Below are 55162 nucleotides of genomic sequence, written 5' to 3'. Positions count from 1 at the left end.
CACCGGCCAAGGAGGCGCTGGGGATCCGGCGGGAACTCGCCCGGAGCGGCTCGCACCCCGGGCCGCGGCCGGGCGCCCGGCACGCGGGCGGGACCCTGACGATCGATCCGGGGCTGCGCGGAGCCGGGGAGATCCGGGCGCACCTGCTGTCGGCGGTCCTGCTCGGTGACGGCGGGCCGGGTCCGGCCCTGCTGGACGACATCGTGGTGAAGGACCCGGAGCTGTTCGTGCGGGTGGTCCAGCTGCTGGCGCAGGAGCCCGACAACCGGCCGGGCGTCAGGTAAGGGTAGGCTAAGTTCGCCGCCCGGCGGGTTCGGCCGCCGAGGGTCCGCCCATCGGCCGCGCGAGGCCGGCCGATCGCGTGCGGCCGGTCGTCCCGGTGTCCGGCAAATGGCCGGGGCGCGGCCACTTCCTGAAGTGCCGTCGGGGGTGCCGCGAGCGCGCGGAATTCCGCGCCGGTGCAGGCCCGGACTGTTGCACTCATGGTGCAATCGTCACACTTGCACTTGCGGTGCAAGATGTCAAAAACCGCCCGGGGCGGCCCTGCTGGGGTCCGCCGGGGTGGCCGCCCGGCCGGAATCGCCGCAGATCGGACATCGTCGCCCCGGTGATCCGGTGCCGCACGGGTCATTCGTGGACGTCGCGTCAGGGGCGGATGGCCCGCGGATGGCCGGATGATCACGTTGCGGTCACGGTTTCCCTCTCGGGGAACTCTTGTGCGACCTGCTACTCATCGGTAAATGTCCATCCGCAGGCCGGAAATGATGGTCAGCCAGGCCGGAAAATCGGCCATTCACAGGCCCTGGCGCAATTTGCGTCGGCCCGCTTCCGCGCCACATATTTCTTCGGTTGCCGCAGGGGGGTGGCCCACACCCGCTCCCGTGCGGACGCAGCAGACATCACGAACGCACAGGGGGCGCGGCGACCGGCCGGCCCCCGGCCGCGCTCGTCCACCACGCCGGACCGTCCACGCCACAGCAGGCCGCGGTCCGGATCGCGTACGGAGCATCGATGACCTCCTTGTCGTCCCTGTCCCCGGGGCCGGACACCGCTGCCGCGGCGCCCGGCCACGCCCCGCTCGGATCGGCCGCGGCCGGCCCGCAGGCACCGACGGTCGCCGTCGTCGGCCTCGGCTACGTCGGCCTGCCCACCGCGCTCGCGCTGGTCGCCTCCGGCTGCCGGGTGATCGGCCTCGACGTCAGCACCGACCGCCTGGACGCGATCCGCCGCCAGGACGTCGACCTGCTCCCCGCCGACCGCACCCGCCTCGCCGAGACCCTCGACGGCACCGGCCTGGAACTCACCGCCGACCCGGCCGCCATCGCCGCCGCCGACACCGTGATGGTCTGCGTACCGACCCCGGTCGACCCCCACCTGGTCCCCGACCTGCGCGCACTCGCCGGCGCCTGCACCGCCGTGGTGGCCCACGCGGTCCCCGGCCAGCTGCTGATGCTGACCTCCACCACGTACGTCGGCACCACCCGCGAACTGCTGGTCGAGCCGCTCGCCGCGCGCGGCCTGCGGGCCGGCCAGGACATCCACGTGGCGTTCTCCCCGGAGCGGATCGACCCCGGCAACGCCCACCACGCCCAGGACAGCACCCCCCGGGTGGCCGGCGGCGTCACCGAGCGCTGCACCGAACTGGCCGCCGAGGTGCTCGCCCGCACCGCCCCCTCGGTGCACCGGGTCGGCTCGGCCGAGGCCGCCGAGATGACCAAGCTCTTCGAGAACACCTTCCGCGCCGTCAACATCGCACTCGCCAACGAGTTCGCCGACAACTGCCGCGGCCTGGGCCTGGACCCCCTGGAGATCATCGAGGCCGCGGCCAGCAAGCCGTACGGCTTCATGCCCTTCTACCCCGGCCCGGGCGTCGGCGGCCACTGCATCCCCTGCGACCCGCACTACCTGCTCTGGCAGCTGCGCAAGCTGCGCATATCCTCACCGCTGGTCGACACCGCGATGACCGCCATCGCCGGCCGCCCGCGCCAGGTCGTCCACCGGGTACGGGAACTGCTCGCCGAACGCGGCCGCCCGCTGGCAGGCGCCCGGGTGCTGCTGTGCGGCATCGCGTACAAGCCCGGCGTCGCCGACGTCCGCGAGTCCCCGGCCCTGGAGATCCTGGAGGAGCTCGCCGACCTCGGCGCGCAGGTCTCCTACACCGACCCGCTGGTCCCCGAGGCCCACCTGCACGGCAAGGTGCAGCAGAGCGTCGCCGAACCGGCCGCCCACGACTGGGACCTGGTCGTCGTCCACACCGTCCACCCCGGCGCCGACCTGACCTGGCTGACCGGGCAGCAGAGCGTGCTGGACGCCACCTACCGCCTCACCGGCCTCCCCACGAAGGCGGTCCTGTGACCCGGCCGCCGTCCTCCTGGCAGGACGGGGACGACCGGACGCCGTCGCACCCCTTCGACGAGCACCCCTTCGACCGGCCCCCGTTCCAGCAGCAGCCCACCGGACACCCCACCGGACACCCGGCCGCCGAGCACCGGGCCGCCCCCACCGGGGTCCTGCTCGCCGACCGCCCCGACCAGCCGCAGGCCCCCGCCCCCGGCGCACCCGCCGGCCGCGCCGAGCGGCTGCTGCCCCAGCTGCCCCCCGGCGTCCGCGCCCGCGAACGCCGCCCCGGCCCGCTCGGCCGCGCCATGGACCGGATGGACCCGGCACTGCGCCACGGCGTCCGCCGCGTGCTGACCCTGCTGTGCATCCTGCCGCTGCTGCTGATCCTCGCCCGCGAGGCACCCCGGCTGCCGCAGAGCCCCCTGGTGCTCGGCTACGGCTTCGTGGTGCTCGCCGGCACCATCGCCATGCTGTACATCGCCTACAGCAAGTACGACGACCCGTCGGTGCGCGTCCTGCGCAAGCGCCCGCGCCGGCTGGAGGACTTCCCCGCGCTGCCCCCGCTGCCGCGGGTGAGCTTCCTGCTCGCGGTCAAGGACGAGGAGGAGTGCATCGAGGACTGCGTCCGCTCGATGGCCGACTCCCAGTACCCCGACCTGCAGATCATCGTGGTCGACGACCTCTCCGAGGACGGCACCCGCGACGTCCTGCGCCGCCTGGAGCACGAACTCGGCATCACCGTGCTCTACCTGGAGAAGAACCTCGGCAAGAAGCACGCCCTGGTCCGCGCCTGCGAGATCGCCGACGGCGACGTCATCGCCTTCACCGACTCCGACTGCATCCTCGCCCCCGACGCGCTGCGCCGCTGCGTCGACGCCCTGGTCCGCCACCCCGAACTCGGCGCCGTCAGCGGCCACTGCCGCGCCCTGAACGCCCCGGTCTCGATCTTCACCAAGGCCCAGGACGTCTGGTACGAGGGCCAGTTCCGGGTCGCCAAGGCCGCCGAGTCCACCTTCGGCTCGGTCACCTGCGTCTCCGGCCCGCTGGCGGTCTTCCGCCGCGACGCCATCTACAACTACCTCCCGGCCTGGGCCGGCGACCGCTTCCTCGGCGCGCCGTTCCGCTTCGCCACCGACCGCCAGCTGACCGGCTACGTGCTCGGCCAGAAGTGGAAGGGCAAGTCGCTCAAGCGCCAGTACGCCGACTCGCCGTTCGTCACCGAGCAGGACTACCCCGAGCGCCAGTGGCGGATCGGCTACGTCGAGTCCGCCCGGGTGTGGACCAACGTGCCGGCCCGGTTCCGGCCGTTCATGAAGCAGCAGATCCGCTGGAAGAAGAGCTTCATCCGCAACCTCTGCTTCACCGGCACCTTCATGTGGCGCCGGGGCCTCGGCCCCGCCCTGCTCTACTACGGCCACGCCCTGTGGGTGGTCGCCGCCCCCGTGATGGCCTTCCGCCACCTGCTCTGGGCCCCGATCCACGGCGCCGCCTTCCTGACCATGCTCTACCTGTGCGGCGTCATCCTCAAGGGCTCCGTCTGGGGCCTGGCGTTCAAGGTCGACAACCCCGGCGACCCCCGCTGGCGCTACCGCCCGGTGATGAGCCTGCTCTCCTCGGTGCTGCTCGCCTGGCTGCTGCCCTACTCCCTGCTCACCATCCGACGCGGCGTCTGGTCCAGGAGCGCGACGTGACATCTGCCCTACGCACCCTGCTGCGCGCGATCGCCGCGGTGCTCGCCACCGCCACCGTGGTCGCCGTCTACGCGATCGTGCTCTCCCGAGGGAGCCTGCTGTGACCGATCCGTCCACCGCCCCCCGCCGCCGCGGCCTGACGCACTGGGTGGCCCGGCTGGCGCTCGCCGCCGTCGCGCTCACCGTGCTCGCGCTGCCGTTCTACGCCGGCTGGAAGTACTACGTCTTCCGCCGCGACGTCACCCCGCAGGCCGCGCTCGCCGACCCGGTACGGCTGTCCAAGGCCGAACAGGCGGCCTGGCAGACCGGCGCCGCCGCACTGCCCGACACCGCCGCGCCCGTGGTGCTGACCTACCACGACATCAGCCCGAAGAGCGACAGCCAGTACATCGTCACCCCCGACGCCTTCGACCAGCAGCTCAGCGCCCTGGAGACGGCCGGCTACCGCACCCTGACCACCGACGAGTTCGTCGACTACCTCAAGGGCGGCCCCGCCCCGCCGCGCTCGGTCTACATCACCTTCGACGACGGCACCAACGGCCTGTGGGTCTACGCCGACCGGATCCTGGCGCGCCACCACATGCACGCCGCCTCGTACCTGATCACCGGCAAGGTCGGCAAGAACCGGCCGTACTACCTGTCCTGGGACGAGATCTCCCGGATGGCCTCCTCCGGCCGCTGGGACTTCCAGGACCACACCCACGACCTGCACTGGCGCGGCGTCGTCGACGACAAGGGCACCGAGGCGTCCGCACTGGCCAACCGGCTGTGGCTGCCCGACCAGAAGCGCGACGAGACCTCGGACGAGTACGTCACCCGGATCGGCACCGACCTCGCCCGCTCGGTCCAGGACTTCGCCGACCACGACCTGCCCAAGCCGCAGATGTTCGCCTACCCGTTCTCCGAGATGAGCGAGCGCGGCAACCTTCCGGTGCCCGGACCGTCCCTCCAGTCCCTGCTGGAGAAGACCTTCGCCGCCACCCTCACCGACGTCAGCCGCCGCCCGCTGCCGGCCGGCCGCCGCGCCGCCGCCGCCCGCCAGGTCCAGCGCCTGGAGGTCTACCAGCACACCACCGCCAAGGACCTGGTCGCCGACGTCGCCCGCTGGACCCTGGTCCCGCCGGTCGCCGACGCCGCCCTCGACCACCCCGAGCAGTGGACCCGCAGCGACGGCAGCAACGACACCGGCACCGGCGTCCTGACCGGCGCCGGCCCCTACCCCGCCGGCGCGACCTACGTCTCCGCCGACTACCTGCCGATGGCCTCCGCCGACTGGACCGACTACACCGCCACCGCGACCGTCACCGACCTCGCCGACAACACCAACGTCGGCATGACCGCCCGGGTCGGCAGCCTGGAGCCGATCTCGGTCAGCGTCAGCCGCAACACCGCCGTGCTCTACCGCGGCACCGGTGACAAGCGCGAACAGCTCGCCAGCAAGCCCCTGGTCCCGGCCGCCACCCACACCGTGGAGGCCACCGTCACCGGCACCACCACCCGGTTCACCGTCGACGGCCGCACCGAGCTCACCGCCACCGGCACCGCCGTCGGCGGCAACGCCACCGGCGGCATCGCGCTCAACGTCCGCAACGGAGCCGGCGGCAAGTGGCCCGCCTTCTCCAAGGTCGCCGTCAAGCAGACCGCCGCCACCGGCGCCACCGCCGGCCCCAGCCAGCTCGACATCGCCAGGGCCGTCCTGCTCGACCCCGCCGCCAGCTGGGCGTTCGCACCCGGCGAGTCCTCCAGCATGAAGGTCGGCGGCGACGGCCTGTCCCCGCAGGGCCTCGCCCTGTCCGACTACGCCGCGTACGAGCAGCTGCGCACCGCCTCCTGGACCCGCTACACCGTGCGCGGCACCGTCGCCCGGCTGAACACCCCGCAGGTCAGCGGGGCACTGTGGGCCCGGGTCGGCAGCTCGCAGGCGGTCAGCGTCGAGGTCAGCCGCCGAGGGGTCAAGGTGCTGTCCGGCAGCGCCGACAACCGCAAGGTGGTCGCCACCAAGACACTCGCCGACGCCGACCACCACGACGTCACCATCACCGTCGGCGCCGAGGCCACCTGGATCACCGTCGACGACGCGGTGCACCTGATGCTCCCGGCCAAGGGCGAGACCGGCGGCGTCGCCTACTCCGCCTACCGGGACGTCACCCGGCACGCCTGGCCCACCGTCCGCAACCTCAAGGTGACCCCGGCCGAGGTGAAATGACCGTCCCCGCCACCCCCCACCAGGCGGACGACACCGCCGTCCCCCGCCGAGCGCTGCTGCTCGGCGGGGCGGCGGCGGTCGCCGCCGTCGTGTTCGGCGCCGACTCCGCGCCCGAACCGCTGCGCCCGTTCACCGCCCGGCCGCTGCCCCACGACGGCCTGCTCACCAACGAGTACGCCTTCCGGCACCCGGACGCCCCCGACGCCCACCCCGACCCGGACTGGGTGGTCACCAGCGGCTCGCTGTTCGCCGACGGCGGCGCCCTGTGGACCGGCACCCCGGACGGGCAGAGCCCCGACCCGGCCTCCGCCCGGCACACCGACTCCGCCGTCTTCCGGCTGGTCACCCGCCGCCGGGACTTCGCCGACTGCACGGTCCGCGCCGAGGTCCTGCTGGAACCGCCCGTCACCACCTCCCGCACCCCCGCGCAGGACTGGGACGGCGGACACCTGTGGCTGCGCTACCGCAGCCCGCAGGAGCTGTACGCGCTGAGCTTCCGCCGCCGCGACGGCGTCGTGGTGGTCAAGCGCAAGACCCCTGACGAACACGGCGCCGCCGACGCCGAAGGCAGCTACGAGACCATCGCCGAAGCCAAGCACGCCATGGAGTACGGCAGCTGGCACAGCGTGGAGGCGAGCGTCGCCGACACCCTGACCGGCGCGGTCCGGCTGCGGCTGGCCGTCGACGGCCGGGTCCTGCTCGACGTCAAGGACCAGGGCGGGGAGCGGATCACCGCGCCCGGCGGCGTGGGCGTCCGGGCCGACAACTCGGACCTCCGGATCCGGGCGTTCTCGGTCGGCCCGGCCCGGATCTGAGCACCGCTCCGGCCCTCCTGGGGACCGGCCCGCACCCTTCGGGCGGACCGGCCCCGGGACAGGCCGGCTCCCGGGCGGGTCAGTCCCCGGCGGGTCAGTCCCCGGCGGTCCCGGTGCTCCCGGCGGCCGCGAGCAGGGCGAGCACGGTCACCTCCATGGTGCGCCGGGCCCGCGCCACGTCCAGGCCGGCGCAGCGCCAGTGGTGCCAGGCGCTCCACGTGGTGACCGCGTCCAGCCCGTTGAGCAGGTCGGTCCGCGCCTCCTCGGGCAGCCCGGCCAACTCCTCGGCGAAGACCTCCGCGAGCCGCAGCCGGGCGAACTCCAGCACCTGCCGGATCACCGCCTCCACCCGCGGCGACGGGCTCTCCAGCCGTAGGACCGCCAGCCGGGTCGGTGTCAGCCCCTCCAGGATCCGGGACCGCTGCTCGGCCAGCGCCGCCACCCGCTGCGCCCGCGGCCCGGACACCGGCAGCGGCCGGACCTCGGCCATCAGCCGGTCCAGGCGCCGCTGCACGGCGAGATCGGTGAGCTCCGCCAGGTCGGCGAAGTGGTGGAACAGCAGCCGCCGCGACACCCCGGCCCGCTCGGCCACCCGGTCGGCGGGGAACCGGGTCCGCCCCTCCTCCAGCAGCGCGAGCATCGCGTCCGCGATCCGCTCGCGGGTCTGCCGCCCCCGCTCGGTACGGCCGTCCGGGCTGCCGCCGGGCGGCTCGGCCTGCGTCACCTGGGACCTCCGTCGTCCGCCCGCGGCCCGGGCCGCACGCCCGGACCCGCACCTACGGGGGCAAGCCTACGGAGTCCGGACGGCGGGCCCCAACGCCGTCCGCCCGCCGCCGCTCCGGCGCCGGAGCGGCACGGCGCTCACCGCGGACCGCCGGCCGCCGCCGGACCGCCGCCCGCGTCCCGGCTGCGGGGCCTGGCGCGGACGTGCATCCGCTCGCCCTGCCGCCCGAACAGGCTGAGCACCTCCACCGGGCGCCCGTCCGCACTGCTGAACCAGTGCGGCACCCGGGTGTCGAACTCCGCGGCCTCGCCCGGGCCGAGCACCAGGTCGTGCTCGGCGATGACCAGCCGCAGCCTGCCGTCGAGCACGTACAGCCACTCGTAGCCCTCGTGGGACCGCAGGTCCGGCTCGGAACCCCGGTCGGCGATGACCATCTTGTACGCCTGGAGGGGCCCGGCGCCGCGGGACAGCGGGACGACCGACCCGCCGTTCGGCAGGGTGCGCGGGGTCAGCCGGACCCGCGGGTCACCCACCTCCGGCGCGCCGACCAGGTCGTCCAGCGGCACCCGGTAGGCGCCGGCGAGCGGCAGCAGCAACTCCAGGCTGGGACGGCGCTGCCCGGACTCCAGCCGGGAGAGCGTGCTCTTGGAGATGCCGGTGGTCTCCGAGAGCCCGGCCAGGGTGAGGCCGCGCTTGGCGCGCAGTGCCTTGAGCCGCGGGCCGACCTCGTCGAGGACCGTGCGGTACTGCTCGGGTTCGTCCATGCGGACATTCCACCCCCGCCGTCCCAGGATTGGCAACAAGAATTGCCGCGGGACCGGACCCGGGTGCACCCTCCCGACATGAGCACCCATCGCGAGCACAGCCAGCAGCAGCACAGTCGGCACCAGCACGGACAGCAGGGGCACGGACAGCACCAGCACGGACAGCACGACGGCGGCCCGGCCCCGCACGGGGCACCGGCGCAGGGCAACGGCCACGGACACGACCACGGCAGCACCGAGATCGACTGGGAGGTGATGGCCGCCCACCTGGAGCGCAACGCCGAACTCCAGCTCCCGGCCCTGCACCAGGCGGCGGCCCGGCTGCGGGACCGGCTCGGCCCGGACCGGGAGGTCCGGCGGATCCTCGACATCGGCAGCGGCCCGGGCGTGATGACCTGCGTCCTGGCCGAGACCTTCCCCGGCGCCGAGGCCGTCGCCCTGGACGGCGCGCCCGGCCTGCTGGACCGGGCACTGGCGCGGGCCGAGCGGCTCGGCCTGGCCGGCCGGGTCGCCGTCCGGCACGCCGAACTGCCGGCCGGCCTGACCGACGCCGAATCCGGATCCCACTCCGACTCCGACGCCGCGGGAACGGGCACGGCCGACCTGCTCTGGAGCAGCCGCGCCGTCCACCACCTCGGCGACCAGCAGGCCACGCTGGGCGCGCTCACCCGACTGCTGCGGCCCGGCGGCCTGCTCGCCGTCGCGGAGGGCGGCCTGCCGATGCGCTACCTCCCGCGCGACATCGGCATCGGCCGGCCCGGTCTCCAGGCCCGGCTCGACGCCGCCCAGGAGCACTGGTACGACCGGATGCGGGCCGAGCTGCCCGGCAGCGTCGCCGTGGTCGAGGACTGGCCGGCGATGCTGCGCAACGCCGGACTCGCCGACGTCGGGAGCTTCAGCACCCTGGTGGACCTTCCGGCCCCGCTCGACGGCCCGGCCCGGGAGTACCTGATCGGCCACCTGACCCGGCTGCGCGGCGCGGCGGACGAGCTGCTGGACGCCGAGGACCTCGGGACGCTCGACGTGCTGATCGACCCGGCGGCACCGGAGGGCATCCTGCTGCGCCCCGACGCCTTCCTGCTGTCCGCCGTCACGGTCTTCACCGGCGTGCGCCCGAGCCGCTGACCCGGCCCGCCGCCTACCCGCTCGCCCGCCCTGCGCCCGCCCATCCGTCCGTCCGTCACCCACCCCTCGCCCGTCCTCACAGAACGGACCACCCGTTGAAGCCCCTCACGGCCGGACCGGTTCCGGCAGCGGCCCGATCCACCCCGGGGACACCGTCCGCGCGCCGGGCGCTGGCCGGCCTCTCGCTGTCGATGCTGCTGTCCTCGCTCGGCACCAGCATCGCCAACGTCGGCCTGCCCGCCCTGGCGCGGGTGTTCACCGCGTCCTTCCAGGACGTCCAGTGGATCGTCCTCGCCTATCTGCTGGCGGTCACCACACTGATCGTCAGCGTCGGACGGCTCGGCGACCTGATCGGCCGCCGACGCCTGCTGCTGGCCGGCCTCGCGCTGTTCACGGCGGCGTCGGTGCTGTGCGGCCTCGCCCCCGCGCTCTGGCTGCTGGTCGCCGCCCGGGCGGCCCAGGGCGTGGGGGCGGCCGTGATGATGGCCCTGACCATGGCGTTCGTCGGGGAGATCGTCCCGAAGGCGCGGACCGGGAACGCGATGGGCCTGCTCGGTACCACCTCCGCGATCGGCACCGCACTCGGCCCGTCCCTGGGCGGCCTGCTGATCTGGGGGTTCGGCTGGGGGGCGGTCTTCCTCGTCACCGCGCCGCTCGGCGCCGTCGCCCTGCTGCTGGCGTACCGTCACCTGCCCGCCGACCGGCCGCGGCCGGTGGCCGGCCGGGCCCGCCTCGACCGGGCGGGCACGCTCCTGCTCGCGCTGACCCTGGCGGCCTACGCGCTGGCGATGACGATCGGGCGCGGCTCCTTCGGTCCGCTCAACCTGGCGCTGCTGCTGGCGGCCGCCGCCGGGGTCGGCGCGTTCGTCCGCACCGAGGCGAGGGCCGCGTCCCCGTTGATCCGGCCGGCGGCCCTGCGTGACCCGGCGCTCGGCGCGAGCCTCGCCACCAGCGCGCTGGTCTCGACGGTGATGATGGCCACGCTGGTGGTCGGGCCGTTCTACCTCGCCCGTGCGCTCGGGCTCGGACAGGCCGTGGTCGGCCTCGCCCTGTCGGTCGGCCCGCTGGTCGCGGCGCTGACCGGCGTGCCGGCCGGCCGGGTCGTCGACCGCTTCGGGGCCGCCCGGATGACGGTGGCCGGGCTGGCCGGGACGGCGGTGGGCTCGCTCCTGCTCGCGGCCCTGCCCCCGACCCTCGGGATCGCCGGCTACCTGGTGCCGATCGGGCTGGCCACGGCGGGCTACGCGGTGTTCCAGACCGCCAACAACACCGCCGTCATGGCGGACGTCGATCCCGACCGGCGCGGTGTCGTCTCCGGCATGCTCAACCTGTCGCGCAACCTCGGCCTGATCACCGGGGCGTCGGTGATGGGGGCGGTCTTCGCGTTCGCCTCGGACGCGCGGGACGTCACCACGGCCGCGCCCGGCGCGGTCGCCACCGGGATGCGGGTGACCTTCGCCGTCGCGGCGGCCCTGATCGTGCTCGCGCTCGCCCTCGCGGTCGGCAGCCGGGCGCAGACGCGCCGTACGGCTGACCCGCGCCCTTCCTGACCGGCCCCGCGGCCGTCGCGTCCCCGTCCCAGCCATCGCGTCCCCGTCCCGGCCCCGCCCGTAAGTGCAACGTCTGGTTGCGCATCGGGTGGGGCCGGACTACCGTGATACGCAACCGAACGTTGCGAGAGGTCGGAGACGGGCATGGAGTACGGCAGCATCGAGCGCGAACTGCACATCGACGCCTCGCCCGAGGTGGTGTTCGAGGTGCTCAGCACTCCCGAGCACATCCGGGACTGGTGGAGCGCCGAGACGGCGTTCGAAGCGGAGGCCGGTGCGACCGGCAGCCTCACCTGGACCGACCGGGACACCGGTCGGCGGCAGACCGCGCCGTTCACCGTCGTCGAGGCGGACCCGCCGCGCACGTTCTCCTTCCGCTGGACCTACGACGAGGGCGGGACCGCCGGTCCGGGCAACTCGCTGCTGGTCACCTTCGAGCTGGTCCCGGCGGGGGAGGGGACCTTGGTCCGCTTCCGCGAGACCGGCTACCGGGAGCGGGGCTGGGAGGCCGCCGTACTGGAGGCGCACTACAACGACCACCGGCAGGGCTGGGACTTCTACCTGGCGCGGCTGGCCGCCTCCGCCGCCCGGCTCGCGGCCGCGCGATGAGCAGCGCCGCGGGCGGCGCGACGAGCGCCGCCGTCGACGACGAGCTCTGGTCCGCGATCGGCGACCCGACCCGGCGCCGGATGATCGACCTGCTGCTGAGCGACGGCCAGGGCACCGCGACCACCCTCAGCGCCCACCTGCCGATCACCCGACAGGCCGTCACCAAGCACCTGACCGTGCTCGACCGGGTCGGGCTGGTCCGCTCCGCACCGTCCGGCCGGGAGAAGCGCTACCACGTGGACGAGGCGCAGCTGGCCCGCGCTGTCGCCCAGCTGAACGCCGTCGGCGAGCTCTGGGACGCCCGGCTGCGGCGGATCAAGACCCTCGCCGAGACGATCCAGCGGGCCAGGAACGCCGAGAACGACCCTGACACGTAAGAGCGACGAGCAAGGAGGAGCGACATGGTGGACATCCTGCACCGGGTGGGAATCATCGCACCGCCCGCGAAGGTCTACGAGGCGCTCACGACCGTCGACGGCCTGGCGGCCTGGTGGACGGCCGATACGAGCGGCGACCCCGACGGGGTCCTGGCCTTCCGCTTCGGCGAGGTCGGCGGCTTCGACATGAAGGTCCTCGACCTGCAGCCGGACGCGGGCGTGCGGTGGGAGGTGGTCGACGGCCCGGCCGAGTGGATCGGCACCACGGTCGGCTTCGACCTGACCCGGGAGGGGGAGTGGACGATCGTGCTGTTCGCCCACCGGGGCTGGCGCGAGCCGGTCGAGTTCATGCACCACTGCAGCACCAAGTGGGCGACCTTCCTGATGAGTCTGAAGTCCCTGGTGGAGACCGGTACCGGCGCCCCGCACCCGCACGACGTGCAGATCAGCAACTGGCACTGACCGCGGGCGCGTCGCCGCACCTGACCCACGCCCGCCGCCCGGGGGCGTGGGTCAGCCGCGGGTGCGGAGCCAGTCGGCGAAGGCGGCCAGGGCGGGTTCGGGATCGCGGCGGCCGAGGCCGATGCGGAAGCGGTCGGCGGGGGTCGGCGTCAGCTCGGACCGGTAGATGCTCGCCGGCAGCAGCAGGACCCCGGCCTGCTCGACCAGGCCGGTGCAGAACGCCTCCACCCCGTCCGGGCCGAGGTAGCGCGGGTAGGCCACGCAGCCGCCGTCCGGCGCCCGCCAGTCGAACAGCTCGGGGTAGCCGGCGAAGAAGGCGTCGAACACCGGCAGGTTGGCGGCGATGACGGCCCGGTTGCGGGCCAGGATCTGCTCGCGGGCCTTGACGGCGATCCGGGCCAGCACCTCGCTGGGCGCCGAGTTGCAGATGGTGGTGTAGTGCTTGGCGCGCTCCAGCCGGGAGCGCAACTCCCGGTCCCGGCAGGTGATCCAGCCGATCCGGAGGCCGGGCAGGCCGAGCGACTTGGAGGTGACGTTCAGCGACAGCGCCCGCTCGGACAGGTCCGCCGCCTGCGGCAGGGTACGCGCGGGGTCGCGCTCCAGCCCGCGGTAGACCTCGTCGCTGAACAGCCGGATGCCGCGCTCGTCGCACAGCCGGGCCAGCGCGGCGAAGTCCGCCGCGTCGATCACCTTCCCGGTCGGGTTGTTGGGGAAGTTGACCGACACCACCCGGGTGTTCGGGCGGAGCGCCGCGGCCACCTCGTCGAGGTCGAGCGCCCAGTCGCGGGCCGGGTCGAGGGCCACGCCGGTGACCTCGCACAGGGACAGCGGAACGGTCTCGGCGGCCTGGTAGTTGGGCGTGAGCACGACCGCGTGGTCGTCCGGGCCGAGCAGCACCTGCATGGCCAGGTAGAGCGCCTCCTCGGCGCCGGCGAAGCAGATCACGTCGTCGGCCCCGGCCCGGGTGTACATCTGCGCGATGGCCTGCCGCAGGCCCGGGTCGCCGAAGGTCTCGGTGTAGCCGAAGGACAGCGTCTTCCAGGCCCGGAGGTCCTCCGGGTCGGCCAGCGCGAGCAGTTCGGGCATGGTCATGGTCTGCGCGTCGGAGGCGGTCAGGTGGTGGCGGGCGGTGAACTCCCAGCGGGAGAAGTAGGTTTCGAGCCGGAAGTCGGGAAGTCGGGTCATCGGGGGTCGCTCCGGTCCTTGAGTTCGGCGAGCAGGGCGTAGACGGTGGAGCGCGAGGCCCCGAGGGCGGTGGCGACGACCGGGACCGCGCGCCGGACGGTGAAGACACCGGCCCGGTCGAGTTCGGCGAGGACGGCGAGCCGGTCCTCGCGGCCGAGGCGTTCCACCGGCCGTCCGCGGGTGCGGACGAACTCGCCGACGATCTGCTGGACCCGCTCGGTCCAGTCCTGCTCGAACAGCGCCTCCGGGCGGGGTGCGGTGGGGGCGGCGAACCCGGCCAGCAGGGCGGCGGCCCGGTCGAGCGGCGTGCGGTCGAGGTTGACGCAGAGCACCGCCGACGGCTCGCCGTCGGGCCCGCGCAGCACGGCACTGACCGAGGACAGCCGCCGCCCGTCGGCCAGCAGCTTCTCGTAGGGCCCGTAGACGTCGTGCGCCGAGGGCTCCAGCCGGTCCAGCTCGCCCAGCAGCGAGGGGTCGCCGGCGGCGCGCCTGGTCATCGGGTTCCAGATCGCCAGCACCCGGTCGCGCCCGGCGTCGTGCAGCACCACCTCGGCGTACGGGCCGAGCAGCAGGGCGACCGCCTGGCACACCGGCGACCACTGCCGCACCCGCGGATCGGGGGTGCTCTCCTCGTGTTCCATGTCTGGACTGTACGTCCGGACTGGACGAACTGTCCAGGGCCTCTGGTGACCTGCCCGGGCGTGTCGTCGGCGGCCGTACGTCGTTGACCGGGTGAGCGTCCCCGACCGGGGCGCGGCACGGTGGCGTCGGCACGCACCCGCCCGGCCCCCACCCGGGGCCGGGCCGCCGGTGGCACTGACCGGGGCGGCCGGCACGGCACCGGCCGCCCCTCCGGCGCGCCGGCTGCCCGGGGCGTCAGCTGCTCGGGGCGCCGCCGAGGAAGTCGACCAGCCGGTCCCAGACCGTGCGCCGGTCGGGCGGGAAACGGCGCCGGGCCTTCGCCTGCTTGGCCGAGCCGTCGGGGTAGCGCCAGCGCGCCCACGGGGAGTCCGGCTTGGCGATCCTGATCGCGGCGACGGCGGCGACCAGCGGGATCAGGACGCCGATCAGACCGGTGGCGATCTTGCCCTTGAGCAGGGCGCACAGCGAGCAGCCGAGGTTGAGCAGCAGCACCACGGCCACGGCCGGCGCGCTGTCCTCGGTACCGAGGTCGAAGGGGTTGGCGCCGAGCATCAGCAGCAGCCCCATCGAGGCGGCGATCAGCACCGCGTCCACCGACTTGCGGCCCTCCGAGGACCAGTAGACGTCGTCCAGGTGGAACCAGAGCGCGAACTCGTCCAGGGTGAGCGCCGCACCCGCGCCGAACACCGCCGCCAGCACGGACCGCCACACGGTGGCCGGCTGGTAGGCGAACTCCGCCGCGCCGGCGATCAGCATCAGGAAGATGCCGTACACCTGGTGGTGGATGTGCAGCCCGCCGACCGAGACGTCCCGGAACGGGCCCTTCCCGGCCCGGATCATCCGGGTCACCATCCTGGTGATCAGGAAGGTCACCACGAACGCACCGACCATCCAGCCGATCCCGGTCCGCAGCGGCACGCTGGTACCCGGGTCGGCCGCCGCGGCGGCGGACCCGGCGAGCAGGGCCGCGCGGTCAGCCATCGGAGCCGCCGCCCGCGGCCCGGCCGCCCTCGCCCGGACCGTCCGGCCCCGCCGCCGCGGTGTGGCGGCGGCTGAACAGGGCGGGCAGGCTCGGCGTCTCCAGGAACCCCTCGGCCCGTGCGGAGGCCAGCGCGATCCGCGGCAGCTCCCCGCCCTTGCGGAAGCACAGGTAGCGCGGCTCCCAGATCGGCCGGTACTTGGCGTTGGCCCGGTACAGCGACTCGATCTGCCACCACCGGGAGAAGAACGACAGCACCGCCCGCCACAGCCGCAGCACCGGCCCCGCGCCGAGCCGGGAACCGCGCTCGAAGACCGCGCGGAACATCGCGAAGTTCAGCGAGATCCGCACGATGCCGAGCCCGTCCGCCGCGTTCACCAGGTCCAGGACCATGAACTCCAGCAGCCCGTTGTCCGCCTCCCGGTCGCGGCGCATCAGGTCCAGCGACAGCCCGTCCTTCCCCCAGGGGGTGAAGCTGAGCAGGGCGCGCAGCGTGCCGTCGCCGTCGGTGCACTCGATCATGACGCACTGTCCGTCCTCGGGATCGCCGAGCCGCCCGAGCGCCATCGAGAAGCCGCGTTCCGTCTCGCCGCCCCGCCAGTGGTCGGCCAGCCGGACCAGCGCGTCCATGTCCTGCTCGGCGATGTCGGCGTGCCGGCGGATCCGGGTGGTGTACCCGGCGCGCTGGACCCGGTTGTACGCCTGCCGCAGCCCCCGCATGGCGCGGCCCTCCAGGCTGAACTCGGCGACCTCCAGGATCGCCTCGTCGCCGAGTTCGAGCGCGTCCAGGCCGTGCCGGGCGTAGACGGTGCCCGCCTCCTGGCCGGCGCCGATGACGGCGGGCACCCAGGCGTTGGCCCGGGCCTGGTCCAGCCACGGCTCGATGGCGCCGGGCCAGGCCTCCGGGTCGCCGATCGGGTCGCCGGAGGCCAGCGACACGCCGCCGACCACCCGGTACGCGATGGCGGCCTTGCCGGACGGGGACCAGGCCACCGACTTGTCGCGGCGCAGCGCGAAGTACCCCAGCGAGTCCCGCTCGCCCCACTGCTCCAGCAGGGCGCGCAGCCGGGCCTCGTCGTCGGCGGTCAGCCGCTCGCGGTTCTTCGGCGCGCGGAACAGCACGTACAGCACCAGCAGGAACACCAGGACGCCGGCCAGGTTCACCACCACGTCCACCCAGCGCGGCACCGAGACCCCGTCCACCTCGACGTCGCCCGAGAGGGTCAGCACCCGGGCCACCGCGTAGCCCAGGTCGCCGCCTGCGCTACCGGTCGGGTCGGTGTCGGTCGCCACCACCAGCGCCGTGCCGCCGGCGATCACCACCGCGAGGCCGAGCACGGCGGTGGCCACCGCCAGCTTGGCGTTGCCGGGGGCGCCCCGGCCCTGGAACTGGGAACGGCCCAGGAACAGCGCCACGGTGACCGCGCAGGTGATCGCGGTGGAGATCCAGTTGACGGCGTGCGAGCGGATCACCGGCTGGCTCAGCGTCAGCACGAACACCAGCGACACCAGCACGTACAGGATGACCGCGAACCACCACGCGGCCCGTTTGCCGCGGCCCAGCATCACCGCGAGGAAGACCGCCAGGGCGAAGGAGGTGAAGCCGGTCGTGAGCGGGAACGGCGGGTACAGGTCGCCGGTGTTCACCTGGTCGAACTGGTTGCGCAGCGGCGCCAGCACCACGGCCAGCAGGATCAGGGCCGCGACGATCCTCAGGTACCCGACCACCAGCCGGGCCGAGACCCGGGCCACCCGGCTGTCGCGCGTCCGCTGCTGGGCCTGTGACATCCGCTGCGCATCGCCTTCCGGGCCCCGGTACCCCGCCGACCCGGGGCACACCTCTGACTCAGCGTCGGGCCGGTGCCCCCACCCCGCGACCGCTGGACCCCGGACGGGCGACGGCTCGCGCCGGCCCGTCCGGGGAGCGGGCCGTGATCAGCCGTTCGACCCGCGGTGAGCCGCGCGGAAGTGCTCGGCCACGGTGAGGAAGAGGAAGAAGTTGGGGATCCGGGCGACCGGTGTGTTCGACCACGCCAGCAGCTTGCCGGCCTTGCCCAGGAAGACGGTGCCGTTCTTGACCTCGATCCGCTGGATCTCGTGCCAGTGCGCGGCGCCGCGCTTGGCGCTGACGACACCCTCCGCCGCCACGGCGAGGTCGCCGAACCGGACCGTCGTCCCGCCCGCCACCGCGGCCGTCACCCCGGGCAGCTGGGCCCGGGTGATCTCGTACTGGACGGCCGCGCCCCAGCGCTCCGGCTCGGCGTAGAAGTTGGTGAGCTTGACCTCGGAGCCGTCCGCCCGGAACAGCGTGTACAGGTAGGTGGTCCCCACGTAGACGCCGTTGGCGTACCGCCGGGTGATCTGCTGGAGCACCGTCATCGCGTCCCAGCGGAAGGACGCGGTCGGGCCGCTGCGGTCGGCGACGACCAGGCCGTGCTCGAACAGGTGGAGCCGTTTGGCGGCCTGCTTGCGGGACAGGTTGGGGGTCTGCACGAGCAGCCAGACGAACATCAGGCCCGGCAGGACGAAGCAGGCCAGTCCGAGGACCGCGAAGAGGAAGAGCCCGGCCATCCGCCAGAGACCGTGGCGCTGGGGGGCGAAGGTCTCGCGGTGCTGTCCCAGCCCTTCCGCGGCGGCGAGGGCCGCGACGGCGTCCGGTATCTGCTCGTGGGTCAGGGGTGCTGCGGCTGTCGCCATGGTGCCTCTTTCATCGCGCCCGGGAGTCGTGCTGCCACGGGCGGGTGGTGCTGGTGCGCGGATCCTACTGAACGCCGGTCACCCCTCCCACCTGGGGTTCCGTGCCGGTCCCGGCACCCTGCGCGGCCGTGGCGCGGCCGTGGCGCGGCCGTGCGGTGCGCAAACGCTGCAACTGCCGATCCGGGCGCACGGCGCAGATCCTGGGACAGGAGGCGTCCGCCTCCCCGACCTGATCGGAGCGGGGTCATGGACTTTCGGGACGAGCTACCGGTCGACCACCGGCTGGCCCGGGTCTACCGGCTCGGCGGCGGCCTCTGCGGCGCCGCCCTGCTGGTGTTCGGCTGCCTGGGCCTGGCCGACGGCCTGGCCTTCTTCGACACCCGCGGCCAGCAGGTCGCGGGCCTGTCCAGCAACGGACTGCTCAGCCTGGTGTCGATCGTCACCGCCGTGGTGCTCATCGCCGGCGCGGCGATCGGCGGCAACACCGCCTCCACCGTCAACATCGCGGTCGGCGGGCTGTTCGTGCTGAGCGGCTTCGTCAACCTCACCCTGCTGGACTCCGGCGCCAACCTGCTGGCCTTCCGCATCCCCAACGTGGTCTTCAGCTTCGCGGCGGGATTCGCCATCGCCACCTTCGGCATGTACGGCCGGGTCAGCACCAAACTGCCGCACGACAACCCGTACTGGCGCCACCGCCACCAGCAGCCGGACACCGGACCCGCGCAGCACGTCACGCGGTGACACCCCGCCGCGCCCGGCCGCGCGCTGTCGGCGGGGCGCCCTACCCTCTCCACCATGACCACGGAGTCCACGCTCGACCTCGGCGGCGGCCGCACCCTGCACCTGTACGACACCGGTCCCGGCCGCGGCGGACGGCTGCCCGTGATCTGGCACCACGGCACCCCGAACACCGGCGCGCCGCCCGAGCCGCTGTTCGCCGCCGCCGACCGGCTCGGACTGCGCTGGATCTCCTACGACCGGCCCGGGTACGGCGGATCGGCCCCCGCACCCGGCCGGGACATCGCCTCGGGCGCCGCCTGCGCCGCGGCCGTCGCCGACGCGCTCGGCATCGAACGGTTCGCCGTGGTCGGCCACTCCGGCGGCGCACCGCACGCCCTGGCCTGCGCCGCGCTGCTGCCCGACCGGGTCGTCGGCGCGGTCGCCATCGCCTCACTGGCGCCCCACGACGCCGACGGACTCGACTGGTACGCCGGGATGGCGGACTCCGGTGTCGCCTCGCTGCGCGCCGCGGCCGCCGGCCGGGAGGCGAAGGAGCGTCACGAAGCCTCCGGAGCCGCGTACGACCCGGAGTTCACCCCGGCCGACCTGGCCGCGCTGGCCGGCCCGTGGTCCTGGTTCGGGAAGGTCGTCGGCCCGGCCGTGGCGGCCGGCCCCGGCGGGCTGATCGACGACGACCTCGCCTACGTCAGCCCGTGGGGCTTCGACCCGGCCCGGGTGACGGCACCGATCCTGCTGCACGGCGGCCGCGACCGGGTGGTGCCCGCCTCGCACAGCGCGTGGCTGGCCCGCCGCTGCCCCGGCGCCGACCTGCGGCTCACCCCCGACGACGGCCACATCTCGGTGCTCACGGGCGCGGCCGACGCCCTCGCCCTGTTGCGGGAACGCGCCACCTGAGGCCCCCGGCCGGGAGACACTCGTCCGATGGACAGCTACCACGGCACCGGAACCCTCGAATGGTGGGCCAACCGCTCGACCTGCCTCGGCGCGTTCGGGGTGGACCTCGACATCCGCGTCGACGAGGGCGGCTGGACCTGCGCGGCCGCACACCGCAGCCGACTGACGGAGGACGAGCGGGAAGGGTTCGCCTTCCTGATGGCGCTCGACCCGGTCTTCACCCTGTGCCTCGAGGACGGGAGCAGCATCCTGGTCGACGTCGAGGCGGACGGCGACGCCCGGCGCCTGGGCCTCAGCGTCTTCGCGGGCTGACCGGCCCCGGCCCGGGCCGGCCACGACCCGGCCCGGGCCCGTCGCGGTTGCCGATTCACCTGCCCGCGTCCACCGTGGGGAAGTGGAGTCCTGCCGCGGCCGGCGGTCCACCCCCGGCCTCCGGGACGCCGGACGCGATGCCGCCGAGGCGGCTCGGTGTTGGACGCGTAACCCCCGGAAGCCCGACGCCCCGGCGGCCGCGCCCTCCCGGCCCGAGCGCAAGGGAGCAGCACATGACCGACGCCCGACCCGGAACGGACCGTCACAGCACCGCCCGGCCGGCGGCCGACCGCGGGACGGCCGTCACCGACCTGCGGCGGATCGGCATCAACCGGGACCACTGGTACCCGGTCGCCCGGTCCCGGAACGTGCCGAAGGAGCGCACCTTCGCCGCCGTCTTCGCCGGCGAGCGGATCGCCCTGTACCGCGGCCGCAGCGGACGGGTCTACGCGCTGGAGGACCGCTGCGCCCACCGCCAGGTCCCGCTGAGCATGGGCGTGGTGGAGGGCGACGCGCTGCGCTGCTGCTACCACGCCTGGGCCTACCGCGGGAACGGGAACATCTCCCAGATCCCGTACCTGCCCAAGGGCTGCGAGCGGCCGCCGCGCGGGGTCGCGAGCTATCCGGTCCGGGAGGCGTACGGCCTGGTGTTCGTCTTCCCCGGCGATCCCGACAAGGCCGAGTCGGCGCCGTTCCCGGTCCTGCCGGAGTTCGCCGCCGCCTCCCACCGGACCATGACCTTCTCCCGCACCGTGCGGTGCCACTACTCGTTCATGCACGAGAACCTGCTCGACATGAACCACCAGTTCCTGCACCGCGGCGTCCTGGGCCGGATCCAGCCCGAGCTGCTCGGGTACGAGAGCGGCCCGCGGTTCGTCGAGGCCCGGTACCTGTTCGTCCCCGCCGGGGGGCGGAAGGACCGCGGCGCCGGGCTGCTGTCGGCCGAGGGGATCGGTGGCAAGGACCGGCCCGACGTGGTCACCATCCGCACCGAGTACCCGTACCAGACGCTGCGGGACGTGCCCGAGGGCGCCGAACTCCCGGCGTTCTCGCTCTGGGCCGCCTACGTGCCCGAGGACGCCGAGCAGCGCACCAACCACGCCTACGGCCTGCTGATGATCGCGAAGCCGCCGGTCCCCGGCGTGCTCCACCTGGCGTGGCCGCTCATCCGCCGCTTCACGGAACGCGTCTTCGCCCAGGACCGGATGGCCGTCGAGGCCGAACAGCGCGCCTGGGACGAGCAGGGCGAGGACCGCAACCACGAGGTGTTCCCGCTGATCCTGGACGTCCGGGAGGTACTGCGCTCCAACGGCGTGCCGCTCGACCCGCCGGCCGGCGCCCCCGCGGACCCCGGCAACGGCGGGCGCCCCGCCACGGTCACCGAGGCCAACGGCTCCACCGGCCGGGGATGACCCGGCGGACCGTCAGCCGGACGACGGCGCGGACGGCATCAGGCACCGGGTGACGACCCGGAACAGCAGCCGTCCGCCGCCGACCGTCGTCTCCACACCGACCAGGTAGCGGCCCTCGGGCCGGAAAGCGTCCAGCAGCGCATCGGGGCGGCCCGCCAGCGTCTCGCGGTAGCCGCCGACCTCGAACCCCTCCTGCTCCAGGGCGGCCCGGATCCGGCGGACGGCCTCCGGGTGCCGGGCCGCCGGGACGTCGCTGTACACCGCGTACGCCAGCGTGTACCGGCCGTCGGCCGCCACCTCACCGCCCCGGCCGACACACGGGCGGAACGACGGGCCCGCCGACCCCGGGGCCAGCACCACGCCCGCCGACCGGGCCAGGTACTCGGTCAGCTGCCGGGCCCAGTCGGCGGCCTGCTGACGGTCCATCACCGGAAGCGGCTCGAACGGGCCGGCCGGTGGGGCAGGGTGGGACATACGGCCTCCGAGGAGAGGGAACGCGACAGCCGCGGGCGCGGCCGCGACGGAACGCCAGGACCGGGACGGGCCTCACCCCGCCGCCGTCATCGGCTGCTTGCCGGCGATGATGCGGCCCTGGTTGAGCAGGCTCTGACTGTCCGGATCCCAGTAGCCGCTGTGCCCCGAGGTGTCGGTGGCGATCACCGTGCCGCCGAAGCCCGCCGTCATCGGATCCGCGCCGAGGGTCCGCCCGGCCGCCAGCCGGATCGGGTCGTTCCGGGCGGCACCGACCCAGACGTGCCCGGGAGCCGCGTGCAGGTCCGAGGCGCGGGCGGTGGTCATCCCCGGGCTGGCGACGGCCACCAGGTCATCGGCGTCCAGGCCCCCGCCCCCCGCGGCGGCGGCGCCGACGGCGGTGGTGCCGTAACTGTGCCCGATCACCGTCAGATGGCTGCGGTTGCCGCCCTGCGCCACCCGGGTGCCCCGGGTGAAGCGCCGCATCGCCTCGGCGCCGTCCTCGGCCCGGCCGCGGCCGGCCACCCCCAGGCTCTCCGGGGGGATCTCGGGCGCGTCGTACCCCAGCCAGGAGATCACCGACACGCTCCGGCCGGGCGCCACCGCGCAGGCCGCCTGCTGCAGCCGGCCGATCCGCTCCAGCTGGCCCGGCATCCGGGCCAGCGTGGTGCCCGTCCCCGGCACCAGCACGGCGGTGTGCTGAGCGGTGTCCGGGTCGCCCAGTGCGACGATCGCCCGCCCGTCCCCGACCGGTTCCAGACCCAGCAGGAACAGCCGCTGCGCCGACGGGCCGCCGTCCTGCCGCTCCAGACGCTCCTTCAGCACCCGCAGGGCGTTCTGCCGCTCGTCGTACTGCCGGTACGTCAGGCCGGAGCCGCGCGGGCTCCCCGCCCTGAGCGCGTCCAACTGCTGCTCCAGGACCAGCCGGTTGGCCCGGTCGCGGACGGCGGCGGGCAGGCCGTCGAGCCGGCCCACCTCGGCCGGGTGCAGGGCCAGGTGGGCGCGCTGCTGCTCGGGCGTCAGCGAGCGCCACCAGTCGGCGGACCGCTGCGGATCGGTGTTGCCGGGCAGGTACTCGCCCAGGCCGAGCGCCGCGAACACCTCCCCGGCGTCCCGCGCGGCCTCGGCCGCCCGGCCGAACACCCCGGGCCGGGTGAGGATGCCGCCCTCCAGCCGGTCGAGCGCGCGGGCACCCCGGTCGCTGGCCTCGCGGGCGGCGGCGAGCGCCGCGTCGATCCGCTGCTGGACCTGGCCGCGCAGCACACCGAGCCGCTGCCACCGGTCCCGGGCATCCGGGTCGTGCCGGTCGCCCGGCTCGGGGACGGGCAGGCCCACCAGGCCGTCGCCGGTGACCGGCAGGTCCCACTCGTCGGCCCGGCGCAGCGCGTTGAGCAGATCGGTCCTGGCCTGGTCCATCCGCTCGGCGACGGTGTCCAGGGTGAGCGCGGCGGCCTCGCACTCGACCCGCAGCACGTCGAGGAACTCCTCGCTCTGCTCCATCGCGTAGAACGCGGCGTCCGCGTCGCGCCCCGACCAGCTCTGCCGCAGCGGACCGTCGACCTGGGCACGGTGCCGGGAGCCGGCGGCGTCGCCGTGGGCCGACAGCCGCCGCCAGGCCCGCGCGGCCTCCCGCACACCGTCCGGGTCGAAGGACCGCAGCTGCGGGAAGAGCGCGTTCACCGGCCGGCCCGCAGGAACTCCCCGGCCACCGCACGGTCGGTACCGCGGTGCTCGCGGGCGGCGCGGTCCAGGTTCGCGGCGGTCTCGCGGAACCGCTGCCGCAGGCCGTCCAGGGCGGGCGCCCAACTGTCCGCCATCCGCTCCAGCGCAGCGCCGACGGACCACGCCGCCAACGGCGCGGCCGCCGCCCGGCTCGCCGCGACGGCACCCTCGGCGGGCGCCCCGAACTCCTCGGCGAGCGCGTCCGCCACCCGCGCGGACGCCGCCAGCTCGTCCGGCCGAACCCACATCACATCGCCCACGGCACACCCCTTCGGCCGGTCCTTGCGGTACGGAGGACTCGGACCCTAGCGAAGCCGCCGGGGCGCGGGGGCGGTGCGGGGGCGGCGGTAACCCGGGTTCGGCGGGTGGGAGTTGGTGCGCCGGGGCCGTGGCCGGCCGGGGCGGTGGGCTTTCGGGGTGGTGGGGCGGTGGCGGGCCGGTATCGCCCGAAAGGGTGAGGGGGCGAGGGTGGGGAAGGCCGGCCGGCGTCAGAGTGGGTCGCCGAGTGGGCCGTGGCGGTCCTCGAGGGCCTCGGCCCAGTGCGCGGCGAAGTCCGGCTGCGAGCCGTCCGCGTCGGTGAAGCCGTACTCCCGGTACAGGCCCCAAGTGGCCAGCGCGCGACCGGTCCTGGCCATCGCCTCGGGGTCCGCGGCCAGCGCCGCTACCGCCCGGCCCAGATAGGCGGGGGACTCCGAATGGGCGAAGTCCGGGTCCGCGGCGATCCCGTCCCGCCAGGTGGCCTCGGTGACGCCGAAGTGCTCCAGCATCGCCTCCGAACGCAGGAACCCCGGGGTCAGCGCCACCGCCGCCACCCCGTACGGCCGCAGCTCGGCGGCCTGCGCGACGGCGAGCCGGATCACCGCCGACTTCGCGAGGTCGTAGAAGAACGAGCCCCGGTAGCGCGCCGTGTTGCCGTCCGTCACCTCGACCACCAGACCGCTCCGCCGCGCCACCAGCAGCGGAAGGGCGAACCGGCTGGTGATCACGTGGGTCTCCACCGCCTGCCGCAGCAGCCGCAGACCGGTCTCCAAGTCCTGCTCCCACAGCGGGTGTTCCCAGTCGGTCAGCGGGTCACCGCCCCAGACCGAGTTCACCAGCAGGTCCAGCCGGCCGTCCTGCTCGGCGGAGATCCGCGCGACCAGCGCCTCGACCTCGGCCGGGCGGCTGTGGTCGCAGCGGACCGCGATGCCGGTACCGCCCGCCGCCGACACCAGGGCGGCGGTCTCCTCGACGGTCTCGGCCCGGCCCAGTTCGGAGCGGTGCGTGCCGCTGCTGCGCCCGGTGACGTACACCGTCGCCCCGGCGGCGCCGAGTTCCACGGCGATGCCGCGGCCGCCGCCGCGGGTGCCGCCCGCGACCAGGGCCACCCGGTCGGCCAGCGGGCGGTTGTGGTCGGTCATGATGCCTCCGGGTCGGGGTCGGGGTCGGGGTCGGGGCGGTGGGTCCGGTGCGGGGCCAGGACGGCGTCGAGTTCCCGCCGGACCCGCTGCGCGAGGGTGCCGCGGCGCTCCAGTGCCCAGGTCAGGCCGGCGCCCGCGGCGGCCGCCTGGACGGAGTCGGCCAGCGCGGCGGGGTCCGTCCCCGGACGCAGTTCGCCGGTGGCGACGGCCTCGGTGAGCAGCGCGGCGACGGCCCGGCCCTGGGCCCGGTGGACGGCGAGGGCGTGCCGGTGGAGCTCGGGGTCGGTCAGGTCCAGGCACAGGAACGCCAGGTGGTTGGCGAAGCGCTCGGGGGTGGTCATCGCCGCCATCGACTCCGTCACCAGGGCCGCCAGCGCGTCGAGCGCCGTGCCGTGCCGTTCCCGGACCCGCTCCGGCAGTGTGTCGGCCTCCAGGGCGGACCGTTCGGCGAGCGCCACCAGCAGCCCGCGCTTGGACCCGAACCGCTGGACGAGCGTGCCGGGCACCAGCCCGACCTCGCGGGCCACCGCGGCCAGGGTCAGCCCCGCCGGGCCGACCCGCCCCATCACCTCGGCCGTCGCCCGCAGGATCACCGCGTCCTCGACCCCTCGCGGGCGTCCCATCAGCGTGTCCTCCCGGATGAGTAAATGAACGTGCATTTATTAAACCGCGCGGGGCGGGACCACGGCAAGCGGAGCCGGAGCCGGGAGGGACCGTCGGCCCGGCTACACCACGACGATGCCGCTCAGCGGGTACGCGGGCGGGCCGCCAGCAGGGCCGTGTCGTCCTCGGCCGGGTGGGCGGCCAGGGAGTGCAGCACGGTGTCCAGGAGCTCCTCCAGGTCACCGGTGGCGGGCAGCGGGAGGGCGGCGAGGCGGGCGAGGGAGGTGTCGATGTCCTCGCCCCGGCGTTCCACCAGGCCGTCCGTGTAGAGCAGCAGGGTCTGGTCGGCGGTGAGCGGGCGGCGGGCCTGCTCGTAGTCGGACAGCCCGGTGCCCAGCGGGGGACCGGTGGGCAGCTGGACCAGCTCGGTGGGCCGGTCCGGTGAGATCAGGGCGGGCGGCAGGTGCCCGGCGTTGGCGAAGGTCCAGCGCTGACGGGCCGGGTCGGCGAGGGCGAGCAGGCAGGTGGCGGGCCGGGCCGACTCGTTCTCGGAGATGAGCGCGTCGAGCTGGCGCAGGATCCGGTGCGGCGGCAGGTCCATCCCCGCCGTGTAGCGCAGCATCGAACGGTAGGTGCTCATGTCGACGGCGGCCTCGACCCCGTGGCCCATGACGTCGCCGATGACCAGCAGCGTGCGGCCGAACGGCAGCCGGACGGTCTCGTACCAGTCGCCGCCGACGACGGTGTGGCTGCCCGACGGCAGGTAGCGGGTGGCGAGTTGCAGATTGGGGTGCGGGTTGGCCGGTTCGGCCAGCAGGGCGCGCTGCAGGTCGAGGGCGACGTGCTGGGACCTGGTGTAGCGCTGGGCGTTGTCGATGGCGAGCGCCGCGTGGCCGGCCAGATCGCCGAGCACGGCGGGCGGGCCGCCGTCGGCGCCGAGGCCGGGGACCGGGCCGGCGGGCCGCCCCGGGCCGGGGAGCCCGGCCAGGTGCAGGACGCCGAGGGTGCGGCCGCGCGCGAGCAGCGGGACCACCAGCAGACGCTCCGCGCCCGCGGCCCGGAAGGCCGCCGGGTCGGCGCCGCGCGGAGCGTCGGACGTGCCGGCCGGCGCAGGAGTGACGGGCAGCAGGTCGACCGTGACGGCCCGGCCGGTGGCGAGCGCCTCGGCGGTGGGGGAGCCCGGCCGGTAGCGGACGTTCTCACCGGGCTGGGCCAGCTGCGCGGTGACGGTCCCGCGTGCGGGGCCGGCGGTCAGCGCGGCCCGGTGCAGTCGGATCCGGCCCCCGGCCGCGGACGCGCCGTGGCCGCCCGGCAGGAGGTCGACGGCGGCGATGTCGGCCAGGCCGTGGCGGATCGCGAACTGCGCGAGTTCGACGCAGGTGGTGTCGGCGTCGAGCGTGGTGCCGATCTCCTCGTCGGCCGCCCTGACCACCGCCAGCCGTACGGTCGCGGCGTCCGGCTCCCGGGCTGCCGGGCCTGTCCCGGGGCCGGCCCCGGCCCCGGCCCCGAGCAGGGTGGCGACCACCCCGGCGGGGCGGCCCCCGAGGTCGATGCGCCGGCACGACAGCCGCAGACCGGCCGGCCGCAGCGCGGTCGCGGGCAGCGGGTCGCTGACGGTCTCGCCGCCCTGCTCGTCGGCCAGCGCCCGGGCGACGGCCGGTCCGGCGGCCGCGAGCGCGGTGGCCGCGACCGGGCGGCCGGACAGCTCCCCGGCCCGTACGCCGGTGGCGCGCTCGAAGGCGGGGTTGGCGTGGAGCCAGTGGAGGCGGGCGTCGGTGACCGCGATGCCGGTGGGTGTGCCGTCGAGGACGGCGGACAGCAGCTCCAGACCGGCCTCGGTCGCGGCGGCCACGGCGCCCACCGCTGCCACGGCTGCTGCACGGTCGGGTTCAGCCCCTGGTGCCTCACCGCGCACCTGGTCCCCTCTCGTTCCGCTCTCCTTCCGGCCGGACGCCACCTCGGTGGGCCCGTCCATGATCACGCTATCGGGTCGGGCCGGTCTCCACACCCCCGCTGCACGGGGTTCGCGGCGGGGAGCGGGACGGGTGCGGGGGGTGCCCGGGGCGGACGGCGGGGCAGGCGGGGGTGTCGGCCCGGGGCGGCGGAATTGTGCGAAGGCGGCTCCCTGGGACAGCGACGGGCGGGATGGTGTCCTCATGACGACGCGCTACCTCGAGGCACCCGCCGACCACGTCCCCGGCCCGGACGGGCCGCCGACCGTGTTCCTGGCCGGCGGCATCACCGGCTGTCCCGACTGGCAGGCGGACGCCGCCGAGGCACTCCTCGCCGCCGAGCTGGCCGTGTTCAACCCGCGCCGGGCCGACTTCCCGGTCGGCGACCCGGCCGAGGGGCCGCGCCAGATCGCCTGGGAGTACCGGCACCTGCACCGGGCCGACCTGACGCTGTTCTGGTTCTGCGCGGAGCAGGTCCAGCCGATCGTGCTGCTGGAGCTCGGCGCCGCGCTCGGCGAGGGCAGAGCGATCGTGGTCGGCGCCGACCCCGGGTACCCGCGCCGCCTGGACGTGGTCGAGCAGGTACGCCTGGCGGCCCCGGCGGTGCAGGTCCACGGCTCGCTGGCGGAGACCCTGGACGCGGCCGTCGCCAGTGTCCGTACCGCCACCCGTTCCGGAGTCCGCCGGGCTGCCCGGCCGAGGTGAGGACCCGGGCCGCGCCGCCCCTCGGTGCCCGTGTCCGTGCTCCGTCAGCGTACGTAGCTGCCCGGCATCGACGAGCCGGCCGTCCACGGTGCCGCGGCCGGCCGGGCCGAACACGGGCACGGGCACTGCGGCATCGTGGGGGCGGACGCCACCCAGCGGACGGCGGGCGCGGCGGTGGCCGCCCAGCTCTGCGAGGGCGCGGCCGGGGCGCGCCACGGCGCGCTCGTGGTCCACCCGGCCGGGACGGCGGCGGCGGGGCCGAGCTGCGCGGCGCGAACCGCCCGCCGGGCGGCTGACCGGGCGGGCACCCGGTCGGTGCCGGGGACGGCGGCGGGCTCGTTGGCGGGCTCGTTGGCGGCCGCCACGGTCGGCGCGGCCGGTGGCCGGGTCTTCCGGGCCGGTGGCCGGGCGTTCCGGGCCGGTGCCGCAGGGACGGTGTCCAGGGTGACGCTGGTGCAGGTCATGGTGGTCATGCCGCCCTCCCGGGGGTGCCGGTGCGTGGGAGCTGTCCTGGTCCGACAACCACGGCCTGCGCGATCCGGCTCTGCCCGCTGCGCGGTGCGGCCCCTGAGCGGCTGTCCTGTGGACCACGCTAACGGCGGGCGCGGCCCGGATCGTGGTACCCCGGGGGCGATTTCGGTGGGCCCGGTGATACCGCGGTACCACCGCGGCCGCCGACCGTCCGCGGGTGGCGGCACCCGGCCGGGTCCACAGGTGTGTCTACGGTAGTGTCGACATGGTGGGGATGCGACGGCGCCCCGGTGACGAGAGGCTCCGCTCCGATGTCCTGGTCCAGCGGTCGGCCGGCGGCCGTACCCGGTGCCGGTGCGGGCCCGTTCCGCGGCCACCGGCTCCCGGTCCGGGCGGTCCCGGCCGGACCGCGCCCGTGACCGGCCGCCCCGCGGTGTGGCCGCCACCCGGCTGGTCCCGGCCGAAGGCGCGGACGGTCCTGCTCACCGCCGGTCCGCCGCTGCTCGCGTTCGCCGTGCTGGCCGCGCTGCTGGCCCGTCACGGCTGGCATCCGACGGCCGCCGAATCGTCCCTGCACGCCTGGGTGCTGACCCACCGTCCGGCGGCCGCGGTGACCGTGGCCGCCGCGGTGACCGACCTCGGCTCGGGCGTCCCGCCGTACGCCGCCGCGCTGGCCGCCGGACTCGTCCTGACCCGGTCCCTGCGACCCGCCGGGCGCCGGATCCTGTGGGCCTGCGCGCCGGTGCTGATCCTGGCGACCGGCCAGGCGGTCCGCCGCGGCCTGATGACCGCCTTCGCCAGGCCCAGGCCGCCGAAGGCCGACTGGGTCTCGGCGGACCCGAGCGGGTACGCCTTCCCGTCCGGCCACGCATTCACCGCCGCGCTCGCCGCCGGTCTGCTGGCCTGGGCCCTTCTGCGGTCCACCCGCCGGAGCCGGGCGGTTCCCGCCGCCGTCACGCTCGGCGTGGCGGCGGTCGCGGTCGGCCTCACCCGGATCTACCTGGGCGTCCACTGGCCGTTGGACGTGCTCGGCGGCTGGCTGCTCGCGGCGGGATGGCTGGCGCTGGGCGTACCCGCCGTCGCGGTGGCCGCCCGGCGCGCCGGGACCGGGACGGACGGGACCCGGACGGACGGAGCCGACGAGCGGACGGACGGACCCGGCGGGCGGGCGGAGTACGCGCGGCCCGCCGACCCGGGCGCGGCCGCACCTGGGTCGGCCCGGCCGCACCCGCCGGTGGCGGGCAGCGGCGGCCCGGAGCGCCTCGCATGGTTCAGCGGACCCGCCGAGGCGCGGGCGACCCTGGGCCGGGCGGCCGCGAAGCGCGGTATCACGCTGTCGCCGACGACCCCGCCCGGGACGGAGGACGCGGAGGAGCTGGTGGACGCGCTCAGCGACATCCTGGTGCGGGAGGGCTTCGCCGATGACTGGGAGATCACCCCGTTCGGCACCCTCGTCGAGGATCTGATCGACAGCCTGAGCCGCTACGCGTACCCCGACTGAGCCCGAGCCCGGCGGGGAGCGCCGGGCGGGGTTCAGCAGTCGCTGTCCCCCTGGTTGCTGCGCAGGCTCCGGCGTCGGTCCCGTGCGGACCGGCGCACCAGGGAGCCCGCCGCGAGTGTGACCCGGGCGACCGCCCGTACCCAGCGGGGGCCGCCGCGGTCCGCCCACACCACGCAGACGCAGCCGCCGACGGTGAGCGCCAAGGCGCCGAGCAGCACCAGAGTGATCATGTTCCCCGGCTCTGGCGAAGATCTTGTGATCGGGCCCGCTGCGCAAGGGCGACCCGTACGCCACCGTGCTGGTGGACCTGGAGGCCCGCCGGCCCGATCGACATCCTGCCGGGGAGGGAGACAGAACCGCTGGCCGGCTGGCCGGACATCCGGAGGTGGAGATCATCTGTCGAGACCGGGCCGGCGCCTACGCCGAAGGTGCCAGGACCGGCGCCCCGCAGGCCATCCAGGTCGCTGACGGGTGGCACCTGTGGCGGAACGTCGCCAAGGCGGTGGAGAAGACCGTCGGCTCGCACCACAGCTGCATCCGGTCCGCGTTCGCGGCAAGTCCGGCCACCGATCCGGGCACGGCGGCCGCTGCCCCACGGCTCCTGGAGTTCGGGCCAGGTCGAGGGACATGTCACGCGAACCAAGCTGCTCAAGCGCATGGGCTGTGGCCGGGCGAACCTCGGCCTCCTGCGGCGACGAGTCCTCAGCAGTGCCTGAGTACCAGACCGAGGTCAGTACCAGCGGCTGAAAGCGGCAACGCCGGATCCGGCCTCTGCGGCGGATCGAAGAAGCTGTAGGGGCGCGTCCATGAGTCCCGCCGCATCGCAGTCGGGTGTGTCGCCCATCGCGGTCATCCAGTCGGTAATCCGGGAGAGGGCGGTGCTTCGCTGCGTGTTGGACAGGAGCAGGGCTTCCTCAGCCCGAGGCAGAGCGGTCCGAACCTCGTCAGCGGAGAGCAGGAAGTTCCCGAACCAGCCGGGAAGCATCGCCGACTGTTGAGCGCCGAGGCCGTAGTACAGGGCCGCGACCGGGTTTGCCTTCCGGGCGGTCGCAACGAAGAGACCAGCACCAACTGCCTCAGGCATCAACGCCATACTCGCGTCGTGCATGGCGTCCGTGGCCGCGGTGGACACGTTGGCGTCCTCGATGAAGTCCGCGAAGCGATGAGCGACCGACGTGGGCGCCAAGGAACCGGAAGGACCCATGGAACGCTCGAAAAAGGCCTCTTCCTCGCCACCGTTCAACCACCAGGCCAGTGCCTGGCTGAAACCCGGCGGCTTGTCCCAGTCGCCGGGCCGTATGAGATGGACGTAACGGTTCGGAAGTTCCCGAGCCTCCGCGTCAGGGATGACGCCGACCACCCACGCCCCTGTTGAGCTCACCGTCACCTCTCTGAGTCTGCGGGGCAACTCTATCCGCCTCGCTGATAGGCATCACAAGATCTTCGCCAGAGCCTGTTTCCCCAGGTCAGGTCCAGGTCCTGTATCTCCCCGGTGATCATCGCAGGCCGGGAGCAGCGGGTCGACCGATGCCGCGCCGCCGCGCGTGGTCGCCCGGGCAGGGACCCGGCCGCCCGGCTACACGGCGCGGCGGTAGAACCAGACACCCAGCGGGGCGAAGACGGCGATGATCCCCGCGTCCCAGGCGAGGGACTGCCAGACGGCGCTGGTCGCCGGGCCGCCGAGGACCAGGACCCGGACGGCCTCGGCCGTCTTGGAGACGGGCTGGTGGGCGGCGAACGCCTGCAGCCACCCCGGCATCGTGTGCACCGGGACGAACGCCGAGGACGCGAAGACCAGCGGCGCGAGCACCGGGAAGGCCGCGGCCTGCGCGGTCTCCGGGTCGCCGACGGCGAGCCCCACCACGGCGAAGATCCACGACATCGCGAAGCCGAACGCCAGCACCAGCAGCACACCGCCGAGGAAGGAGAGCACCCCGGCGTGGATCCGGAAGCCGATGGCGAAGCCGACAGCCGTCATCAGGGCCACCACGAAGACGTTACGGGCGAGGTCCGCCGCCGTTCGGCCGACCAGGACGGCGGAGCGGGCCATGGGCAGCGAGCGGAACCGTTCCATCAGGCCGGTCTGCATGTCGGTGGCCAGGCCGATCGCGGTGTTCATCGACCCGAAGACGGCGGTCTGCACGAAGATGCCGGGGATCAGGAAGTCGACGTAGCTGACCGGGCCGAGCGCCGGCTCCACCACACCGCCGAAGACGTAGCGGAACATCAGCACGAAGACCAGCGGCTGGATGGTGGAGAACACCAGCAGCCGGGGCACCCGGCGCAGTGCGATGAGGTTGCGCCAGGCCACCGCGAGGCCGTCGCGGGCGACGGCGGAGAGCCGTAGCCACAGGCGGGCCGGGCCGGCCGGGCGCCGGGCCGACGGGTACGGGCGGGTGGCCGTCGCGGTCACGGGGTGCCTGCCCGGTCCGCGGGGGCGGCGGGTTCTGGGGCCCGGGTGCGATGGCCGGTCAGCGCCAGGAACACGTCGTCGAGGCTGGGCTCGCGCACCGCGACCGAGCGCGGCACCAGGCCTTCCGCGTCGAGCCGCCGGAGCAGGTCGAACAGCACCCCGGAACCGTCCTGGGAGGCTACCCGGAGCAGCGGACCCTCCCGCTGCGGTGCCTCGCCGGGCCCGCCCGTGGCGGCGGCCGCGGCCCGGACCGCCGCGTCCTCGTCGGACATGGTCAGTTCGATCACGGTGTCGCCGAGCCCGGTCTTCAGCGCGGCCGGGGTGTCGTCGGCGATGATCCGCCCCTCGTCGACCACGACCACGCGCGAGGCCAGCCGGTCGGCCTCCTCCAGGTACTGGGTGGTGAGCAGGACGGTCGTCCCGTCGTTCACCAGCTCGCGGATCAGCTCCCACAGCGCGCTGCGGCTCTGCGGGTCCAGGCCGGTGGTCGGCTCGTCCAGGAAGAGCACCGGCGGTTCGGGGACCAGGGCGGCGGCGACGTCGAGGCGCCGCCGCATGCCGCCCGAGTAGGTCCGCACCGGGCGGTCGGCGGCGCCGGCGAGATCGAAGCGGTCGAGGAGTTCGGCCGCCCGGGGCCGGATCCGGCGGCGCGTGACCTGGGTCAGCCGGCCGATCAGCCGGAGGTTCTCGCGGCCGGTGAGGTTGGGGTCCACAGCGGCGAACTGGCCCGCGAGGCCGATCAGCCGCCGTACCAGCGACGCCTCCCGGACCACGTCGTGGCCGAGCACCTCGGCCCGCCCGCCGCTCGGCCGCAGGATGGTGGTCAGGATCCGGATGGTGGTGCTCTTGCCCGCGCCGTTCGGCCCGAGCAGGCCGAAGACCGTGCCCGGCGGCACGTCGAAGTCCACCTGGTCGAGGGCGGTCAGTGACCCGAAGCGTTTGCTGAGGCCCTCGACCCGGATGGCCGGCTGTCCCATGCGCACACCCCTCACTCCCGTGCACCGCCGGGCCGCGCCCGTGCGCAGCGGCGGATGCCGTGGACGGGCCCGGCCGGGAGGTGGGGCCGGGCCCGTTCCCAGTCTGCTCCCGGCCCGGCGAGGGCGACCAGGCGAGGGAGACCACGCGAGGGCGACCTCCCGCGGGCGACCACCCGCGGGCCGGGCGCGGCGGCGCACCGTCGGGGGCGGCCGGCCGTCAGCGGGCGGCGGGGCCCGTCCAGTCGGACGGGACGTGGCCGAGCCGGACGCGCTGCGGGTGGTCGCCGACCGGCACCGAGGCGGTCTTCAGACCCGTGGCGAAGTCGATCGCGGTGACCTGGTCCGCCCCGCTCTCGGAGATCACGCAGGACTTCCCGTCGCCGCTCACGGTCGCCCAGTACGGCTTGGCGGCGGGCACCAGCGGCCCTTCCCGGAGGGTGGCCCGGTCGACGACGGTCGCGTAGTCGTCCATCGTCCCCGCGACGCAGAGCCGGTCGCCCGCCGGGTTGACCGACAGCCCGTGGTGGCGCGAGTCGTTGACCCAGGTGGTCCGGTCCTCGCTGGTGGCGGGGTTCTTCGGGAGGGTCGCGATGCGGGTGATGCGGTCGGTGGCGACGTCGTACTCGACCACGCCGTTGAAGAAGGAGACCTGGAAGTAGAGCGTCGAGCCATCCGGGGTGAAGACGGCCGGGCGGACGGCGTCGGACAGGTCGGTGCGGCCGACGGCGTCCAGCCGGGTGCGCATGTCGATGACCTTGACCGGGGCGAGGGTCGCCGCGTCGACGACGGTGATGTGCCGGTCGCCCTTGGTCCAGTCCAGCCAGGGGGCGTCGAGGGCGGTGTTGACCTCGCCGATCGACATGTTCCAGATCTGCCGCCCGCCGTCGGTGAAGAGGTTCTCGTGAGGCTTGTCGCCGGTGGCGAACGAGCCGATCTGGGCGCCCGTCCTGATGTCGAGCACATGGACGGTGTTGGAGGTCGAGGCGGACACGGCGACCCGGGTGCCGTCGGGCGAGACGGCCATGTGGTCCGAGCGGAAGCCCGAGACCGGGAAGCGCCAGTTGATCCGGCCGCTGGCGAGGTCGATCGACACCACGTCGGCGAAGCTGGGCCGGGAGACCACCACGGCCGAGCCGTCCGGGGTCGAGTACATGTCGTCGACGAACTGGTCGTGGCCCTCGCCCGGGCCGAGCCGGATCCCCAGGAAGAAGGCGAGCTTCACGGGGTTGAGGTAGATCTCGGTGAGCCGCTGGTCGCGGTCCGGGATGACGTTCACCCGCCCGATCCTGGCGAAGTCGCCGCTGGAGCGGATGACGTCGGCGGTGCCGTCCCAGTTGTTGCCGACGAACATCACCTCCCGCAGCGCCGCCGCCCGCGCCCCTCCGGCGGGGGCGGCGCCCGCGGTGCCTGCGGCGCCGGTGAGGCCGGTGGCGGCGAGGGCGAGCGCGGCGGCGAGGGTGCCGAGCGCGCGTGAGCGGGCCGGACGGGACCTCGGACGGGCGGATCGGCGGCTTGCGGCGGACGGCTCGGACAGGTCGGACAGGTCAGGCAGCTCGGGCGGCTCGGGCAGCGCGGACATTGCGGCTCCTTCTCCGGGGCACACAGTCTGAAAAGACGGATTGTCAGATTGGCGCTACTCGACGGTAGGGATCCCGCCGCGACCCTGACAAGACCCCGTGCGCGACAATCGGGCCGGGGATCTCCGAAGCGTCGGAACGTCGGCACGTCGGAGCGTCGAAGGGCGGGGAGCGGTGGGGCGGGCCACGGGCACGTACGGCGGCAGGTCGGCGCAGGAGCGGCGCACCGAGCGGCGCGAGCGCTTCCTCGCCGCCGCGCTCCAGCAGTTCGGTGACCGGCCGGGCTACCGCGCCGCCTCGGTGACCGCGCTCTGCGAGGCCGCCGGACTGTCGACCCGTCAGTTCTACGAGGAGTTCCGCAACCTGGAGGACGTCCTCGCCCGACTGCACCTGCTGGTCAACGACTGGACCGAGCAGGCCGTCCTCGCCGCGCTCGGCGACACCGCCGGGCTCGGCTTCGACCGCCGCATCGCCGCCGTCCTGCGGGCCTACGTCACGGCCGCCACCGGTGACCGGCGGCGGCTGCGGATCGCCTTCGTCGAGATCGTCGGGGTCAGCGAGGAGTTGGAGCGCCAGCGGCTGGTGCGCCGGGCCCGCTGGGTCGACCTGATCGTGGCGGAGGCGGAGGCCGCCGTGCGCCGCGGCGAGGCCGCGCCCAGGAACTTCCGGATCGCGGCCACCGCGTTCATCGGCGCGGTCAACGGCCTGCTGCACGACTGGACGGCCGGGCAGTTCGAGGCCGACCTCGACCAGGTCGTCGACGAGTTGGTCGCACTGCTGCTGGGCGTGGTCCGCCCGCCCGTCCGCTGACGGACCGTCCGCCGGCTGGCCGGCTGGCCGGGTGGCCGGCCGGCCGGCCGGCCGACCCCGACCGGACCGGCCGGCGGCGCGCGCGGCGGGCGGCGGAGGCGTACGGGGCGCATGAGGCGCACGGACGTAGGGCCGTGCGCGCTGGGACGAGACCGCGCGCCCCCGCGGGACGGAGCGGATCCCCGGCACCGGCGCCGCCGCATCTCTACCGTGGGAGGCCGGATCCGACCGGATCATCCACGGACGACGCACAGGGGGAGACCATGGCACGCCGCTGGTTGGTGACAGGCTGTTCGTCGGGGCTCGGGGCCGCACTGGCCGAGGCCGTGGCCGCGGCGGGGGACACCGTCCTGGCCACCGCGCGCAAGCCCGCCGCCCTGGACGAGCTGGCCGCCGCCCACCCCGACCGGGTCCGGGTCGCGGCCCTCGACATCCGCGACCCCGACAGCTGCGCCGAGGCCGTCCGGATCGCCGAGGAGCGGCTCGGCGGGATCGACGTCCTGGTCAACAACGCCGCCACCGGCCTGCTCGGCGCCGTCGAGGAGGTCTCGGACGAGGAACTGCGCGAGCAGCTGGAGGTGCTGGCGGTCGCGCCGTGGCGGCTCACCCGCCTGGTGCTGCCCGGGATGCGGGCGCGGGGCGCCGGACACATCGTCAACGTCTCCTCGATCGCCGGGCGGCTGTGCTTCCCCGGCATGGGCGCGTACGTCGCGGGCAAGCACGCCCTCGAGGGCATGACGCAGGCGCTGGCCGCGGAGGTCGCGCCGTTCGGCATCCGGGTCACCGCGGTCGAGCCGGGCGGCTTCGCCACCCGCTACGGCAGCTCGGCCGCCGAACCCGCCGTCCGGATCCCGGCCTACCGCGGCGCCGCCGTCGACGACACCCGGGACGGCGTGCGCGGCATGGCGCACAACCCCGAGCTGGGCCGCCCCGAGGACTTCGCGGCGCTGGTCCTGCGGCTGGTCGCCACCCCCGGAACCCCGCTGCGGGTGCCGATCGGAGCCGACGCCTACCAGTACCTGGAGGCCGTGCACGAGATGGCCGGAGCCGAACTGGCCGCGGCCAAGGCGTTCGCCCAGGGCGGCTGATCGAGCGCGGGGAGCCTCCCGCGTCCGCCCGGGCGCCACCCGCGTCCGCCCCGTGCGGGCGCGGGTGGCTCCTGCCGCTACCGGGCGGGCGGCAGGGCGTCGGGGTGGCCCGCCGGTGGGGTCGCCAGGGCGGTGAGGGCGGCGCCGAGCGGGAGGGAGACCCGGGCGGTGGCGAGGTCGTCACCGCGGGTGGCGCCCTGGTTCACGATCGCGACGGGTTTCCCGGACCGCGCCGCGTGGCGGACGAACCGCAGGCCCGACATCACGGTCAGGGAGGATCCGAGGACCAGCAGCGCCCGCGCCGCGTCGACCAGGTCGAAGCACTGCTGGACCCGCGGCCTGGGCACGCTCTCCCCGAAGAACACGACATCGGGCTTGAGCACCCCACCGCACGCCTCGCACGCCGCGACCCGGAACGCGTCCACCAGGGCGTCCGGCAGTTCGGCGTCCCCGTCCGCGTTGACCACCGGCGGCTCCGCCTCCAGCACGGCGTCGTTGAGCGCGTGCAGGCGCCGGTCGAGCTCCTCGCGCGTACTGCTGCGCCGGCACCCGAGACAGACCACCCGGTCCAGGCCGCCGTGCAGTTCGACCGCGTCCCAGGTGCCGGCGCGGTGGTGCAGCCCGTCCACGTTCTGGGTGATCACGGCCGACACCTGGCCGGCCTGCCGCAGCTCCTCGACCGCCCGGTGGCCGGCGTTGGGCTCGGCCCGGGCGATGGTCCGCCAGCCGACGTGGCTGCGCGCCCAGTACCTGCGCCGGCCCGCCTCGCTCGCCACGAACTCCTGGTACGTCATCGGCGTCCGGCGGCGCAGGCTGCCGGTGACACCCCGGTAGTCCGGGATGCCGGACTCGGTGGAGAGCCCCGCGCCGCTGAGGACCACCACGCCCCGCCCGGCGAGCAGCCGCCGCACCTCCGCCAGCCCGGAATCCTGCGCCGCGGTCCGGCCGGCCGGCACTCCGGCGTTCGACGGTCCGGTCGGCGGCACGGCGTTCGGCGGCCCGGCCGGTGTCGGAAGCTTCTGCATGCAGCCAGCGTACGACCGCGGATGTGTGCGGGTGCCGCACTCGGGCCCGGGCCGGGTGCGGCCGCCCCTACGATGGGACGCATGACCTCGGGCGCGAGCGTGGCAGGTGCACACCCTGTGCAGGAGCAGGGGAGCGGGGAGCGGCTGGAGGTCGCGGCCTCGGTCCTCGCGCTGCTCGCCGACCGCACCCGGCTGGCGCTGCTCCAGCGGCTCGGCGAGGGCGAGGCGGACGTCACCACCCTCACCGAGGTGTGCGGCGCGGCCCGGCCCTCGGTCAGTCAGCACCTCGCCAAACTCCGGCTCGCCGGCCTGGTGGTGACCCGCAAGGACGGCCGCCGCGTCGTGTACTCGCTGCGGCACGGACACCTGCGCCGCCTCGTGGACGAGGCGCTGAACGTCGCCGACCACCAGATCGGCGCCCTGCCGCCGCACGACTGATCCCACCCCCGGCTCCTGATTCCGTCCCCGGTCTTCTGTTCGCGGTTTCTGTTCGCGGTCGGCCCGCGCCCGGCGTGCGGCGGCGCCAACAGGTGCATGGGTATGCACATGTTGGCTACGATGGCCCGGTCCGATCGCTCCCACCCGGGACGGTGCCGATGCTGTCCGTTCTGCGCAACCGCACCTACCGCCACCTGTTCACCGCGCAGGTCGTCGCCCTGGTCGGCACCGGGCTGGCGACGGTGGCACTGAGCCTGCTCGCCTACGACCTGGCCGGCGCCGACGCCTCCGCGGTGCTCGGCACGGCGCTGGCGATCAAGATGGTCGCGTACGTCGCCGTCGCACCGCTGGCGGGCGCGCTCGCGGACCGGGTGCCGCGCCGGGCGCTGATGGTGACGCTGGACCTGACCCGGGCCGCCGTCGCCGTCGCGCTGCCGTTCGTGAGCCAGGTGTGGCAGGTGTACGTCCTGATCTTCCTGCTCCAGGCGGCCTCCGCGGGGTTCACCCCCACCTTCCAGGCGACCGTTCCCGACGTGCTGCCGGCCGAACGCGACTACACCCGGGCGCTGTCGATGTCCCGTCTCGCGTACGACCTGGAGAGCCTGTTCAGCCCGGCCCTCGCGGGACTGCTGCTGACCGTGCTCCCGTACGGCTGGCTGTTCGCCGGCACCGTCGTCGGCTTCCTGGCCTCTGCCGCCCTCGTGGTCTCCGCCGTGCTGCCCGCGCCGAAACCGGTCGAGCGCGCGGGCGGGGTGTACGCCGGCATCGCGTTCGGCGCCCGACTGTTCCGGGCGACCCCCCGGCTGCGGGCCCTGCTCGCCCTGGACCTGGCGGTCGCCGCCGCCGGGGCGCTCGTCTTCGTCGACACCGTCGTCCTGGTCCGCGACCACTTCCACCGGGGCGTGGGCGCCGTGTCGCTGGCGCTCGGCGCGTACGGAACCGGCTCCATCGTGGCGGCCCTCGCCCTGCCCGCGGTGCTGCGCAGGACCGGCGACCGCGCCGTGATGCTGCCCGCCGCGTTCGCCCTGGCGCCGGTGCTGGGCGTCGTCGCGGTGCTCGGCGCCGCCGCCCCGGCCGCCTGGTCGTGGTGGGCGGTGCTCGCGGCCTGGGCGGCGATCGGCGCAGCGGGCTCGGCGGTCCTGACCCCGGGCGGGCGGGTGATCCGCCGCTCGGCGGCCGATCCGGACCTGCCCGCCGCCTTCGCCGCCCAGTTCTCGCTCTCGCACGGCTGCTGGCTGCTGACCTACCCCCTGGCCGGATGGCTCGCTGCGGCCGCGGGCCTGCCGGTCACCGCGGCCGTGCTCGGCGCCATCGCCCTGACCGGCGCGGTGGCCGCCCTGCTGCTCTGGCCCGCCCGCGACCCCGTCCGCCTCGACCACGTCCACGCCGACCTCCCCGCCGACCACCCCCACCTGGCCGGCGCCCGGACCGCCACCGGCGGCTGGCAGCACGGCCACGCCTACGTCATCGACCGCCACCACCCCACCTGGCCGACCCGCACCCGGCCCGCCCGCCGCGCCCGCCGCCGCCGGGTCCCGACCGGACCGTGAGGCGCACCGCCGACCGGACCCCGAAGCTCCCGGTCGGCTCCCGAGAGCTCACCTGGCAGCCACCTCGGCCCGGATCCGGGGCAACGCCCACGGCTCCAGCACACCCCCGGCGAGGTCGGCGAGGAACTGGACCGCGCCACCGGTGTAGTGCCACCAGACGGAACTCCGCGAAGCGACGGTTACCGTCCACTCCTGCGGTGAGGCCGGACCGGTACGCCAGAGGAAGAAGTCCCCCTGCGGCGACGCAGCCCAGGGGATCAGCCCGCCCGGGGCGGGGAACGGACGCAGCGGGACGGCCAGATCGGCTTCCGCGCACCACTCCGCGATCGTCTCCAACTCCTCCCGCGTCGCCCGCACCCAGTCGCTCTCCCGACCGGGCTCCGGCATGCCGACACCCAGGAATCCGTCGATGACGAAAGACGGGTGGAGTGCGCAGAGGAGTCGGTAGTCGGCGGGCAGCGCGACGCCCAACTCGGCCTCCAGCGACCGCCAGTCGATTGCGCGGGGAGCCGGCAGCCGCAGCGCGGCGAGGCCCGGTACCGCCAGCTCCAAGGCCGCGATCGCCTCCGCGGGGTCGGTCAGCCGGCGGATCGGTGCCTGGGTTCCGGCGAAGTCATCCACAGGAGCAGTGTGCCGAAGCGGATTTCGTCCAGGTCACCGCCCCCGGGTCGCGGCGGGACTACGCGAGGACGACGGTGACGCCGGACCGCTCCAGACGTGCGACCACGGCCTCGACGTAGGAGACCCCGTCATCCGGCAGGAGGTGTTCCTCGGTCAGGGCGCGCCGTGCGACCTCGGCGTCGTGCCAGAGCAGGGTGAACGGCGGCGCCACGCCGAATCCGCCGCCCAGGCAGTCCGCGAAGGCGTTCCACTCCCGGCCGAAGTACCCGCCCGGTCCCAGCAGTGCCTCGCCCAGTGCGCAGTGCAGACCGGGCTCGTCGGTGACGTAGCGGCCGTCGAGGTGGTGGACGCCACCGGACACGTCCCGGGTAGGCAGGTCGCCGCCACGGAAGGTGAGGTCGAGCCACTGCTCCCGGCCCTCGCGGTCGAGGCGCGCCCACAGATTGCGTTCCGTCGGGCGGCCCGCGTACCACGCTTCCCAGACGGACCGGGCGGCGCGCGGCGGCCGGTCCGAGGTGTCGGCGAGGGCGACGTCCAGCAGACCGTCTCCCAGGACGGACGGACGCGACCCCTCGACGGCCAGGACCACCGGCCGGCGGGTCATCACCTCTCCGTTGCGGTCGAGCGCCAACAACTCGGTGGGCCGAGGCCATCGGCCCCGCCGACGGACCGTCCCCAGCAGCGGCTCGGTGGGCTCACAACCGATCAGCTGCAGGGGAGTGACCGCGGTCGGGCGGGTGACCAGCAGGCCGTGCACGTCGGCACACCGGCCGAGCCCGGGTGCGTCGCCCAGGTCCGGGAACACCTCGAACGTGGGTGCCCGGGGTGCGCCGAAGGCGTGAGCGGGGTCCGGCACCACGCCGGCGCCGATGGTGATGTCCAGCAGAGCCGGGTCGGCACCGCCGGCCCGGTGGGCGATGACCACGGCGTCCAGCAGGGTCCACCACTGCACGGGCCGCTCGCCGTTGCCCACCTCGACGCACAGGTCGCCGAGCTCGGCCGCCGCTCCGGCCCGGCCGACGGCCTCCGCGAGGCGGCCCCGCGGGCCGCACCCGCGCAGCGTCAGTACCTCCCGGCGCGGCGGCACCGGATCCAGGAACAGCCCCTCGACCCCGGCGGACCTCGCCAGCACCAGCTCGCCGCCGGCCTCGTCCTCCCCGACCAGCACGTACCTGACCGTGAACTCCCGCCCCCAGATGCCGTACTCCTCAACCTGCACCCGGCCTCCGCGTTCCCGATCCGACAGCGGGGCCACGATACGGCCCGGTCCGAGCGCCGCTCCCACATTTTCCGGGGTACCGGTCGGTGCTGCTGCGCCTCCCGGGGCCTGCCGTTGCTGACCGGCGGTCAGGTAGGTTGCGTGGCATGACGCAGAGGGTGGGGACCATCGACCACGTTGTGCCGGACGCGACGCCGCCGCGGGGCGTCCAGTGCCCGCGCTGCGAGGAGAGCGTCAGACTGTCCGTCTTCGGCGAGAACCGGTATCCGGTCGTCCGGACGCTCGGCGAGGCCCGGGTCGTGGCGGCGGTCGCCCTCGGTACGTACGGCTGGGCGCTGCTCGCGCAGGGGCGGGCCGGGTTCGCCGGGCCGCTGCTCGGCGGTGCGGTGGTCGCGGTGGTGCTGGCGGTCCGGGCGGTGCTGCGGCTGTGGTCGGGGGAGCGGGTGCGGGTGCTGCACTGCCACCACTGCCTGGCCCGTTCCACCCTGGCACCCGGAGCGACCCTCGTGCCCCTGGCCGCCGCGGCCTCCGAGGCGCTGCCCGGCCGCCGCGCGTAGGCTCTGTCCGGCGGATCCTCGTGCGGCATCAGCCACCGCCGGTCGGTCGCCCGGCCCCGCTCAGCGGCCGACCTCGCGGGTGCGGAAGTCCTCGACCGTCTCGCGGCGGATCAGCAGCCGGGCCCGGCCCCGGTCGACGGCGGCCACGGCGGGGCGGCCGACCAGGTTGTAGCCGGACGCCATGGAGAGCTGGTACGCCCCGGCGGCCGGGACGGCGAGCAGGTCGCCCGGCCGCAGGTCGGCGGGGAGCAGCGCGCCCGGGACCAGGACGTCGCCGGCCTCGCAGTGCCGCCCGACCACGTCCACCGGCTGCGGGGCCGCGTCCGTGGCCCGGCCGACCAGCCGTACCGCGTACTTCGACCCGTACAGCGCCGGCCGCGGGTTGTCGCTCATCCCGCCGTCCACCGCGGCGAACACCCGCCCGTCCGAGCCGTGCTTCACCGTCAGCACCCGGTAGACGGCGACCCCGGCGGGCGCGGCGACGGCCCGGCCCGGTTCGACCAGCAGCCTGGGCACGGTCAGGCCGTGCCGCCCGCACGCTTCGGCGAGGCGGTCCGGTACCCGGCGGGCGAACTCGGCCAGGTCCAGTTCGGGCTCGCCCGGGCGGTAGCGCACCCCGTGCCCGCCGCCCAGGTCCAGCTCCGGGAGTTCGACGCCGTGGCGGTCGCGGACCTCGGCGAGCAGTTCGACCAGCCGGTCGACGGCCGTCAGGTACGGCTCCACCTCGGTGATCTGGGAGCCGAGGTGGCAGTGCAGTCCGGCCGGGCGCAGTCCGGGCTGTTCCAGCACGCGGCGGACGGCCTCGGCGGCGTCGCCGCCCCGGACGGGGAAGCCGAACTTCTGGCCGCAGACCCCGGTCCGTACCGCGGGGTGGTGCCCGGCGGCGACCTCCGGCACCACCCTGACCAGGACGGCCTGCGGGCTCCGGGCGACGGTCAGCGCCGCCAGCCGCGGGATCTCGGCGAGGCTGTCGATGACGATCCGGCCGACCCGCAGGCGCAGCGCCAGCCGCAGTTCCTCCGGGCTCTTGGCGTTGCCGTGCAGCAGGATCCGGTGGGCGGGGAAGCCCGCGGCGACGGCGAGCCGCAGCTCACCGGCCGAGCAGACGTCCAGCCCGAGGCCCTCCTCGCCGACCCAGTCGGCCATCGCGCTGCACAGGAAGGCCTTGGCCGCGTACAGCACCTCGGCGTCGGGCAGCGCGGCGCGGTAGTCGCGGGCCCTGGCCCGGACCTCCTGCTCGTCCAGCACGTACAGCGGCGTGCCGAAGCGGTCGGCGGCCTCGGCGAGGCCTACCCCGCCGACCAGCAGGTCGCCGTGGGCGCCGGCCCGGGCGGAGGCGGGCCAGGGGCTGCCGAGCGGACGCTCGCGCTGCGGCAGGACGGCGGGACGGGCGACGACGGTGGTCATGGCGTGGTACTCCTCACGGTTTCGGGAACGAGGGCGGCGGCCCGGCGCGGGGCCGGCGGCGGCGGCGGTAGCGGCGGTGGCGGTGGCGCGTCCGGGCGGCGGGCGAGGGCGCGCAGCACGAACTCGACCCGGACCTGCGCCGCCCCGCAGCGCAGCAGTTCGGCCGTCACCTCGCGCAGCTCCTGCGGGCCGGTGCAGGCGAGCCGGAGTTCCAGGTCGGCGTCGCCGGCCAGGGCCAGGCCGTCCAGCACGGCCGGGAGGCGGGCGGCGAGCAGGTCGAAGTCCAGCGGGACGGGCCCGGACCGGATCCGGGCCAGTGCCCGCAGCGGCCGCTGCGGTGCGGCGGCGGGCTGCTCCGCCGGTCCGGCCGTCACCAGCCGCAGCGGCCTTGCTGCGGCCGGGCCGCCGTCCCGGGCGGGCGGGCCCGGGACGGGAGCCGGGGTCACCACTGGTGCTGGAGCTGGGCCGGGGGAGCGGTCAGCGGACCGCCGGGGGCGGCGGCGACCGGCGGCGCCACCAGCTGCGGGTCCAGGACCAGGGCGCGCACCCCGAGCGGGGCGGTCAGGGCCCGCAGCGCGGGCTCGGTGAGGGTGACGGACCGCTGGGCGGTGCCGAGCAGCGCGGTCAGGGCCGCGGCGGTGCTGAAGCCGACGGCGCAGCGGCTGCCGTCGCGCTGCCGGAACAGGCGCAGGACGGTGACGGCCGCCTGGCCGTCCCGGACCGGGACGTGCCACAGGGGACGATCGGCAGGCTCCGGGGCGGGGGTGTCGGTGCGGGCCATGCTGGTGCTCCAAGGTGGTGGAGGGTTCTGCCGGGTCCTCGTCGACCCGGCGTGAACAGTTCGACGCTAGGCCGAACCGCCGTACCCGCCCCTGGCGCTGACGCGGCCTTGACCTGCCGGTGCCGCCTCCTGACGGGCCCTTGACGCAGCTGTCACCCGCGCGGCCCACCCGTGCCGCCCGCCGTCACCCGCCCGCCATCAGCCGCCCACCGCCCACCGCTCGCCGCCCGCTGCCGGCCAAGGGCCGCCACCGCCCACCGCCCGCCACCGGCCAAGGGCCGCGACCGGGTGGCCCTCAGCCCGGCGGCGGGCCGAGGCGCCTGCGGACGTGGGCCGGGGTCAGCGGGACCTGCGCCAGCGCGTCGAGGAACGCCTCGGACAGCGGGTCGGGACCGGTGCGGGTGTAGGCGGCGAGCGCCCTGCGGTACGGCGGATCGGTGCGCAGTACCAGGCCGGGGAAGTGCCGGGGCACGATGTTGGCCGGTACCAGGGTGGGTCCGAGGCCCGCCGCGGCGAAGTTGACGGCCGAGGGGCCCTGCTCCGTCCGTACGGCGACCCGTGGCCGGAAGCCGGCGGCGGCGCAGGTCTCCTCCAGGATCGCGGCCAGTCCGCTGTCCGGGGTGAAGTGCACCCACTCGCGTTCGGCGAAGTCCGCCAGCCGGGCGGTCGTGCCGGTGTCCGGGGCATCGCCGTCGCCGACCGTGGTGACCAGCACGAACTCCTCCCGGCCGAGGTGGCGCACGGTGCCCTCCCAGCCCGGCGGGGGCGGCCCGATCGCCAGGTCCGCCTGTCCGGCGGCCATCGCCGCGGCCATCTCGCCCGCCCGGCGGTGCTCGAACAGGGTGATCCGGACGTCCGGGTGGTCGGCCCGCCACCGCGACAGCGCGGCGGGCAGGATCCCGGTGCTGATCGAGTACAGCGCCGCGATCTGGAGCTCCCCGGAGGCCGCGCCGGTCGCCCGGCGGGCTGCGGTCACCGAGCGGTGGGCGTCCGCGAGCGCCGCCCGGGCGGAGGGGAGCATGGCGCGCCCGGCCGCGGTGAGGCGTACGCCCCGCGGCAGCCGTTCCAGCAGGCGCCCGCCGATCTCCCGTTCCAGTGCGAGGAACTGGTGGGAGAGGCCGGGCTGGGTCACGTTCAGCCGGCCGGCCGCGCCGGTGAAGGAGCCCTCGTCGACGATCGCGACGAAGTACTCCAGCTGTCGCAGAGTCGCCATGTGTCCAGCTTATGGGTTCCAGAAGATCCAGTCCTTGGACACATGGTTCGTGGCCTGCGCAGACTGGGACCACTCCCGGAGCGGCCGGGAGCACAGCTCAGCGAAGGACCCCCTCATGACCGGGAGCACCGCCCACAACCAGGGCCTCGACCACATCGCACTGCACTGCCGCGACCTCGACGCGAGCGTCCGGTTCTACCGGGACGCGCTCGGCTTCCGGGTCGCGCACGAGTGGAGCGCGCCCGAGGCCGGTGTCCACCGCTGCGTCTTCCTGGACGTCGGCGACGACCGGGTGATCGAGCTGTTCGACGCCGCCTCCACCCCGCCCGGCGGCTTCGCCGGCGGCCCGGCCGGGAACGGCCGGCCGGCCGCGGGGGAGGCCGCCCGTCCGGGCGTGCTCGCGCACTTCGCGATCCGCACCGACGACCCGGCGGTGCCGTTCGCGCGGGCCGTCGCCGCCGGGGCCCGGGCGCTGATGGCGCCGGCCACCATCGACACCACCGGCGACACGCCGATGACGATCCGGGTGGCGTTCGTCCACGGCCCCGACGGCGAGGTGATCGAGTTCATCGACCGTCCCGCCCTGCGCGCCCCGCACTCCGGCGGCTGACGACATCACCTCCCCAGTACCGGCACCACCGACCCGAGAAGGACCCGCACCATGACCACGCCCCTTGCCACGCCGACCACCACCCGTGCCGTCGCCGCCCTGGCCGCCGGACCCGCCGACGCGCCCGCCTCCTTCGCCGAGGTCGAACTCGCCCTGCCCGCCCCCGGGCCGCACGACCTGCTGGTCGAGGTCCGCGCCGTCTCCGTCAACCCCGTGGACGTCAAGGTCCGGGCGTCCTTCGCCGAGCAGGCCGAACCCAAGGTGCTGGGCTTCGACGCCGCGGGCGTCGTGCTGGCCACCGGTCCGGAGGTGACGGCCTTCGCGGTCGGCGACGAGGTCTACTACGCGGGTTCGATCGCCCGTACCGGGTCCAACGCCCGCCACCAGCTGGTGGACGAGCGGATCGTCGGCCACAAGCCCGCCTCGCTGGACTTCGCCGAGGCGGCGGCCGTCCCGCTCACCACCATCACCGCCTGGGAGACGCTGTTCGACCGGCTGCGCCTCACCCGCGAGAGCACCGGCACCCTGCTGGTGGTGGCCGGGGCCGGCGGGGTCGGGTCGATGATCATCCAGCTGGCCCGCCGGCTCACCGGCGTCACCGTCATCGCCACCGCCTCCCGGCCCGAGTCCCGGGCGTGGGCCACGGACCTCGGCGCCCACCACGTGGTCGGCCACCGCAACCTGCGCGAGGAGCTCGCCGAGATCGCGCCCGGCGGCGTCGACTACGTCTTCTCGCCGTTCTCCGAGGGCATGGCGCAGACCTACGCCGACATCATGGCCGTGCACGGGCAGGTCGTCGCCATCGACGAACCGGCCGCGCTGGACACCCTCCCGCTGAAGGCCAAGAGCCAGACCTGGCACTGGGAACTGATGTTCACCAGGCCGCTGTTCGACCCCACCAGCACCGCCCAGCGCGAACTGCTGGACGAGGCGGCCCGCCTGTTCGACGCCGGAGTCCTGCGGACCACCCTGACCCGCACGCTGTCGCCGATCACCGCCGACAACCTGCGCGCGGCGCACCAACTGGTGGAGACCTCCGCGACGATCGGCAAGATCGTCGTCGCGGGGTGGCCCACCGAAGCGCCGTGACCGGCGGCAGCGCTGTGACCGGCGACAGTGCCGTGCCCAGCAGTGCCGTGCCCAGCAGTGCCGTGACCGGCGCCGCGCCGCGGGGCGGCGCCGGGCGCCCGGCGCTGACGGTCGGCAGCATCGCGCTCTCCTTCCACCGCGCCGCCGCGGCCGTGGCCCGCCGGATCCTGGAGGACGCCGGGCACCGGGTCAGCAGCATCGAGGCCCCGCACGAGCAGATGTTCGCGCTCCAGGCCGACGGCGAGGTCGACGTCCTGCTGTCGGCCTGGCTGCCCGCCAGCCACCAGCGGTACCTGGCCGGCTACCGCGACCGCGCGCACGTCCTGCCCGCGCACTACGAGCCGTACTGCATCTGGGCGGTCCCGCCGTACGTCCCCGCCGAGGCGGTCGCCGAGGTCGCCGACCTCGCCCGCCCCGAGGTGGCCGCCCGGATGACCCCCGCCATCGACGGCATCAACGCGGGTGCGGGCATCAGCCGCTTCTCCGCCCGGATGGTGCGCGACTACGGCCTCGACCGGGCCGGCTACCACTTCCGGCCCGGTACCGAGCAGTCGTTCACCGCCCGGGTGGAGCGCGGCATCGCCGCCCGCGAATGGTTCGTCATCCCGATCTGGCGGCCGCAGTACCTCAACGTCCACCACGGCCTGCGGCCGATCACCGAGCCGCTCGGCCTGCTCGGCGGCGTCGACCGGGCCGCCCCGGTGGTCACCGACCGCGCCGTCCGGCTCATCGCCCCCGACGCCCTGGCGCGGCTCGGCGGCCTGTGGCTCGGCAACGACGGCGTGGAGGAGATCGACCGCCTGGTCAACGTCGGCGGCCTCACCCCGCTCCAGGCCGCCGACCGGTACCTCGCGGGGCGGTGACCGGTACCTCGCGGGCCGGTGACGGCTGCCTCGCGACGCGGTGGCGGGTGCCTGGCGGCGCGGTCACCGCGGGCGGGCGGCGGGCGCGCCGTCCGCCCCGGCGCGGGACCTCCGGGCGGAGCCCCGGCCGTCCGGCGGTCCGGGCCAGGCCGACTCCGACAGTGCGCGTCGTGCCCAGCCGCGCGGCGCCGGGCACCCGGCTGGGCGTTCCGGCGAAGCGCCCTCCTGCCGGGCCGTACCCGGGTGAGTCGCCGGTGCGTCCGGGCGGGGCGCCTCCCGGCCGGAGGCCGGGGGAGCGCCGGCCGCCCGGCGGGCCCTGTCGGACCCGGCCTACGGACGGCGGCCCCACGCGGTGATCAGCCCGGGGGAGAGGTCCGCGGCCGTCCCCTCGGTGAGTGCCCGCTCGGCCGCGCCGAGGACGGCCGCGTCGACCAGGCCGGTGGCGAGCATCCCCTCCCGGGTGCGGGCCCAGGTCTCCAGCCAGAACCCGGCGATCGGGCTGCCCGCGGTCAGCTCGGGCACCAGCACCTCGGCGCCGACCGCGGTCAGCCCCAGCTCGCGCAGCAGCTGCGGGTACCCGGGCGTCCAGCCGACGTCGGTGCCGATGCCGGTGCGCAGGGCCCGCCACATCGCCCGCATCGCCAGCCGGTACGGGGTGTCCGGCGGCCCGGCGGTGGTGAGATCCACCGCATCACCCAGCACCAGACGGCCGCCGGGGACCAGCAGGCCGGCCAGGCGCGCCGCCACCTCGCGGTGGCCGGGCAGGTGCATCAGCACGAAGCGGGCGTGCACCAGGTCGAAGCGGCCCGGGTCGAAGCCGGGCGCGGTCACGTCGGCGGCCAGCGTGCGCAGCCTGCCGCCCGCGTACGGCTCCAGGAAGCGGACGTCCCGGTCGACCGCGAGCACCTCGGCGCCGACCTCGGTGGCCAGCCAGCGGGCGATCGTGCCGGTTCCGGCGCCGACGTCCAGGACCCGGCTGCCCGGCCCCGCGCCGAGCGCCCGCAGCCGGGCCCGGGTGAACCCGTCGTACGCCTGTGAGCCCAGGTCGATCCGCTCGCCCTCGCCGGGCCGCCACGGCTGGAACAGCGCCTCGCCGTACCCGTGGGCCGGGACCACCGGGGTGTCCGTGGGCGTCGTCTCCTCCGACATCGCGTCCTCCCGTCCGTGTGCGGGCCACCGTCCGCCGGCCGTCCGCCCGCGGGCATCTTCCGAGCGTATCCGCCGACCGCCGTGCGCACCGCCCGCGCCGGACCCGGCGCACACTGCGCGCCGCGCGCCGCCCTCCGGGCCCGGGGTGCGCCCGGTGCGGCCGCGGGGCGCAACCGCCGTACGGGGACGAACCCCTGATGCGGCGTCGCCATCCGGGTGGTGGGCGGTCTGCCGTGACACGGGTGTCCGTTCGACGTGTTCCGTTCAAGCGATCGTTGCCCGATGCTGGGGGGATACGACGCCGGCGCCCCCCATGCTGCTCCTCGGCAGTGCGCCTACGCGCGTAGTTCTGCCCTCTGTCCCCACGGCACGAGGAGTATGACGGATGCTCAGATCCACCCGATCCACCCTCCGCGGCCCGGCCGCCCTGCTCGCCACCGCCCTCGCGGCCGCCTTCGCCGCGCTCACCGGCCTCGGCGCGGCCCCGCAGCAGGCGGCCGCCGCCGCTGCGCCGGCCGCCGCCGCGGCAGCCGCCCCCCACCGGGTGCTGTTCGACAACACCAAGGCCGAGACGGCCGGCAACGCCGACTGGATCATCAGCACCGCCCAGCCCGACCCGCTCACCCAGAACCCCAACCCCACCACCGAGAAGAGCTGGACCGGCGCCCTCTCCGCCTGGGGCGTCGCCCTGCAGAAGACCGGCCAGTACAGCCTCAAGACCCTGCCCGCCGGACAGACCATCACCTACGGCACCGGCGGCGCCCTCGACCTCGCCAACTTCGACACCTTCGTGCTGCCCGAGCCGAACGTCCGCCTCAGCGCGGCCGAGAAGACCGCCGTGATGACCTTCGTGCAGCACGGCGGCGGGCTGTTCCTGATCTCCGACCACAACGTCAGCGACCGCAACAACGACGGCTGGGACTCCCCGGCCGTCATCAACGACCTGCTGACCAGCAACGGCGTGGACAACACCGACCCGTTCGGCTTCTCCGTCGACCTGCTGAACATCACCACCGACAACCCGCGCGCCATCACCGACGCGGGCGACCCGGTGCTGCACGGCCCGTTCGGCACCGTCACCGGCTCCATCCTGCGCAACGGCACCACCTTCACCCTCAAGCCCGCCGACAACCCCGCAGTCAAGGGCCTGCTCTACCGCACCGGCTACAGCGGCAACACCGGCGCCTTCTTCGTCACCAGCACCTTCGGCTCCGGCCGGGTGGCGATCTGGGGCGACAGCTCGCCCGCCGACGACGGCACCGGCCAGAGCGGCAACACCCTCTACAACGGCTGGGACGACCCGGCGGGCACCGACGCGGCCCTCGCCCTCAACGCCACCACCTGGCTGGCCGGCACCGGATCCGGCACGGGCGCGGGCAGCGTCGCCCTGTCCGACCCCGGCGCCCGCACCGGGACCGTCGGCACCGCCACCGGCCTCCAGCTGTCCGCCACCGACACCGCCGGCGGCACGCTGACCTACAGCGCCACCGGCCTGCCGCCCGGCCTGTCCGTCAACCCCGCCACCGGGCTCATCGGCGGCACCCCCACCACGGCCGGCAGCTACCGGGTGACCGCCGGCGCGGCCGACTCCACCGGCCCGTCCGCCACCGCCGCCTTCACCTGGACGATCGGTGCCACCGGCGGCAGCTGCACCGCCGCCCAGCTGCTCGCCAACCCGGGCTTCGAAGCCGGTTCCACCGCCTCCTGGACCGAGACCAACACCAACGGCTCCAGCGCCGTCAACAGCAGCTCGAGCGAGCCCCCGCACTCCGGCGGCTACGACGCCTGGCTGGACGGCTACGGGACGGCCACCACCGACACCCTCGCCCAGACCGTCACCCTCCCGGCGGGCTGCGCCGGTTACACCTTCGGCTTCTGGCTCCACATCGACACCGCGGCCTCCGGCACGACGGTCTTCGACACGCTGAAGGTCCAGGTGCTGAACCCCTCCGGCACCGTGCTCGCCACCCTGGCCACGTACTCCAACACCGATGCGGCCGCCGGCTACCAGCAGCACACCTTCAACCTGGCCGCCTACGCGGGTCAGACGGTCACGCTGAAGTTCACCGGCACCGAGGACTACACCAAGCAGACCTCCTTCGTCCTGGACGACGCGGCGGTCACCGTCTCCTGACGCACCGCCACCGCGGCCGTGCCGGCGCACCCTCGGCCTGATCCGTTCCGGTGCACGAGGGCGGGGGATCTGCGGATGCCCGCCACCGTCGGCGATCCGATGGCGTACGGTGACGACGACACCCTGCGTGGAGGACCCGATGGGCGCACAGCCCGACCACCTGCCCGACCACCTGCCCGACCGGCCGCCCGTCGCCCCGCCGTGCCGGGCGGTCGGCCGCCCGCCCGGCTGCGGGGTGCGCGGATGACCGGGCAGGCCTGGCCGGCCTGGCCCGCCCGGCTGTCCCCGCAGGCGGCCAAGGTGCTGGTCGACCTGCCGGCCCCGGTCCAGGAGATGGTGCGCGACGTCCTCGACATCGCCTCCCGCACCCCCTGGGGCTGGCCGCAGTGGGACACCACCGACCCGGAGGGCGAGGACGTGCGCACGGCCGCGATCGGCCCGCTCACCGTCGTGTACTGGACCAACCGCGTCCGCAGCCGCCTGCACGTGATCGAGATCGTCTGGTGCGGCTGACCCGCGCAGGGGATCCCGCCGGTGGTGGATCCCTCTGAAGCGGTGAGGCCTCGCCGGCCCGCCCCGGCCGTGCCCGGCGGTTGTCGGACCCGGCTGGGAGGCTGGCGGCATGGACGACGAAGCGCTGCTGCGGGGCCGGGTGTACGGCGCCGACCACGACGACCCCGATCCCGGGCCGCGGCCCGGCCACCGGTACCGCGAGCTGGTCGCCGGCCCGCTGGACGGGCTGCTGCTGGACGTCACCGGGTGGAGTGCCGAGCAGCTGGCCGAGGGTGCCGGGCTGCCGACCGAGATCGGGTCCCACGGGCCGGGCGGCCGGGCCCACTACCGGCCCCGGGCCGGGGATCCCCGGCACTGGGACTGGTCCGGCGACACACCGTGAGCGGCCCGCCGCGCATCGGCGGAGCGGGGCATCTGCCGTGCCGTGGAGCCTGGTTCGGCCGGACCGACGGTTCATCAGGTCATCCGTCCCGGACTATTGACTGAATGTCCAACAGTCGGGATTCTCGTCGCATCATGCGTGCGGGACATGACAGTCGCCCGGGCGGTGGGGCGCGCTCGCACGCCCCGCCGGCGGTCCGGCTGCGCGGCCGCGCCGTCCGCCGACCGAAGGCGTGAGTGATCACCATGGTTCGACACACGCACAGCAGGCACGGGCACAGCAGACGCCGGCCCACCGCGGTCCTGGCGCTGCTGCTCGCCCTGGTGGCCATGGCGCTCGCCCCCGCGCCCGCCGCCTCGGCCGAGTCGGGGTGGTGGGTGCCGACCGCGCGCCCGGCCCCGGACTCCGGGGTCAACGTCACCGGTGAGCCGTTCAAGGGCACCGACGCGCAGGGCCACGTCCGCGGCTTCGTGGACGCGCACGACCACATCATGGCCAACGAGGGCTTCGGCGGCCGGCTGATCTGCGGCAAGCCGTTCTCCGACCTGGGCGTCGCCGACGCGCTCAAGGACTGCCCGGAGCACTACCCCGACGGCTCGCTCGCCATCTTCGACATGATCACCAAGGGTGGCGACGGCAAGCACGACCCGGTCGGCTGGCCGACCTTCAAGGACTGGCCCGCCCACGACTCGCTCACCCACCAGCAGAACTACTACGCCTGGGTGGAGCGCGCCTGGCGCGGCGGCGAGCGGGTGCTGGTCAACGACCTGGTCACCAACGGCGTGATCTGCTCGGTCTACTTCTTCAAGGACCGCGGCTGCGACGAGATGTCCGCCATCCGCCTGGAGGCGCAGAAGTCGTACGACATGCAGGCGTACATCGACAAGATGTACGGCGGCCCGGGCAAGGGCTGGTTCCGCATCGTCACCGACTCCGACCAGGCACGCCAGGTGGTCGAGCAGGGCAAGCTGGCCGTGGTGCTGGGGGTGGAGACCTCCGAGCCGTTCGGCTGCAAGCAGATCCTGGACGTCGGCCAGTGCAGCAAGGCCGACATCGACCGCGGGCTGGACGAGCTGTACGGGCTCGGCGTGCGCAGCATGTTCCTGTGCCACAAGTTCGACAACGCCCTGTGCGGGGTCCGGTTCGACGAGGGGGCGCTCGGCACGGCGATCAACGTGGGGCAGTTCCTGTCGACCGGCACCTTCTGGCAGACCGAGCAGTGCGCCGGGCCGCAGCACGACAACCCGATCGGTCTCGCGCCGGCGCTCCAGGCGGAGAAGGAGCTCCCGCCGGGCGTCACCGTCCCGTCGTACGCCGCCGGGGCGCAGTGCAACACCCGCGGGCTGACCGACCTCGGCGCGTACGCCGTGCGCGGCATGATGAAGCGCAAGATGATGCTGGAGATCGACCACATGAGCGTCAAGGCCGCCGACCAGGCCTTCGACATCCTGGAGTCCGAGTCGTACCCGGGCGTGATCTCCTCGCACAGCTGGATGGACCTCGGCTGGACCGAGCGCCTGTACAAGCTCGGCGGGTTCGCCGCCCAGTACATGAGCGGGTCCGAGGCGTTCAGCGCGGAGGCCAAGCGCACCGACGCGCTCCGCGACAAGTACGGCGTCGGCTACGGCTACGGCACCGACATGAACGGGGTCGGCGGCTGGCCCGCGCCGCGCGGCGCCGACGCGCCCAACCCCGTCAAGTACCCGTTCCGCAGCGTCGACGGCGGCTCCCTGATCGACCGGCAGACCGCCGGCCAGCGCACCTGGGACCTCAACACCGACGGCGCGGCGCACTACGGCCTGGTCCCGGACTGGATCGAGGACATCCGGCAGGTCGGCGGCCAGGACGTGGTGGACGACCTGTTCCGCGGCGCCGAGTCCTACCTGCACACCTGGGCGGCGTCCGAGAACCACCGGGCGGGCGTCAACCTCGCCGCCGGCTCGCCCGCCGCGGCCAGCTCCACCGAGTGGTGGAACCCGTTCGTCAGCTTCGCGCCCGGACGGGCCGTGGACGGCGACACCGGCACCCGCTGGGCCAGCGAGTGGAGCGACGACCAGTGGCTGCAGATCGACCTCAAGGAGACCAGCGTGATCCGGCGGGTCACCCTGGACTGGGAGCGGGCCTACGGCAAGGCGTACCGCATCGAGGTGTCCACCGACGGCTCCACCTGGCGCTCGGTCTGGTCCACCACCACCGGTGACGGCGGCCTGGACACGGCCCGGTTCCCCGGCGTCTCGGCCCGCTACGTCCGGGTGCACGGGCAGCAGCGCGGCACCACCTGGGGCTACTCGCTGCACGAGGTCGGCGTGTACGGCACCTGACGCCGGCGTCGTGCCCCAGGGCCGGTGGCGGGGGTGAGCTAGAGAGAAGAGGGAGGTTGTGGCGGAGCCAAAACC

The 55162-nt window shown here is 74.9% G+C and carries 56 protein-coding genes (1 of these 56 only partly in view); 29 read left to right on the top strand and 27 right to left on the bottom strand.

Going from position 1 to position 55162, the window contains the following annotated elements; translation table 11 throughout:
• The 5 genes from AC2TEW_RS23250 to AC2TEW_RS23230 form a co-directional block, all read left to right on the top strand.
• On the top strand, positions 1-284 hold the 3' end of the coding sequence (locus AC2TEW_RS23250; RefSeq protein ID WP_484625269.1) for a tetratricopeptide repeat protein. 2872 nt of this gene lie to the left of the window's left edge; 284 of the gene's 3156 nt are visible here — the last part of the coding sequence; the start codon falls outside the window, past its left edge; it ends in the stop codon at positions 282-284.
• A 727-nt stretch (positions 285-1011) separates the two neighbouring features.
• A complete protein-coding gene (locus AC2TEW_RS23245) occupies positions 1012-2355 on the top strand; it encodes a nucleotide sugar dehydrogenase (RefSeq protein ID WP_484625268.1) in 1344 nt (447 codons plus the stop codon).
• A 290-nt stretch (positions 2356-2645) separates the two neighbouring features.
• Positions 2646-4031 (top strand): glycosyltransferase family 2 protein, encoded by a 1386-nt coding sequence (locus tag AC2TEW_RS23240; RefSeq protein WP_233288887.1) that lies wholly within the window; start codon positions 2646-2648, stop codon positions 4029-4031.
• 100 nt (positions 4032-4131) lie between these two features.
• The gene (locus AC2TEW_RS23235) at positions 4132-6237 is read left to right on the top strand and encodes a polysaccharide deacetylase family protein (RefSeq protein WP_484625267.1); all 2106 of its coding nucleotides are present in this window, start codon (positions 4132-4134) and stop codon (positions 6235-6237) included.
• Complete coding sequence (locus AC2TEW_RS23230; protein WP_484625266.1) at positions 6234-7052, top strand: hypothetical protein; 819 nt, start codon at positions 6234-6236, stop codon at positions 7050-7052. The genes AC2TEW_RS23235 and AC2TEW_RS23230 overlap by 4 nt, the downstream gene beginning before the upstream one ends.
• A gap of 94 nt (positions 7053-7146) precedes the next feature.
• On the opposite strand, the gene AC2TEW_RS23225 is transcribed toward AC2TEW_RS23230, so the two are convergent.
• On the bottom strand, positions 7147-7776 hold the full coding sequence (locus AC2TEW_RS23225) for a TetR/AcrR family transcriptional regulator (protein WP_484625265.1): 630 nt from the start codon (positions 7774-7776) through the stop codon (positions 7147-7149).
• A gap of 137 nt (positions 7777-7913) precedes the next feature.
• On the bottom strand, positions 7914-8540 hold the full coding sequence (locus tag AC2TEW_RS23220) for a helix-turn-helix domain-containing protein (RefSeq protein ID WP_484625264.1): 627 nt from the start codon (positions 8538-8540) through the stop codon (positions 7914-7916).
• 78 nt (positions 8541-8618) lie between these two features.
• Here AC2TEW_RS23220 and AC2TEW_RS23215 point away from each other — a divergent pair, with 78 nt between their 5' ends.
• From AC2TEW_RS23215 to AC2TEW_RS23195, 5 genes are all read left to right on the top strand, one after another.
• Positions 8619-9665, top strand: a complete 1047-nt coding sequence (locus AC2TEW_RS23215) for a class I SAM-dependent methyltransferase (RefSeq protein ID WP_484625263.1) — start codon at positions 8619-8621, stop codon at positions 9663-9665.
• 95 nt (positions 9666-9760) lie between these two features.
• A complete protein-coding gene (locus AC2TEW_RS23210; RefSeq protein ID WP_484625262.1) occupies positions 9761-11215 on the top strand; it encodes an MFS transporter in 1455 nt (484 codons plus the stop codon).
• Positions 11216-11359: 144 nt separating this feature from the next.
• A complete protein-coding gene (locus AC2TEW_RS23205) occupies positions 11360-11824 on the top strand; it encodes an SRPBCC domain-containing protein (RefSeq protein WP_484625261.1) in 465 nt (154 codons plus the stop codon).
• The gene (locus tag AC2TEW_RS23200; protein ID WP_484625260.1) at positions 11821-12201 is read left to right on the top strand and encodes an ArsR/SmtB family transcription factor; all 381 of its coding nucleotides are present in this window, start codon (positions 11821-11823) and stop codon (positions 12199-12201) included. The genes AC2TEW_RS23205 and AC2TEW_RS23200 overlap by 4 nt, the downstream gene beginning before the upstream one ends.
• A gap of 24 nt (positions 12202-12225) precedes the next feature.
• Positions 12226-12663 carry an SRPBCC family protein gene (locus tag AC2TEW_RS23195; RefSeq protein ID WP_484625259.1) on the top strand — a complete coding sequence of 146 codons (438 nt, stop codon included), beginning with the start codon at positions 12226-12228 and terminating at the stop codon, positions 12661-12663.
• A gap of 51 nt (positions 12664-12714) precedes the next feature.
• On the opposite strand, the gene AC2TEW_RS23190 is transcribed toward AC2TEW_RS23195, so the two are convergent.
• The 5 genes from AC2TEW_RS23190 to AC2TEW_RS23170 form a co-directional block, all read right to left on the bottom strand.
• Positions 12715-13848, bottom strand: a complete 1134-nt coding sequence (locus AC2TEW_RS23190; RefSeq protein WP_484625258.1) for an aminotransferase class I/II-fold pyridoxal phosphate-dependent enzyme — start codon at positions 13846-13848, stop codon at positions 12715-12717.
• Complete coding sequence (locus tag AC2TEW_RS23185) at positions 13845-14489, bottom strand: helix-turn-helix transcriptional regulator (RefSeq protein ID WP_484625257.1); 645 nt, start codon at positions 14487-14489, stop codon at positions 13845-13847. The genes AC2TEW_RS23190 and AC2TEW_RS23185 overlap by 4 nt, the downstream gene beginning before the upstream one ends.
• Before the next feature lie 235 nt (positions 14490-14724).
• Positions 14725-15471, bottom strand: a complete 747-nt coding sequence (locus tag AC2TEW_RS23180) for a hypothetical protein (RefSeq protein WP_484625256.1) — start codon at positions 15469-15471, stop codon at positions 14725-14727.
• On the bottom strand, positions 15464-17257 hold the full coding sequence (locus AC2TEW_RS23175; RefSeq protein ID WP_484625255.1) for a phosphatidylglycerol lysyltransferase domain-containing protein: 1794 nt from the start codon (positions 17255-17257) through the stop codon (positions 15464-15466). The genes AC2TEW_RS23180 and AC2TEW_RS23175 overlap by 8 nt, the downstream gene beginning before the upstream one ends.
• Before the next feature lie 147 nt (positions 17258-17404).
• Complete coding sequence (locus AC2TEW_RS23170) at positions 17405-18166, bottom strand: DUF6585 family protein (RefSeq protein ID WP_484625254.1); 762 nt, start codon at positions 18164-18166, stop codon at positions 17405-17407.
• Positions 18167-18412: 246 nt separating this feature from the next.
• On the opposite strand from AC2TEW_RS23170, the gene AC2TEW_RS23165 reads away from it, so the two are divergent.
• From AC2TEW_RS23165 to AC2TEW_RS23150, 4 genes are all read left to right on the top strand, one after another.
• On the top strand, positions 18413-18907 hold the full coding sequence (locus tag AC2TEW_RS23165; RefSeq protein WP_484625253.1) for a DUF4383 domain-containing protein: 495 nt from the start codon (positions 18413-18415) through the stop codon (positions 18905-18907).
• A 54-nt stretch (positions 18908-18961) separates the two neighbouring features.
• Complete coding sequence (locus AC2TEW_RS23160) at positions 18962-19801, top strand: alpha/beta fold hydrolase (RefSeq protein ID WP_484625252.1); 840 nt, start codon at positions 18962-18964, stop codon at positions 19799-19801.
• Positions 19802-19828: 27 nt separating this feature from the next.
• Complete coding sequence (locus tag AC2TEW_RS23155; RefSeq protein ID WP_484625251.1) at positions 19829-20113, top strand: hypothetical protein; 285 nt, start codon at positions 19829-19831, stop codon at positions 20111-20113.
• 233 nt (positions 20114-20346) lie between these two features.
• Positions 20347-21525: a Rieske 2Fe-2S domain-containing protein gene (locus tag AC2TEW_RS23150; RefSeq protein ID WP_484625250.1), complete on the top strand. Its 1179-nt coding sequence runs from the start codon at positions 20347-20349 to the stop codon at positions 21523-21525.
• A 12-nt stretch (positions 21526-21537) separates the two neighbouring features.
• Here the strand turns inward: AC2TEW_RS23150 and AC2TEW_RS23145 are convergent, their stop codons facing one another.
• From AC2TEW_RS23145 to AC2TEW_RS23120, 6 genes are all read right to left on the bottom strand, one after another.
• Entirely contained in the window at positions 21538-21951 is a 414-nt protein-coding gene (locus AC2TEW_RS23145; protein ID WP_484625249.1) for a hypothetical protein, read from the bottom strand.
• 120 nt (positions 21952-22071) lie between these two features.
• Complete coding sequence (locus tag AC2TEW_RS23140) at positions 22072-23676, bottom strand: alpha/beta hydrolase (RefSeq protein ID WP_484625248.1); 1605 nt, start codon at positions 23674-23676, stop codon at positions 22072-22074.
• Positions 23673-23978 (bottom strand): hypothetical protein, encoded by a 306-nt coding sequence (locus AC2TEW_RS23135; RefSeq protein WP_484625247.1) that lies wholly within the window; start codon positions 23976-23978, stop codon positions 23673-23675. Before AC2TEW_RS23135 ends, AC2TEW_RS23140 begins: the two co-directional genes overlap by 4 nt.
• A gap of 228 nt (positions 23979-24206) precedes the next feature.
• A complete protein-coding gene (locus AC2TEW_RS23130) occupies positions 24207-25118 on the bottom strand; it encodes an SDR family oxidoreductase (protein ID WP_484625246.1) in 912 nt (303 codons plus the stop codon).
• Positions 25115-25741: a TetR/AcrR family transcriptional regulator gene (locus AC2TEW_RS23125; protein WP_484625245.1), complete on the bottom strand. Its 627-nt coding sequence runs from the start codon at positions 25739-25741 to the stop codon at positions 25115-25117. Before AC2TEW_RS23125 ends, AC2TEW_RS23130 begins: the two co-directional genes overlap by 4 nt.
• A gap of 122 nt (positions 25742-25863) precedes the next feature.
• Complete coding sequence (locus AC2TEW_RS23120; protein ID WP_484625244.1) at positions 25864-27573, bottom strand: SpoIIE family protein phosphatase; 1710 nt, start codon at positions 27571-27573, stop codon at positions 25864-25866.
• Between the two features lie 304 nt (positions 27574-27877).
• Here AC2TEW_RS23120 and AC2TEW_RS23115 point away from each other — a divergent pair, with 304 nt between their 5' ends.
• Positions 27878-28378, top strand: a complete 501-nt coding sequence (locus tag AC2TEW_RS23115) for a nucleoside 2-deoxyribosyltransferase domain-containing protein (protein WP_484625243.1) — start codon at positions 27878-27880, stop codon at positions 28376-28378.
• 44 nt (positions 28379-28422) lie between these two features.
• Here the strand turns inward: AC2TEW_RS23115 and AC2TEW_RS23110 are convergent, their stop codons facing one another.
• Entirely contained in the window at positions 28423-28851 is a 429-nt protein-coding gene (locus AC2TEW_RS23110) for a hypothetical protein (protein WP_484625242.1), read from the bottom strand.
• Between the two features lie 413 nt (positions 28852-29264).
• Between AC2TEW_RS23110 and AC2TEW_RS23105 the strand changes: the two genes are divergently transcribed.
• Complete coding sequence (locus AC2TEW_RS23105) at positions 29265-30350, top strand: phosphatase PAP2 family protein (RefSeq protein WP_484625241.1); 1086 nt, start codon at positions 29265-29267, stop codon at positions 30348-30350.
• A gap of 32 nt (positions 30351-30382) precedes the next feature.
• Here AC2TEW_RS23105 and AC2TEW_RS23100 read toward each other — a convergent pair whose 3' ends face one another.
• The 5 genes from AC2TEW_RS23100 to AC2TEW_RS23080 all read right to left on the bottom strand — a co-directional run bounded on the left by AC2TEW_RS23100 (position 30383) and on the right by AC2TEW_RS23080 (position 35319).
• Positions 30383-30580 (bottom strand): hypothetical protein, encoded by a 198-nt coding sequence (locus AC2TEW_RS23100; protein WP_484625240.1) that lies wholly within the window; start codon positions 30578-30580, stop codon positions 30383-30385.
• Between the two features lie 500 nt (positions 30581-31080).
• On the bottom strand, positions 31081-31737 hold the full coding sequence (locus AC2TEW_RS23095; RefSeq protein ID WP_484625239.1) for a hypothetical protein: 657 nt from the start codon (positions 31735-31737) through the stop codon (positions 31081-31083).
• Between the two features lie 189 nt (positions 31738-31926).
• Complete coding sequence (locus AC2TEW_RS23090) at positions 31927-32763, bottom strand: ABC transporter permease (protein ID WP_484625238.1); 837 nt, start codon at positions 32761-32763, stop codon at positions 31927-31929.
• A complete protein-coding gene (locus AC2TEW_RS23085; protein WP_484625237.1) occupies positions 32760-33740 on the bottom strand; it encodes an ATP-binding cassette domain-containing protein in 981 nt (326 codons plus the stop codon). Before AC2TEW_RS23085 ends, AC2TEW_RS23090 begins: the two co-directional genes overlap by 4 nt.
• A gap of 217 nt (positions 33741-33957) precedes the next feature.
• Positions 33958-35319, bottom strand: a complete 1362-nt coding sequence (locus AC2TEW_RS23080) for a YncE family protein (protein ID WP_484625236.1) — start codon at positions 35317-35319, stop codon at positions 33958-33960.
• 172 nt (positions 35320-35491) lie between these two features.
• On the opposite strand from AC2TEW_RS23080, the gene AC2TEW_RS23075 reads away from it, so the two are divergent.
• Positions 35492-36127, top strand: a complete 636-nt coding sequence (locus AC2TEW_RS23075) for a TetR/AcrR family transcriptional regulator (RefSeq protein WP_484625235.1) — start codon at positions 35492-35494, stop codon at positions 36125-36127.
• Positions 36128-36390: 263 nt separating this feature from the next.
• Positions 36391-37215, top strand: coding sequence for an SDR family oxidoreductase (locus AC2TEW_RS23070; RefSeq protein WP_484625234.1), 825 nt, complete (start codon positions 36391-36393; stop codon positions 37213-37215).
• A gap of 77 nt (positions 37216-37292) precedes the next feature.
• Here AC2TEW_RS23070 and AC2TEW_RS23065 read toward each other — a convergent pair whose 3' ends face one another.
• Complete coding sequence (locus tag AC2TEW_RS23065) at positions 37293-38240, bottom strand: NAD-dependent protein deacetylase (protein WP_484625233.1); 948 nt, start codon at positions 38238-38240, stop codon at positions 37293-37295.
• 81 nt (positions 38241-38321) lie between these two features.
• Between AC2TEW_RS23065 and AC2TEW_RS23060 the strand changes: the two genes are divergently transcribed.
• A complete protein-coding gene (locus tag AC2TEW_RS23060; protein WP_484625232.1) occupies positions 38322-38678 on the top strand; it encodes an ArsR/SmtB family transcription factor in 357 nt (118 codons plus the stop codon).
• Positions 38679-38836: 158 nt separating this feature from the next.
• Positions 38837-40228: an MFS transporter gene (locus AC2TEW_RS23055; protein ID WP_484625231.1), complete on the top strand. Its 1392-nt coding sequence runs from the start codon at positions 38837-38839 to the stop codon at positions 40226-40228.
• A gap of 48 nt (positions 40229-40276) precedes the next feature.
• Here AC2TEW_RS23055 and AC2TEW_RS23050 read toward each other — a convergent pair whose 3' ends face one another.
• A complete protein-coding gene (locus AC2TEW_RS23050) occupies positions 40277-40849 on the bottom strand; it encodes an SMI1/KNR4 family protein (protein ID WP_484625230.1) in 573 nt (190 codons plus the stop codon).
• A gap of 58 nt (positions 40850-40907) precedes the next feature.
• A complete protein-coding gene (locus tag AC2TEW_RS23045; protein WP_484625229.1) occupies positions 40908-42068 on the bottom strand; it encodes a barstar family protein in 1161 nt (386 codons plus the stop codon).
• A gap of 146 nt (positions 42069-42214) precedes the next feature.
• Here AC2TEW_RS23045 and AC2TEW_RS23040 point away from each other — a divergent pair, with 146 nt between their 5' ends.
• Positions 42215-42625: a hypothetical protein gene (locus tag AC2TEW_RS23040; RefSeq protein ID WP_484625228.1), complete on the top strand. Its 411-nt coding sequence runs from the start codon at positions 42215-42217 to the stop codon at positions 42623-42625.
• 60 nt (positions 42626-42685) lie between these two features.
• Here the strand turns inward: AC2TEW_RS23040 and lysA are convergent, their stop codons facing one another.
• The 4 genes from lysA to AC2TEW_RS23020 all read right to left on the bottom strand — a co-directional run bounded on the left by lysA (position 42686) and on the right by AC2TEW_RS23020 (position 46026).
• Positions 42686-44032 carry a diaminopimelate decarboxylase gene (lysA, locus tag AC2TEW_RS23035; RefSeq protein WP_484625227.1) on the bottom strand — a complete coding sequence of 449 codons (1347 nt, stop codon included), beginning with the start codon at positions 44030-44032 and terminating at the stop codon, positions 42686-42688.
• Positions 44029-44478, bottom strand: a complete 450-nt coding sequence (locus tag AC2TEW_RS23030) for a hypothetical protein (protein WP_484625226.1) — start codon at positions 44476-44478, stop codon at positions 44029-44031. The genes lysA and AC2TEW_RS23030 overlap by 4 nt, the downstream gene beginning before the upstream one ends.
• The gene (locus AC2TEW_RS23025) at positions 44475-44813 is read right to left on the bottom strand and encodes an SAV_915 family protein (protein WP_484625225.1); all 339 of its coding nucleotides are present in this window, start codon (positions 44811-44813) and stop codon (positions 44475-44477) included. Before AC2TEW_RS23025 ends, AC2TEW_RS23030 begins: the two co-directional genes overlap by 4 nt.
• Positions 44814-45108: 295 nt before the next feature.
• Positions 45109-46026, bottom strand: coding sequence for a LysR family transcriptional regulator (locus AC2TEW_RS23020; protein ID WP_484625224.1), 918 nt, complete (start codon positions 46024-46026; stop codon positions 45109-45111).
• Between the two features lie 115 nt (positions 46027-46141).
• Here AC2TEW_RS23020 and AC2TEW_RS23015 point away from each other — a divergent pair, with 115 nt between their 5' ends.
• The 3 genes from AC2TEW_RS23015 to AC2TEW_RS23005 are packed head-to-tail and all read left to right on the top strand — an operon-like array spanning position 46142 to position 48588.
• Positions 46142-46636: a VOC family protein gene (locus AC2TEW_RS23015; RefSeq protein ID WP_484625223.1), complete on the top strand. Its 495-nt coding sequence runs from the start codon at positions 46142-46144 to the stop codon at positions 46634-46636.
• Between the two features lie 51 nt (positions 46637-46687).
• On the top strand, positions 46688-47725 hold the full coding sequence (locus AC2TEW_RS23010; protein ID WP_484625222.1) for a zinc-binding alcohol dehydrogenase family protein: 1038 nt from the start codon (positions 46688-46690) through the stop codon (positions 47723-47725).
• Positions 47726-47772: 47 nt separating this feature from the next.
• Entirely contained in the window at positions 47773-48588 is an 816-nt protein-coding gene (locus AC2TEW_RS23005; protein WP_484625221.1) for a glycine betaine ABC transporter substrate-binding protein, read from the top strand.
• Positions 48589-48918: 330 nt separating this feature from the next.
• Here the strand turns inward: AC2TEW_RS23005 and AC2TEW_RS23000 are convergent, their stop codons facing one another.
• The gene (locus AC2TEW_RS23000) at positions 48919-49737 is read right to left on the bottom strand and encodes a class I SAM-dependent methyltransferase (RefSeq protein WP_484625220.1); all 819 of its coding nucleotides are present in this window, start codon (positions 49735-49737) and stop codon (positions 48919-48921) included.
• Between the two features lie 385 nt (positions 49738-50122).
• Here AC2TEW_RS23000 and AC2TEW_RS22995 point away from each other — a divergent pair, with 385 nt between their 5' ends.
• The 5 genes from AC2TEW_RS22995 (at position 50123) to AC2TEW_RS22975 (ending at position 55087) form a co-directional block, all read left to right on the top strand.
• Positions 50123-51871: a putative Ig domain-containing protein gene (locus AC2TEW_RS22995; RefSeq protein ID WP_484625219.1), complete on the top strand. Its 1749-nt coding sequence runs from the start codon at positions 50123-50125 to the stop codon at positions 51869-51871.
• 109 nt (positions 51872-51980) lie between these two features.
• Positions 51981-52118 carry a hypothetical protein gene (locus AC2TEW_RS22990; RefSeq protein ID WP_484625218.1) on the top strand — a complete coding sequence of 46 codons (138 nt, stop codon included), beginning with the start codon at positions 51981-51983 and terminating at the stop codon, positions 52116-52118.
• Positions 52115-52384 carry a hypothetical protein gene (locus tag AC2TEW_RS22985; RefSeq protein ID WP_484625217.1) on the top strand — a complete coding sequence of 90 codons (270 nt, stop codon included), beginning with the start codon at positions 52115-52117 and terminating at the stop codon, positions 52382-52384. Before AC2TEW_RS22990 ends, AC2TEW_RS22985 begins: the two co-directional genes overlap by 4 nt.
• 109 nt (positions 52385-52493) lie before the next feature.
• Entirely contained in the window at positions 52494-52766 is a 273-nt protein-coding gene (locus tag AC2TEW_RS22980; RefSeq protein WP_484625216.1) for a hypothetical protein, read from the top strand.
• A gap of 245 nt (positions 52767-53011) precedes the next feature.
• The gene (locus AC2TEW_RS22975; protein WP_484625215.1) at positions 53012-55087 is read left to right on the top strand and encodes a galactose-binding domain-containing protein; all 2076 of its coding nucleotides are present in this window, start codon (positions 53012-53014) and stop codon (positions 55085-55087) included.
• Positions 55088-55162: the final 75 nt, after the last annotated feature.

It is taken from the genome of Kitasatospora sp. NEAU-CNBT7, assembly GCF_057220535.1.
This window is presented reverse-complemented; position numbering and strand designations above follow the sequence as displayed.

Coding starts and splice junctions, on each gene's coding strand:
- AC2TEW_RS23200 (WP_484625260.1), top strand. CDS start 11,821: ATGAGCAGCGCCGCGGGCGGCGCGACGAGCGCCGCCGTCGACGACGAG.
- AC2TEW_RS23010 (WP_484625222.1), top strand. CDS start 46,688: ATGACCACGCCCCTTGCCACGCCGACCACCACCCGTGCCGTCGCCGCC.
- AC2TEW_RS23100 (WP_484625240.1), bottom strand. CDS start 30,580: ATGATCACTCTGGTGCTGCTCGGCGCCTTGGCGCTCACCGTCGGCGGC.
- AC2TEW_RS23055 (WP_484625231.1), top strand. CDS start 38,837: ATGCTGTCCGTTCTGCGCAACCGCACCTACCGCCACCTGTTCACCGCG.
- AC2TEW_RS23020 (WP_484625224.1), bottom strand. CDS start 46,026: ATGGCGACTCTGCGACAGCTGGAGTACTTCGTCGCGATCGTCGACGAG.
- AC2TEW_RS23205 (WP_484625261.1), top strand. CDS start 11,360: ATGGAGTACGGCAGCATCGAGCGCGAACTGCACATCGACGCCTCGCCC.
- AC2TEW_RS23155 (WP_484625251.1), top strand. CDS start 19,829: ATGGACAGCTACCACGGCACCGGAACCCTCGAATGGTGGGCCAACCGC.
- AC2TEW_RS23015 (WP_484625223.1), top strand. CDS start 46,142: ATGACCGGGAGCACCGCCCACAACCAGGGCCTCGACCACATCGCACTG.
- AC2TEW_RS23185 (WP_484625257.1), bottom strand. CDS start 14,489: ATGGAACACGAGGAGAGCACCCCCGATCCGCGGGTGCGGCAGTGGTCG.
- AC2TEW_RS23125 (WP_484625245.1), bottom strand. CDS start 25,741: ATGGGACGCCCGCGAGGGGTCGAGGACGCGGTGATCCTGCGGGCGACG.
- AC2TEW_RS23240 (WP_233288887.1), top strand. CDS start 2,646: ATGGACCGGATGGACCCGGCACTGCGCCACGGCGTCCGCCGCGTGCTG.
- AC2TEW_RS23160 (WP_484625252.1), top strand. CDS start 18,962: ATGACCACGGAGTCCACGCTCGACCTCGGCGGCGGCCGCACCCTGCAC.
- AC2TEW_RS22975 (WP_484625215.1), top strand. CDS start 53,012: ATGGTTCGACACACGCACAGCAGGCACGGGCACAGCAGACGCCGGCCC.
- AC2TEW_RS23040 (WP_484625228.1), top strand. CDS start 42,215: ATGACGCAGAGGGTGGGGACCATCGACCACGTTGTGCCGGACGCGACG.
- AC2TEW_RS23065 (WP_484625233.1), bottom strand. CDS start 38,240: ATGCAGAAGCTTCCGACACCGGCCGGGCCGCCGAACGCCGTGCCGCCG.
- AC2TEW_RS23145 (WP_484625249.1), bottom strand. CDS start 21,951: ATGGACCGTCAGCAGGCCGCCGACTGGGCCCGGCAGCTGACCGAGTAC.
- AC2TEW_RS22985 (WP_484625217.1), top strand. CDS start 52,115: ATGACCGGGCAGGCCTGGCCGGCCTGGCCCGCCCGGCTGTCCCCGCAG.
- AC2TEW_RS23245 (WP_484625268.1), top strand. CDS start 1,012: ATGACCTCCTTGTCGTCCCTGTCCCCGGGGCCGGACACCGCTGCCGCG.
- AC2TEW_RS23110 (WP_484625242.1), bottom strand. CDS start 28,851: ATGACCACCATGACCTGCACCAGCGTCACCCTGGACACCGTCCCTGCG.
- AC2TEW_RS23000 (WP_484625220.1), bottom strand. CDS start 49,737: ATGTCGGAGGAGACGACGCCCACGGACACCCCGGTGGTCCCGGCCCAC.
- AC2TEW_RS23115 (WP_484625243.1), top strand. CDS start 27,878: ATGACGACGCGCTACCTCGAGGCACCCGCCGACCACGTCCCCGGCCCG.
- AC2TEW_RS23085 (WP_484625237.1), bottom strand. CDS start 33,740: ATGGGACAGCCGGCCATCCGGGTCGAGGGCCTCAGCAAACGCTTCGGG.
- lysA (WP_484625227.1), bottom strand. CDS start 44,032: ATGACCACCGTCGTCGCCCGTCCCGCCGTCCTGCCGCAGCGCGAGCGT.
- AC2TEW_RS23190 (WP_484625258.1), bottom strand. CDS start 13,848: ATGACCCGACTTCCCGACTTCCGGCTCGAAACCTACTTCTCCCGCTGG.
- AC2TEW_RS23070 (WP_484625234.1), top strand. CDS start 36,391: ATGGCACGCCGCTGGTTGGTGACAGGCTGTTCGTCGGGGCTCGGGGCC.
- AC2TEW_RS23180 (WP_484625256.1), bottom strand. CDS start 15,471: ATGGCTGACCGCGCGGCCCTGCTCGCCGGGTCCGCCGCCGCGGCGGCC.
- AC2TEW_RS23150 (WP_484625250.1), top strand. CDS start 20,347: ATGACCGACGCCCGACCCGGAACGGACCGTCACAGCACCGCCCGGCCG.
- AC2TEW_RS23080 (WP_484625236.1), bottom strand. CDS start 35,319: ATGTCCGCGCTGCCCGAGCCGCCCGAGCTGCCTGACCTGTCCGACCTG.
- AC2TEW_RS23195 (WP_484625259.1), top strand. CDS start 12,226: ATGGTGGACATCCTGCACCGGGTGGGAATCATCGCACCGCCCGCGAAG.
- AC2TEW_RS23165 (WP_484625253.1), top strand. CDS start 18,413: ATGGACTTTCGGGACGAGCTACCGGTCGACCACCGGCTGGCCCGGGTC.
- AC2TEW_RS23130 (WP_484625246.1), bottom strand. CDS start 25,118: ATGACCGACCACAACCGCCCGCTGGCCGACCGGGTGGCCCTGGTCGCG.
- AC2TEW_RS23230 (WP_484625266.1), top strand. CDS start 6,234: ATGACCGTCCCCGCCACCCCCCACCAGGCGGACGACACCGCCGTCCCC.
- AC2TEW_RS23025 (WP_484625225.1), bottom strand. CDS start 44,813: ATGGCCCGCACCGACACCCCCGCCCCGGAGCCTGCCGATCGTCCCCTG.
- AC2TEW_RS23170 (WP_484625254.1), bottom strand. CDS start 18,166: ATGGCGACAGCCGCAGCACCCCTGACCCACGAGCAGATACCGGACGCC.
- AC2TEW_RS22980 (WP_484625216.1), top strand. CDS start 52,494: ATGGACGACGAAGCGCTGCTGCGGGGCCGGGTGTACGGCGCCGACCAC.
- AC2TEW_RS22995 (WP_484625219.1), top strand. CDS start 50,123: ATGCTCAGATCCACCCGATCCACCCTCCGCGGCCCGGCCGCCCTGCTC.
- AC2TEW_RS23215 (WP_484625263.1), top strand. CDS start 8,619: ATGAGCACCCATCGCGAGCACAGCCAGCAGCAGCACAGTCGGCACCAG.
- AC2TEW_RS23175 (WP_484625255.1), bottom strand. CDS start 17,257: ATGTCACAGGCCCAGCAGCGGACGCGCGACAGCCGGGTGGCCCGGGTC.
- AC2TEW_RS23220 (WP_484625264.1), bottom strand. CDS start 8,540: ATGGACGAACCCGAGCAGTACCGCACGGTCCTCGACGAGGTCGGCCCG.
- AC2TEW_RS23060 (WP_484625232.1), top strand. CDS start 38,322: ATGACCTCGGGCGCGAGCGTGGCAGGTGCACACCCTGTGCAGGAGCAG.